The 51,900-nt window shown below is 63.2% G+C and carries 44 protein-coding genes; 24 read left to right on the forward strand and 20 right to left on the reverse strand.

Going from position 1 to position 51,900, the window contains the following annotated elements; translation table 11 throughout:
- Positions 1-615: FadR/GntR family transcriptional regulator (locus AC5IJH_RS12950; protein ID WP_491903246.1), on the reverse strand; the 615-nt coding region annotated here is incomplete at its 3' end.
- 174 nt (positions 616-789) lie between these two features.
- Between AC5IJH_RS12950 and AC5IJH_RS12955 the strand changes: the two genes are divergently transcribed.
- The 4 genes from AC5IJH_RS12955 to AC5IJH_RS12970 are packed head-to-tail and all read left to right on the forward strand — an operon-like array spanning position 790 to position 7,271.
- Entirely contained in the window at positions 790-4,104 is a 3,315-nt protein-coding gene (locus AC5IJH_RS12955) for an outer membrane beta-barrel protein (protein ID WP_491903247.1), read from the forward strand.
- A 46-nt stretch (positions 4,105-4,150) separates the two neighbouring features.
- Complete coding sequence (locus AC5IJH_RS12960) at positions 4,151-5,125, forward strand: sugar phosphate isomerase/epimerase family protein (RefSeq protein WP_491903248.1); 975 nt, start codon at positions 4,151-4,153, stop codon at positions 5,123-5,125.
- Positions 5,122-6,000, forward strand: coding sequence for a sugar phosphate isomerase/epimerase family protein (locus tag AC5IJH_RS12965; RefSeq protein WP_491903249.1), 879 nt, complete (start codon positions 5,122-5,124; stop codon positions 5,998-6,000). Before AC5IJH_RS12960 ends, AC5IJH_RS12965 begins: the two co-directional genes overlap by 4 nt.
- Before the next feature lie 29 nt (positions 6,001-6,029).
- Positions 6,030-7,271, forward strand: a complete 1,242-nt coding sequence (locus tag AC5IJH_RS12970; protein WP_491903250.1) for a Gfo/Idh/MocA family protein — start codon at positions 6,030-6,032, stop codon at positions 7,269-7,271.
- Between the two features lie 44 nt (positions 7,272-7,315).
- Here the strand turns inward: AC5IJH_RS12970 and AC5IJH_RS12975 are convergent, their stop codons facing one another.
- Positions 7,316-8,287, reverse strand: coding sequence for a zinc-binding alcohol dehydrogenase family protein (locus AC5IJH_RS12975; protein WP_491903251.1), 972 nt, complete (start codon positions 8,285-8,287; stop codon positions 7,316-7,318).
- A 145-nt stretch (positions 8,288-8,432) separates the two neighbouring features.
- Here AC5IJH_RS12975 and AC5IJH_RS12980 point away from each other — a divergent pair, with 145 nt between their 5' ends.
- From AC5IJH_RS12980 to AC5IJH_RS13010, 7 genes are all read left to right on the forward strand, one after another.
- Complete coding sequence (locus AC5IJH_RS12980; protein ID WP_491903252.1) at positions 8,433-8,651, forward strand: hypothetical protein; 219 nt, start codon at positions 8,433-8,435, stop codon at positions 8,649-8,651.
- 131 nt (positions 8,652-8,782) lie between these two features.
- Positions 8,783-10,375, forward strand: coding sequence for a DHA2 family efflux MFS transporter permease subunit (locus tag AC5IJH_RS12985; protein WP_491903253.1), 1,593 nt, complete (start codon positions 8,783-8,785; stop codon positions 10,373-10,375).
- Between the two features lie 107 nt (positions 10,376-10,482).
- On the forward strand, positions 10,483-10,749 hold the full coding sequence (gene rpsO / locus AC5IJH_RS12990) for a 30S ribosomal protein S15 (RefSeq protein WP_491903254.1): 267 nt from the start codon (positions 10,483-10,485) through the stop codon (positions 10,747-10,749).
- 240 nt (positions 10,750-10,989) lie between these two features.
- Positions 10,990-13,470, forward strand: a complete 2,481-nt coding sequence (gene pnp / locus AC5IJH_RS12995; protein WP_491903255.1) for a polyribonucleotide nucleotidyltransferase — start codon at positions 10,990-10,992, stop codon at positions 13,468-13,470.
- A 63-nt stretch (positions 13,471-13,533) separates the two neighbouring features.
- Positions 13,534-14,412: a DMT family transporter gene (locus AC5IJH_RS13000; protein ID WP_491903256.1), complete on the forward strand. Its 879-nt coding sequence runs from the start codon at positions 13,534-13,536 to the stop codon at positions 14,410-14,412.
- Between the two features lie 41 nt (positions 14,413-14,453).
- Positions 14,454-14,864 carry a hypothetical protein gene (locus tag AC5IJH_RS13005; protein WP_491903257.1) on the forward strand — a complete coding sequence of 137 codons (411 nt, stop codon included), beginning with the start codon at positions 14,454-14,456 and terminating at the stop codon, positions 14,862-14,864.
- A gap of 46 nt (positions 14,865-14,910) precedes the next feature.
- Positions 14,911-16,233: a hypothetical protein gene (locus AC5IJH_RS13010; RefSeq protein WP_491903258.1), complete on the forward strand. Its 1,323-nt coding sequence runs from the start codon at positions 14,911-14,913 to the stop codon at positions 16,231-16,233.
- A 31-nt stretch (positions 16,234-16,264) separates the two neighbouring features.
- Here AC5IJH_RS13010 and AC5IJH_RS13015 read toward each other — a convergent pair whose 3' ends face one another.
- The 5 genes from AC5IJH_RS13015 to AC5IJH_RS13035 all read right to left on the reverse strand — a co-directional run bounded on the left by AC5IJH_RS13015 (position 16,265) and on the right by AC5IJH_RS13035 (position 21,757).
- A complete protein-coding gene (locus AC5IJH_RS13015) occupies positions 16,265-16,753 on the reverse strand; it encodes a DinB family protein (protein WP_491903259.1) in 489 nt (162 codons plus the stop codon).
- An 82-nt stretch (positions 16,754-16,835) separates the two neighbouring features.
- Positions 16,836-17,996: a hypothetical protein gene (locus AC5IJH_RS13020; protein WP_491903260.1), complete on the reverse strand. Its 1,161-nt coding sequence runs from the start codon at positions 17,994-17,996 to the stop codon at positions 16,836-16,838.
- A gap of 50 nt (positions 17,997-18,046) precedes the next feature.
- On the reverse strand, positions 18,047-19,327 hold the full coding sequence (gene murA, locus AC5IJH_RS13025) for a UDP-N-acetylglucosamine 1-carboxyvinyltransferase (RefSeq protein WP_491903261.1): 1,281 nt from the start codon (positions 19,325-19,327) through the stop codon (positions 18,047-18,049).
- Between the two features lie 199 nt (positions 19,328-19,526).
- Positions 19,527-20,507, reverse strand: a complete 981-nt coding sequence (gene murQ / locus AC5IJH_RS13030; RefSeq protein WP_491903262.1) for an N-acetylmuramic acid 6-phosphate etherase — start codon at positions 20,505-20,507, stop codon at positions 19,527-19,529.
- Positions 20,508-20,623: 116 nt separating this feature from the next.
- Complete coding sequence (locus AC5IJH_RS13035; protein WP_491903263.1) at positions 20,624-21,757, reverse strand: serine hydrolase domain-containing protein; 1,134 nt, start codon at positions 21,755-21,757, stop codon at positions 20,624-20,626.
- A 166-nt stretch (positions 21,758-21,923) separates the two neighbouring features.
- Between AC5IJH_RS13035 and AC5IJH_RS13040 the strand changes: the two genes are divergently transcribed.
- The 8 genes from AC5IJH_RS13040 (at position 21,924) to AC5IJH_RS13075 (ending at position 32,765) form a co-directional block, all read left to right on the forward strand.
- Complete coding sequence (locus tag AC5IJH_RS13040; protein ID WP_491903264.1) at positions 21,924-22,835, forward strand: hypothetical protein; 912 nt, start codon at positions 21,924-21,926, stop codon at positions 22,833-22,835.
- Between the two features lie 3 nt (positions 22,836-22,838).
- Entirely contained in the window at positions 22,839-23,417 is a 579-nt protein-coding gene (gene lepB / locus AC5IJH_RS13045; protein ID WP_491903265.1) for a signal peptidase I, read from the forward strand.
- 109 nt (positions 23,418-23,526) lie between these two features.
- Complete coding sequence (gene carA, locus AC5IJH_RS13050; RefSeq protein WP_491903266.1) at positions 23,527-24,654, forward strand: glutamine-hydrolyzing carbamoyl-phosphate synthase small subunit; 1,128 nt, start codon at positions 23,527-23,529, stop codon at positions 24,652-24,654.
- Complete coding sequence (locus AC5IJH_RS13055) at positions 24,651-25,286, forward strand: hypothetical protein (protein ID WP_491903267.1); 636 nt, start codon at positions 24,651-24,653, stop codon at positions 25,284-25,286. Before carA ends, AC5IJH_RS13055 begins: the two co-directional genes overlap by 4 nt.
- Before the next feature lie 15 nt (positions 25,287-25,301).
- On the forward strand, positions 25,302-28,616 hold the full coding sequence (gene carB / locus AC5IJH_RS13060) for a carbamoyl-phosphate synthase large subunit (protein WP_491903268.1): 3,315 nt from the start codon (positions 25,302-25,304) through the stop codon (positions 28,614-28,616).
- 3 nt (positions 28,617-28,619) lie between these two features.
- Positions 28,620-29,687, forward strand: coding sequence for a dihydrodipicolinate synthase family protein (locus tag AC5IJH_RS13065; RefSeq protein WP_491903269.1), 1,068 nt, complete (start codon positions 28,620-28,622; stop codon positions 29,685-29,687).
- A gap of 183 nt (positions 29,688-29,870) precedes the next feature.
- Positions 29,871-31,718, forward strand: a complete 1,848-nt coding sequence (locus tag AC5IJH_RS13070; protein WP_491903270.1) for a 2-oxoacid:acceptor oxidoreductase subunit alpha — start codon at positions 29,871-29,873, stop codon at positions 31,716-31,718.
- A gap of 3 nt (positions 31,719-31,721) precedes the next feature.
- Complete coding sequence (locus tag AC5IJH_RS13075) at positions 31,722-32,765, forward strand: 2-oxoacid:ferredoxin oxidoreductase subunit beta (RefSeq protein ID WP_491903271.1); 1,044 nt, start codon at positions 31,722-31,724, stop codon at positions 32,763-32,765.
- A 54-nt stretch (positions 32,766-32,819) separates the two neighbouring features.
- On the opposite strand, the gene bla is transcribed toward AC5IJH_RS13075, so the two are convergent.
- From bla to AC5IJH_RS13120, 9 genes are all read right to left on the reverse strand, one after another.
- Positions 32,820-33,683 carry a subclass B3 metallo-beta-lactamase gene (gene bla / locus AC5IJH_RS13080; RefSeq protein WP_491903272.1) on the reverse strand — a complete coding sequence of 288 codons (864 nt, stop codon included), beginning with the start codon at positions 33,681-33,683 and terminating at the stop codon, positions 32,820-32,822.
- A 153-nt stretch (positions 33,684-33,836) separates the two neighbouring features.
- Positions 33,837-34,355, reverse strand: a complete 519-nt coding sequence (locus AC5IJH_RS13085) for a DUF4337 family protein (protein ID WP_491903273.1) — start codon at positions 34,353-34,355, stop codon at positions 33,837-33,839.
- Between the two features lie 135 nt (positions 34,356-34,490).
- Positions 34,491-34,685 carry a hypothetical protein gene (locus AC5IJH_RS13090; RefSeq protein WP_491903274.1) on the reverse strand — a complete coding sequence of 65 codons (195 nt, stop codon included), beginning with the start codon at positions 34,683-34,685 and terminating at the stop codon, positions 34,491-34,493.
- 47 nt (positions 34,686-34,732) lie between these two features.
- Positions 34,733-35,659 (reverse strand): tetratricopeptide repeat protein, encoded by a 927-nt coding sequence (locus tag AC5IJH_RS13095; RefSeq protein ID WP_491903275.1) that lies wholly within the window; start codon positions 35,657-35,659, stop codon positions 34,733-34,735.
- 145 nt (positions 35,660-35,804) lie between these two features.
- Complete coding sequence (locus tag AC5IJH_RS13100; RefSeq protein ID WP_491903276.1) at positions 35,805-36,569, reverse strand: OmpA family protein; 765 nt, start codon at positions 36,567-36,569, stop codon at positions 35,805-35,807.
- Positions 36,570-36,718: 149 nt separating this feature from the next.
- Complete coding sequence (gene tolB, locus AC5IJH_RS13105) at positions 36,719-38,095, reverse strand: Tol-Pal system beta propeller repeat protein TolB (RefSeq protein ID WP_491903277.1); 1,377 nt, start codon at positions 38,093-38,095, stop codon at positions 36,719-36,721.
- On the reverse strand, positions 38,095-38,910 hold the full coding sequence (gene tolA, locus AC5IJH_RS13110; protein ID WP_491903278.1) for a cell envelope integrity protein TolA: 816 nt from the start codon (positions 38,908-38,910) through the stop codon (positions 38,095-38,097). Before tolA ends, tolB begins: the two co-directional genes overlap by 1 nt.
- 5 nt (positions 38,911-38,915) lie before the next feature.
- Positions 38,916-39,344, reverse strand: a complete 429-nt coding sequence (locus tag AC5IJH_RS13115; RefSeq protein ID WP_491903279.1) for an ExbD/TolR family protein — start codon at positions 39,342-39,344, stop codon at positions 38,916-38,918.
- Positions 39,331-40,146: a MotA/TolQ/ExbB proton channel family protein gene (locus AC5IJH_RS13120; RefSeq protein ID WP_491903280.1), complete on the reverse strand. Its 816-nt coding sequence runs from the start codon at positions 40,144-40,146 to the stop codon at positions 39,331-39,333. The genes AC5IJH_RS13115 and AC5IJH_RS13120 overlap by 14 nt, the downstream gene beginning before the upstream one ends.
- Before the next feature lie 171 nt (positions 40,147-40,317).
- Between AC5IJH_RS13120 and recN the strand changes: the two genes are divergently transcribed.
- Positions 40,318-42,015 carry a DNA repair protein RecN gene (gene recN / locus AC5IJH_RS13125; RefSeq protein WP_491903281.1) on the forward strand — a complete coding sequence of 566 codons (1,698 nt, stop codon included), beginning with the start codon at positions 40,318-40,320 and terminating at the stop codon, positions 42,013-42,015.
- A 115-nt stretch (positions 42,016-42,130) separates the two neighbouring features.
- On the opposite strand, the gene AC5IJH_RS13130 is transcribed toward recN, so the two are convergent.
- Positions 42,131-43,741: a hypothetical protein gene (locus tag AC5IJH_RS13130; protein ID WP_491903282.1), complete on the reverse strand. Its 1,611-nt coding sequence runs from the start codon at positions 43,739-43,741 to the stop codon at positions 42,131-42,133.
- Positions 43,742-44,103: 362 nt separating this feature from the next.
- Here AC5IJH_RS13130 and AC5IJH_RS13135 point away from each other — a divergent pair, with 362 nt between their 5' ends.
- From AC5IJH_RS13135 to AC5IJH_RS13150, 4 genes are all read left to right on the forward strand, one after another.
- Positions 44,104-44,499 carry a hypothetical protein gene (locus tag AC5IJH_RS13135; protein WP_491903283.1) on the forward strand — a complete coding sequence of 132 codons (396 nt, stop codon included), beginning with the start codon at positions 44,104-44,106 and terminating at the stop codon, positions 44,497-44,499.
- 90 nt (positions 44,500-44,589) lie between these two features.
- Positions 44,590-45,777, forward strand: a complete 1,188-nt coding sequence (locus AC5IJH_RS13140; protein ID WP_491903284.1) for a VIT1/CCC1 transporter family protein — start codon at positions 44,590-44,592, stop codon at positions 45,775-45,777.
- Positions 45,778-45,950: 173 nt separating this feature from the next.
- Positions 45,951-46,520 (forward strand): response regulator, encoded by a 570-nt coding sequence (locus AC5IJH_RS13145; RefSeq protein WP_491903285.1) that lies wholly within the window; start codon positions 45,951-45,953, stop codon positions 46,518-46,520.
- Positions 46,520-47,008 carry a hypothetical protein gene (locus AC5IJH_RS13150; RefSeq protein ID WP_491903286.1) on the forward strand — a complete coding sequence of 163 codons (489 nt, stop codon included), beginning with the start codon at positions 46,520-46,522 and terminating at the stop codon, positions 47,006-47,008. The genes AC5IJH_RS13145 and AC5IJH_RS13150 overlap by 1 nt, the downstream gene beginning before the upstream one ends.
- Before the next feature lie 7 nt (positions 47,009-47,015).
- Here the strand turns inward: AC5IJH_RS13150 and AC5IJH_RS13155 are convergent, their stop codons facing one another.
- The 3 genes from AC5IJH_RS13155 to AC5IJH_RS13165 all read right to left on the reverse strand — a co-directional run bounded on the left by AC5IJH_RS13155 (position 47,016) and on the right by AC5IJH_RS13165 (position 51,478).
- A complete protein-coding gene (locus AC5IJH_RS13155; RefSeq protein WP_491903287.1) occupies positions 47,016-47,987 on the reverse strand; it encodes a PGN_0703 family putative restriction endonuclease in 972 nt (323 codons plus the stop codon).
- A gap of 73 nt (positions 47,988-48,060) precedes the next feature.
- Entirely contained in the window at positions 48,061-50,169 is a 2,109-nt protein-coding gene (locus tag AC5IJH_RS13160) for an elongation factor G (RefSeq protein ID WP_491903288.1), read from the reverse strand.
- 223 nt (positions 50,170-50,392) lie between these two features.
- Positions 50,393-51,478: a hypothetical protein gene (locus AC5IJH_RS13165; protein ID WP_491903289.1), complete on the reverse strand. Its 1,086-nt coding sequence runs from the start codon at positions 51,476-51,478 to the stop codon at positions 50,393-50,395.
- Positions 51,479-51,900 lie beyond the last annotated feature (422 nt).

A 51,900-nucleotide genomic window follows, 5' to 3' on the forward strand; every position in this document is an offset into this window, starting at 1 on the left:
ATCCCGCGTCTTCAGCGCAGCATAGATCGCGCGGTGCTCGGCCAATGCGGCCTCCTGGCGATGCACGAGGCGCGTGCGCTCGCTGAATTGGTGAAACAACGGCGAGAACATCCCCGCCCACAGCTCGCCCACAATCGACGCCAGCACATCGTTCCCTGAGGCACGCGCTATCGCCACGTGGAACTTCTGATCCGCCTGGCGGCTGTGTTCGCCGCGCGCAATCACCAGCTCCATCTCCTCGATCGTTGCCGATACCGCCTCCAGATCGAGCGCGCTCGCCCGCTGCGCCGCCTCCGCCGCAATCTCGCCTTCGATCAGGATCCGCGCGTTCAGCAGCTCGATCGGTCCCGGACCCGTATCGACCGAGGGCGCTGCGATCGAATCCCGCTGCCGGACATACGATCCCGATCCGGTCCGGATCTCGATCAGCCCCGCGATTTCGAGCGCGATCATCGCCTCGCGCACCGTCGGCCGGCTCACCCCGAGCTGCTGCGCCAGCACCTTCTCCGAAGGCAGCCGCGCGCCCGGCGTGATCGATCCACTCTGGATCTGCTTGCGTAAGCTGTTCGCGACCTGCTCATACAGCCGCTGATTCACAATCGGTTCGAGTCCCACGCCCCTATGCTGCCACACCCCAAGGTATCCCGGTGCGAACGAGAAACCTGTCTGACCCCTTGACTGCCGTGTTGTTGCGGGAGTACGGTGCCGTCCGCAAGCTAAGCCGCCCCTTCCAAGGCGTCCTCCGCAGAGAGGACAGGCGGCAATTCCACCTTTCGCGAGGGGCAAGTGATGAAAAGACAGAGCAAAATGCGGGGTCGTCGGTATGCCACGGCAGCGGGCGCGATGTTCGCTGCCATTCTCGCAACGCAGCCGCAGGCGCGCGCGCAAGCCACCACGGCCAACCTGGTCGGCACGGTGACGGACAGTAGCGGGGCGGCACTGAGTCATGCCCACGTCACGATCACCGAGCAGAACACCGGCCAGACCTACCAGACCGAGACCAACGACAGCGGCAACTACCAGTTCAGCTTCTTGCCGCCCGGCATATACACCGTCAAGATCGCAGACACGGGCTTCTCGTCGGTGGAGACGCGCGATGTCTCTGCCAGCGTGAACACGACGAATCGCACCGACGTGCAATTGAAGCCCGGCAATACCTCGCAGACTGTGACGGTGACCGACATGGCTCCGGCGCTGCAGACCGACCGCGCCGACGTTAGCGCGCAGATCGAAAGCAAGCAGATCAGCGATCTGCCGGTCGGCAACAGCCGAAACTTCCAGGCACTCGAATCGCTGGTTCCCGGCGTGAGCGCTCCGATCTACGATCACTCCTCGTTCTTCGACGCGCAGAACTCGCAGTCATTCGACGTGAACGGACAGGCCGAGACGGCAAACAACCTGCAGCTTGAGGGTATCGATGACAACGAACGCACCGGCCTTCTGCAGGTCTACATTCCGCCAGCCGCGGCCATTCAGACGGTTGACGTAGAGACCAGCAACTACGCGCCGGAGTTTGGACGCGCTGCCGGCGCGGTGACCAATGTCGTGCTCAAGAGCGGCACGAATCAGTTCCACGGATCTGCGTACGAGTTCAACGAGGTAAGCGCAACCGGCGCGCGCAACTACTTCAACCGCACGGGGAAGTTTCCTCGTTTCACGAATAACTACTACGGCGCGACTCTGGGCGGTCCCATCTTCAAGGACCGCACGTTCTTCTTCGGAGACTTTCTCCGGTATGCGAACCATTCCAGCCAGTTCAATCTGTTTTCTGTGCCAACAGCAGCGTTTCGCAACGGCGACCTGAGCAAGAGCCCGAGCGCGATCTACGATCCGGCGACAGGTGCCGCGAACGGCACGGGGCGCACCCAGTTTGCGGGCAATCAGATTGACCCATCGCGCTTTAGTCCGGTCGCGGTGAAGCTGCTGGCGCTGGTGCCGCTGCCTAACGTGGCCGGCTCCGGCCAGGTAAACAACTACCAGGAGAACGTCGGTTTCGACCAGGACTCGACGTCGTACGATCTCAAGCTCGACCAGCGACTCCGTGCGGAAGACCACCTGACGTATCGCTACAGCTACCAGAAGGTGACCACGTTGCAGGCACCCGCGTTCGGACAGTCGGGCGGTCCCGCGAACGGCGGCTTCCAGGGCACCGGCACGAACCACACGTACAACACGGCGGGCGAGTACACGCATGTATTCAGCCCACGGCTGCTGACCAGTGTGCGCCTTGGCGTGAACCACTACCGAAACACGGCCCGGCAGACGGACTACGGCACCACCGCCTCGGATCAGATTGGCATTCCGGGTGTGAACGTGAGTGCGTTCACCAGCGGCCTTGCGTCGATCAATATCCCCGGCTACTCCAGCCCATTGCTCGGTTACAGCGCGAGCATTCCGTGGGATCGTGGCGAGAGCAACATCGATGCGGCAAATAGCTGGAACGACATCATCGGCAATCACGCGCTGAAGTTCGGCTTCGAAGTGCGCCGCGTGCGCGATGACCTGACGCAGGGGCAGACCTTCTCTCCACGCGGCATCTACAACTACGGCGAAGGGCAGACGGCGACCAAGGGCGAGAAGACCAGCTTCGGCAACGATTTTGCGAGCTTTCTGCTGGATGTGCCAAACCAGGTCGGTCGCGACGTGAACGTGGGCGCTGCATCGTGGCGGCAGACGCTGTATTTCGCCTACGTGCAGGACACCTGGCAGGCGAGTAAGAATCTGACATTGACCTATGGCTTGCGCTGGGAGATGTACCCGCCGGCAAAGCCGGAGCGCCGTGGCGGCTTCTCGCAGTACAACCCGGCAGACAACACATTGCTCGTCTCCGGCTACGGCGCGGTGCCGGACGATCTTGGCCTGCCGCTGCGCAGCACCGACTTCGAGCCGCGGTTGGGGCTTGCCTATCGCATCGGCTCGCGCACTGTACTGCGTGCCGGTTACGGCATCAGCCACACACCATTCCAGGACAACAACTACGCCTTCAACTATCCGGTGCGGCAGAACATCTCCTTCGACTCGACCAGCAGCGCGTTGCCTGCCTTGCGCGGCGATGGCTCGCCGGCAACGCTCGAGAACGGCTTTCCGCCAGCGCCGGTTGCGGTGATTCCAAGCAACGGCATCCTGGCAGCCCCGCTCAGCTCGTCGTACAACGTTGTAAATCCGCAGTACAAAGACCCGTACGTGATGAGCTACAACGTCACGCTGGAACGCGACATGGGGAAGGGCTGGGTGGCAGATTTCGCGTACGTCGGCAACCTCGGCCGCCACATCCCCGGCTACTACAACATCAACGCCGGCCTGATCGCGGGCGCCGGTGCGAGCGGGCAACCGGAGTACGTGGCCTTCAAGCGCACGGCGACCACCAACATCATGGGCAAGGGGACGAACAGCAGCTACAACGGTCTGCAGTTGCGTGCGACGCACCGCTTCCAGAATGGCCTGAGCTGGACGAGCGGCTTTGCCTGGCAGAAGTCGCTTGGCTACGTCTCGACCGGAGGCGGGCTGGGCAGCTTCAACTTCTACCTCGATCCGCAACGTGACTACTCGCGGCTCAACTGGGATCGCCGCATCACCTATGTGCAGAGCCTGATCTACGCTCTGCCCTTCGGCGCCAAGCAGCGCTTCCTGCAGCAGGGGCCCGCAGCCTGGGCACTGGGCGGCTGGCAGTTCAGCACCGTGCTCAATGCGGACACTGGCACCCCGCTCTTCCTCACCGCAAGCGGCAGCAGTCTAAACGCGCCGGGCAATACGCAGGTGCCGAACCAGGTGAAGCCGTTCCACAAGCTAGGCGCGATCGGTGCCGGACGACCGTGGTTCGATACCACCGCGTTCACGCAGCCGACCGTCGCTGCCTACGGGAACACGCCGAAGAACGCCTACTCGGGTCCGGGCCTGTTGACGCTGGATGGTTCGCTGTTCCGCACCATCCCGCTGCACGAGTCGATTGCGCTTCAACTGCGGGCGGATGCGTTCAACATGCTGAACCATCCGAACTTCGCCAATCCGACCGTCAGCCTGACCAGCACCAGCTTCGGCCAGGTGACGAGCACCGCCGGTTCGAGCCCCCGTGTGCTGCAGTTCGCAGCTACGGTAAGCTTCTGATCGCGAACGCGAACGCAGCAGAGTGAGACACACAAGAGGAGCAACGATGGGAGTGACACGACGGCAGCTGATGACCGGGATGGCTGCAGCAGGTGCAGCCGGGATGGTCTCTCCGTTGTTACAGAAAGCGATGGGCGAGATCGTCGGCCCGGCAGTGCTGTACCCGCCGATGGATCTGTCGCTCTTCGATGTGCCCGTGCACCGCGGCGCGTGGGACCTGAAGGTCGGGTGCGCCGCGATCACATGGGGTGGCAAGGATGCCGAGGCAGTGCAGCAGATCGCGGCTGTCGGCTATCCCGGTATTCAACTGCGCGCGAACGTGATCCAGGAGCATCCCGATCCGAAGACGCTGGCCGCAGCACTGGCCGAGCACAAGCTCACCCTGGTGGCGCTCTCGAGCGGTTCGACGCCGCTCGATCCGGCAAAGGAGAAGGACACAATCGCCGAGCACGCCGAGCACGCGAAGTATCTGCAGGCTGCCAACGGCAAATACCTGCAGATCATCGGGGCGGGGAACTACGACGGTAAGCAGACCTTCACGGCGGCCGACTACAAGCGACAGGGGCAGATGCTGACAGAGATCGGCAAGCGCGCTGCTGACTACGGTGTGCAGGTCGGCTTCCACAACCACATGGGGACGATCGGTCAGACGCCGCAGGCGACCGACGCGATCATGGCGGCGGCGGACCCCAACTACGTGAAGCTCGAGCTCGACGTCGCGCACTACCTGCAGGGTGGTGGCGACCCCGCGACGGCGGTGCGGCAGTACAACCGGCGGCTGCTCTTCCTCCACCTGAAGGATGTGATCGACTCGCCAGGTGCCCGCGGTGGTTACCAATTTGTGGAGCTGGGCCAGGGCAAGGTCAAGTTCAAGCCACTGTTTACTGCGCTCGAGGCGATCCATTTCCGTGGCTGGGGAGTCGTGGAACTTGACGGAGAGAGACCGGGCGCAACCCGCACACCCGAGGAGAGTGCGCGCATGAGCAAGCAGTATCTCGAGACGATGGGGGTGCAGGTATGAGCGGCTGCCCGTTTCGTCTGGCGGTGATCAACGACGAGATCACGCAGGATTTTGAGAAGGCCTGCTCGATCGTGGCGAAGGACTTTGGCCTGAGCTGGATCGAACTGCGCGGGATGTGGAACAAGAACATCACCGAGCTGAACGCGAAGGAAGTCGAGGACGCGCGCAAGATCCTCGAAGAGCACCGCCTGCGCGTGACCGATATCGCCAGCCCGCTGTTCAAGACGGATTGGCCTGGCGCGCCACGCTCGAAGCAAAGTGAGCGTCGCGACCAGTTCCATGCCGATTTCGACATGACGGCGCAGGACAAGCTGCTCGACCGCTGCATCGAGCTGGCGAAGGCGTTCCGTACCGACCGCGTCCGCTGCTTCGATTTTTGGCGCCTCGACGACCAGGCCCCCTATCGCGCCGCGATGGACCAGAAGCTGCGCCAGGCCGCGGATCGTGCAGCAAAGGATGGCATGATCCTGCTGCTCGAAAACGAAATGAGTTGCAATACGGCCACGGGCGCTGAGTCGAAGCGCACACTGGCCGCGGTTACAAATCGTAACTTCATGCTGAACTGGGACCCGGGCAATGCAGCGGCCGCGGGCGAGTACCCGTACAGCAAAGGGTGGGCGTTTCTACCGAAGGAACGCATCGGGCACTGCCATGCCAAGGATGTGGTCGAAAAAGGCGATAAGCACGAGTGGGCGCCGGTAGGTGATGGCGTGTGTGACTGGCCGGGACAGATCCGTGCACTACAGAAGATCAACTATCACTACGCCATCAGCCTGGAAACACACTGGCGCGGTGCGGGAACACCGGAAGCGTCAACACGCATCAGTATGGCCGGCCTGAAGAAGGTGCTGGCCGGGGCTGGAGCGCAGTGCTAGCAAGCAATCACGAGCAGGACAGGAGAGGAATGAGCACACGACGGGAGTTTCTGGGGCAGGCGGGCGTCGGTCTCGCGGCGGCGGCATTGCTGCCCACGGCGCGCGCACTGGGAGCAAATGATCGCATCCGCATCGGGCTGATCGGGGCGGGTGACCGCGGCCTTGAAGATCTGAAGAACGCGCTGAAGCAGCCGAACGTGGAATGTGTCGCTGTGGCGGATATCTACAGCCGCCGCCGCGATATCGCGAAGCAGGTCGCTCCCAACGCGCAGCTCTACCACGATCCGATGAAGCTGCTCGAGAGCAAGGATGTGGACGCAGTCATCAATGCCACGCCGCTGCATCTGCACAAGAAGTACTTTGTGGCGAGCCTCGACGCCGGTAAGGACCTCTACTCCGAGAAGACGATGACGTGGGACATTCCAGAGGCGGTGGCCTGCCGCAAGGCGGCTGCGGCGTCAAAGCAGGTGGTGCAGATCGGCCTGCAGCACGAGAGCTCGGGAGAGCTCAAGGATGCGATGCGCTGGGTGAAGGACGGTCGCGTCGGCAAGGTAGCAAGCGTCGATGCCTGGATGAGTCGCAACACGCCCGTTGGGAAAGGGCAGTGGGTGCGGCCGGTGCCGCCGGACTGCAATCCGGATCACGTGAACTGGAGCCTGTTTCTGGACGGCCGCAAGGAAAGTAAGTTCGACGGGTACAAATACATCAACTGGCGTCTGTTCTGGGAGTTCTCTGGCGGCAATGTGACGGAGAACATGGTGCACCAGATTGCCTGGATCATCACCGCGCTCGATCTCGATGTCCCGCGCGCGGCAGCGATGACGGGCGGCGTGTTCTCTGAAAAGGACGGTCGACAGGTGCCGGACACCATCATGGCCTCGCTCGAGTATCCGGACATGCTGGTCAACTGGCAGTCCACGTTCAGCAATAGCCGGTACGGGCTGGGCGAGCACATCCTCGGCGATAAGGGAACGATCCAGCATGTCTCCGGATCCAACGACATGGTGACCGGGCGCTCCTCTTCCTCCATCGATTACATGCCGGAGAAGATCAACAATCCGGATGCGAACGTGGAGAAGGGTGAGTCGAAGGACACCGATCACATGGCTAACTGGTTCGAGTGCATCCGCGATCGCAAGCAGCCGAATGCGCCAGTCGAGATTGGCTACAAGTCAGCGATCGCGGCGCACATGTCGAACCTCGCCTACCGGCAGAAGCGGCGCATCACCCTGGAAGAGGCGATGAACATGCCACGCGAGGCCTACCTCTAAGCAGACTTACTTTGGCTGAACTCCCTCGGGCGGCGGACGCGTGCTTAAGGCAGCACGACGATCTTGCCGCCCGCCTTGTTTTCCTCCATCACACGATGCGCCTCGACGATCTGATCCAGTCGGAATGTCTTGCCGATCTGAATCTGCATCGTTCCGCCTGCGATCTGCTCTGCAAGCTGTTCGAGCGGTGTGCGCATGAAGTCCTCCGACTCGCCGGCATAGACCGTGAGGCAGACTGCGGTCGGAATCGAGCCCATTGGCGAGAACTGGTCGAACGACCATTTGTTGCCGACGATGCCTGTCATGCAGACGATACCGCCCTGCTTCGCGCACCGCAGCGAGTCTTCGAGCGTGGTCACGCCGATCAGTTCGAGAACCTTGTCGAAGCGTGCGTCTTCATCAAGCTGTTTGGCGATTACGGCATCGTCCACCAGCACCTGGTCCGCGCCGCTTGAGCGCAGCAGATCACTATGGGCTGGATTGCGGGATGTCGACGCAACGAAGCAGCCATGGTTGTGCGCAATCGCTGCAGCTGCCAGTCCCACGGATGTTGTGCCGCCGCGCACCAGCAGCCGCTCGCCCTTCTGGAGTCGCAGCGATCTAAAAAGCGAGCCCCATGCGGTCTGCAGCATCTCCGGCATTGCACCTAACGTCTCCCACGGCAGCTTGGTCCGAATCACCTGCACCTGGTTCGCGGGCACGCAGGTGTACTCGGCGTAGCCACCGTCGAACTGCCGTCCCAGGCCGCCCATCGCGGTCGCGACCACATCGCCTGGCTGGAACTCACCACCGGGCGCCTGTTCCACCTCGCCCACTGCCTCGATCCCCAGCACCCGCGGCAGCTTCACATTTGGCGAGTGTCCCTGCCGCGTAAACATCTCCGAGCGGTTCAGCCCGAAGGCGCGCACCCGGATCAGAACCTGTCCCGACTCAGGTTTGGGGATCGGCAACTGCTCGATCTGGAGTGCCTCCGGACCACCGGGTTGACGCAGGACAGCAGCCTTCATCGTGCTCATCAGGAAGATCTCCTTTTACAAACAGTGTTGTTCAGCTTCGCTGGATGTTGCTGATCGCCCCAGAGAGTGGATGCGGAAAGGTGTCACAACTGTGCAAAGATCCCGGGGACGCTAGCGGCCGACGCGCACCTATACTTGCGGGACGATGATGGGCAACGCCCTGCGCTTCCTCTGGAACGCCACGCGCGGTCACCGGCTCCGCCCGTGGCGCAGCGAGTACCTGCGCTGGCGCATCGAAACCTATTCCGGCCGCAGCGCGCACTCGATTGATGCACGCAGTTTCTTCGCCTTTATCTGGCAGGAGAAATGGCAACTGCTGCGCTTTCTGCACTGGTCGGGCCAACTGGGCCAACGCAAGCGCTAGCAGCACTGCTGAATTCGGAGTCAGACGGCTCTGCTGCTGCATCTGTACCTATCAGTTTGGCAGGGCAGGTAAAGCTGCTCGCCCGGCCCCCGGCGATAGATCCAACGACAAGAGGAGCAGAGCGCAAGAGCATGGCGGAAGCGACAGCCCCGACTACCGCGTGGAAGCCCAGGGCCAATCCCTGGGCGATTGCCGCAACGGTCGCAATGGCCGCGTTCATGGAGGTGCTCGACACCTCCATCGCGAACGTGGCGCTGCCGTATATCGGCGGTGGCCTGGGCGCCAGCCGCGACGAGAGCACCTGGGTGCTGACGACCTACCTCGTGGCGAACGCCGTCGTGTTGCCGATGGGCGGCTGGGCATCCAGCGTGATCGGACGCAAGCGCTTCTTCATGCTCTGCCTGATCATCTTTACGTGCGCGTCGGCCCTGTGCGGCATCGCACCATCGCTGGGCTTGCTGCTGATGTTTCGCGTGATCCAGGGAGCGGGCGGCGGCGGTCTGCAGCCCATGGCGCAGGCCATCATGGCCGACTCATTTGAACCGAGCAAGCGCGGCCTCGCCTTCTCGCTTTATGGCCTGGTCGCCGTGCTCGCACCATCGATCGGCCCCACGGTGGGCGGCTGGCTGACGGATAACTACAGCTGGCACTGGATCTTCTACATCAATATCCCGATCGGCATTCTGGCTCTGTTCCTTGTCAACAACATGGTTGAGGACCCGCCGTATCTCAAGCCAGATCGCGCCAACTTCTTCCGCGTCGACTACATCGGCGTCATCTTGCTGGTGGTGTCGATGGGCTCGCTCGAGATCACGCTTGACAAGGGCGAGGAGTGGGACTGGTTCGGATCGCCTTGGATCCGCTTCTACGCTCTGAGCTTCGCTGTCTCGTTCGCGGCGCTGATTTTGTGGGAGCTGCGGACCAAGCGCCCGATCATGGACCTGAGACTGTTCAAGTACAAGAACTTCGCCGTCTGCGCGTTCCTGATGCTGATCACGGGTGGCATCCTGAATGCGGCCACGGTGCTGCAGCCGCAGTTCACGCAGCAACTGCTGGGCTACACGGCCACTATCGCCGGGCTCGCGCTCTCGGGCGGCGGCCTGATCCTGCTGGTCGCGATGCCGCTCGCCGGACTCGCCGTGTCGCGCTTTCCCGCACGCAACCTGATCATCTTCGGCTTCGTGCTCTTCGTGCTCGGGTACACCTATTCGGCGACGCACCTGAATTTGGGGCTCAGCTTCGGCTTCACCTCGTGGCTGCGCATTGTGCAGATCTGCGCCATTCCGTTCGTCTTTATCTCGATCACGACCGCCGCGTACTTCGGCATCCCGAGTGAGCTGAACAACCAGGTCGCCGGCCTGATCAACTTCACCCGAAACATCGGTGGGTCCATCCTGATCTCGCTGACCGGCGCCTTTGTTACGGAGAGCGCGGCCTTCCACCAGGCCACCCTTATGCCGCATGTGGGCGCTACCAGTAGTGCCTACCAGCAACAGTTGCAGTCCGTGACCGGAGCCCTGACCCCGCACCTTGGTCGTGCGAACGCCATGTCCGGCGCGGCAGCCAGAATCTATGGGGCGCTGCAACAGCAGACCCAGGTTCAGGCCTATGTGGATGTGTACTTTACGCTGGCCGCGGCCTCGGCCATCATGGTTCTGCTCACATTCCTGCTCGACCGCAACGACCCGCGCAGCGGCCCCAAGCAGGAGATTGCAGCACACTGAAACCTGCCTCGGAAGACCCGCCCGGGCATCTGCCGAACGGCGGGGCATGTTACTCTGCTCTCATACACTTAGCGTGGATACGAAAAGAACAGAGCAGAGAGGTTAGCGTGCTGGCAACAGAGAAAAAGAGTGAAGTGATCTCCCGCTTCCGGACTCACGAGTCCGACACTGGGAGCCCCGAAGTACAGATTGCGATCCTCAGCGAGCGCATTGGCGAGCTGACGGAGCATTTCAAGACTCATAAGAAGGACCATGCCTCCCGCCGCGGGCTGCTGATGCTGGTCAGCAAGCGTCGTCGTCTGCTGAATTATCTGAAGACGAACGACTCAGTCCGCTATCGCGACGTCATCGGCAAGCTCGGCATCCGCAAGTAAGCGCGTCGCCTTGTCATCTCGCCACGCGTGCACCGAGAGAGCAGGCAGGGAACCCGGTTCCTTCGCCGCTCTCACCCTTCGTCCGCTCGCCTCTCTGGCTGAGCCGGCGCCGCGTGCTGCCCTCCAACCTGCGCCAGCGAAGCGATCGATCCCTTCCGGGGTCGATCGCCTTGTTGTGCGCCACGTGCTGCATCGCCGGGAGCGTCTCCTGCTCCTGCGCCGCACAGAAATGAGGAACTCATGAAGCAGGAAGTTACCGTAGAGCTTGCCGGCGGCAAGCAACTCACCTTTGAAACAGGCCGCATGGCCAAGCAGGCTCCAGGCGCAGCGCTGGTCCGCCAGGGCGACAGCGTTGTGCTGGTCACCGCAGTCGCGTCGGCCGAACCCCGCGAGGGCATCGATTTCTTCCCGCTCACCGTCGACTACCGCGAGTACACCTACGCGGGTGGCCGCATTCCCGGCGGCTTCATCAAGCGCGAAGGCCGTCCCAGCGAGAAGGAAGTCCTCACCTCCCGGCAGATCGATCGTCCGATCCGTCCGCTGTTCCCGGAGACCTTCCGCAACGAGACCCAGGTGATCGCGCTTGTCCTCTCCGCGGACAAGGAGAACGATCCCGATGTCATCGGCATCAACGGTGCCGGTGCAGCGCTGGCATTGTCTGACATTCCCTTCGGTGGCCCGGTCGGCGCAGTCCGCGTCGGTCGCATCGGCGATCAGTTCGTCATCAATCCGACCTACGCCGAGCGCCACGAGAGCACGATCAACATCATGGTCGTCGGCACGCGCGACGGCATCGTGATGGTGGAGAGCGGCGCCAAGGAAGTCAGCGAAGAGATCGTCGTCGACGCGATCGACTTCGGTCACGCCGAAGTGAAGAAGATCATCGCTGCCATCGACGAGCTGGTCGCGAAGGCCGGCAAGCCGAAGCGTGCGATCCCGGCGCTTGATATCGATCACGCCTATCTGTCGGAGCTCGACAACAAGATCGGTGCGCGTCTGCGCGATGCACTGGACACCAAGACACACGCGAAGACTGAAAGCTACGCGATGGTGAAGGCGATCAAGGACGAGCTCGCGAAGGAGCTGCCTGCCGATCAGCCGGATGCCAAAAAGAAGTTGAGCAAGTACTACGAACTGCTGCGCGAGACCATCTTCCGCGATCAGGTCACGAAGGACCGTGTTCGTCCGGACCGTCGTGCATTCGATGAGATCCGTCCCATCTCGATCGAGACAAGCGTGCTGCCCCGCACGCACGGCTCGGCACTGTTCACCCGTGGCGAGACGCAGGCCCTGGTCACCGTCACGCTGGGCACGACGGACGACCAGCAGCGCCTGGAGACGTACGAGGGCGAGCAGAAGAAGCGCTTGATGCTTCACTACAACTTCCCGCCATTCTCGGTGGGCGAGACAGGCCGCATGACCGGCGTAGGCCGGCGTGAGATCGGTCACGGCGCACTGGCCGAGCGCGCCATCTCTGGCGTGCTGCCGAGCCAGGATGAGAGCCCGTACACCTTCCGCATCGTCTCCGACATTCTTGAGTCGAACGGCTCTTCGTCGATGGCCAGTGTTTGCGGCGCAAGCCTTGCGCTGATGGATGCGGGCGTTGCGCTGAAGGGCGCAGTCGCTGGTGTCGCGATGGGCCTGGTGAAGGAGGGCGAGCAGTACGCCATCCTGACCGACATCGCCGGCGCAGAAGACCACTACGGTGACATGGACTTCAAGGTCGCCGGCACGCGCAATGGCATCACCGCGCTGCAGATGGATATTAAGATCAGCGGCATCACCGGCCAGATCATGCGCGAGGCAATGGAGCAGGCGCGTCGCGGCCGGCTCTTCCTGCTGGACAAGATGGATGCCGAACTGAACAGTGCACGCGAGACGCGCTCCAAGTTCGCACCGCGGATTCACACTCTGCAGATTCCGACGGACAAGATTCGCGACCTGATCGGACCGGGCGGCAAGGTCATCCGCGGCATCATCGATGCCACGGGTGTGAAGATCGACGTCGACGACACGGGCCGCGTGAACGTGGCCTCAAGCGACGAGGTCGGCCTGACCAAGGCACTGGGCATGATCACCGATCTCACGGCTGTGCCCGAGATCGGAAAGACCTACCTGGGCAAGGTGGTTCGCCTCGCCGAGTTCGGCGCGTTCATCGAGATCTTCCCCGGCACCGATGGCCTGCTGCACATCAGCGAAATCGCCGAGCATCGCGTCAAGGATGTGAAGGACGAACTGCGTGAAGGCGACCAGGTGATGGTCAAGGTGCTCGGCATCGAGGGCAACCGGATCAAGCTGTCGCGCAAGGCGCTTCTCAAGGAACAGCGGCAGAAGCTTGGCCTTCCCGAAGCAGACGCGGGCGGCAGTGACGAGGGTGGCGCAGCGCGTCCTCCGCGTCCGGAGCGCACAGAACGCCCCGAGCGCGCAGAGCGGTCGGAGCGGGTCGAGCGGCAGCCAAGCTCCAACGCCAGCACCATCACAATCGAAGGCGGCGACGAATTCGAAGAAGGCGGTGAAGACGGCGAGGAGTTCGACGAGGAGAACGAGCCGAACTTCAACCGTGCAGACGATGCAGCCGCACCGGCAGCTGCGCCGCGCAATGGCGCTCCGGCAGCAGCAGCGGGTGGCGATGCAGCACGCCGTCGCCGGCGTCGCGGCCGCGGTGGCCGTGGCGGCGGTGCAGGTGCCCCCGCGGGCGGTGGTGCCGGCGGTCGTCGCTAACAACAGCAGTCACTGAACGAGAACCAAACAAGGGCTACGCCTCACGCGTAGCCCTTGCCACATATGCGACCCTCCTCAAAGATCGGGTTCGTTGCGCTCGCGCTGCTCTGGGGTTCGGAGTGGCTGCTGGGCGCGCTGCTGCCCGCACCGCCTCCGCTGGCCGGGCTTGCCCTGCGTTACGGCATTGCTTCGCTGCTGCTTTTCCCATTCCTGCTGCACCGAGCACGCCGTTTGACCTTCGGGCGCGCGCTGCTGTGGCCGATGGCAATCGGAATCGGGCTTCTGTGCCTGCCACAGTGGCTGATCGTCCTCAGCGCGCAGCATCTCCCTGGAGCCTTTCCCATCGCGGCGCTCGCGGCTGTGCCCGTGCTGCTCGGGGCTGCAGGAAGACTTCAGCTTGGGACCGCGCTCTGCGGCTTCGCGGGTGTGCTCTTTCTGACCGGCGCTGCGCTGGAGCTTTCATGGCGCGAGGTCCCCTGGCTACTGTGTGCTCTCGCGGCCGCGGCAGTGCTGGCGGTTTCGCTGGTGCTGGCCGAATCGAAAGCCGCCGGATCCAGCGTCCTGCTCCTGCTCTGGAGCGGGACGACGGCATCGGCGATGGTGCTTGTACTGGCTGCACATCTTGTTGGCGAGCCGATCATCTGGTGCACGACGCTCGTTGGCGCCTCTGTAATCGGGGCCGTGCTGATGACGCTCGGCGGCTATGGTCTGTTTTTTGCCTTGCTGCCTCAACTCGGCGCGGCTCGGCTCAGTACCCTCACCTGGGCGCAGCTACTGGTCGCGACCGTCGAGTCGGCACTGATCGAACACATCCGGCCCACTTGGGAAGCGGGACTGGGAGCCGTGCTGATCGGAGCGGCGCTGGTGCTTGCCCTGCGCTCCGGTCCACCCGGGGACGACCTGCCCGGGGCTGGGTTGATACTTCAGATGACTCAGCGGTAACGAGTGGACCGCCCGCGGGCACCTTGGAGTACACTTCTGGCGTGGCAGCGTCCCTCTACATCGTCGTTGAAGGTGATGACCCCGGTTACGATATCTTCGTAAACGGCCGGGCGCTTGCGCGCAATGAAGATGCGCTCGAGAAGCTGGCGCATCGCCTCGGCGTTCGCCCAATTCTCGACTTTTTCTCCGCGGACGAGAACTCGATGGCCCTATTGCTTGAAGAGGGCGCGGGCGATCCGGAGTGGGCCAAGACCCTGCCGCCGCCGCAATGGTTTGCTCCTGAAGATGGTCTGATCACGGTTTGCACGCTCATCGATTTCCTGCGCGATCATCCGCTCGCCCTAGGCACCGAGACTGGCGAAGTGTTGAGGGAGACCGAGGAGTTCGAGCGTGTGCTGCGCAAGACAGCACAGCGCCATCTGCGCTGGCAGCTTGCTGTGAGCTGGCGCTAGCCGTTTGCAGTCCTTGCTACACAGTTCTTCCAGATCACTTCGAGCGATGCTGGCCTACAGCGCGGTGCTTGCGCCGATCGTTGTCTTCTATTCGCTTCTGGCGCTCACCGTTTCTGATCTGCCCTTTCTGGACGACTACCTCTCGGTCCTAAACTTCCTGAATGCCCATGTGGTTCTGCCCACGGTTGGCATGCGCATCGGACACCTGCTCACGACGCAGCACAATGAATATAGGCTCGTGTTTGAGAGCGCCATCTTCTGGCTGCAATATGACTTGATGGGTGGTGTGAACTTTCAGGTTCTGTGCGCGCTGGGCAACATCTTCGTATTGCTGATATTCGTGCTTCTGTGGCAGGTCTCTTTCCCTGGAACCAGCCAGGAGGTGCGGGCCATGCTGCTTGTGCCGGCGGCTTTCTTTCTCTTCCAGCTGCAATACGCATCGACACTCAACTGGGCGATGGGCGGATTGCAAAACCTCCCCGTCCTGTTTTTCGCATTTCTTGCGCTAATCCTGCTCACGCGCGATGGCTCACTCGATCAAACGCGAGTCTTCTTCGCATGCGCGGTGATCGCCGTACTGCTGGCCATCGCTTCATCCGGAAACGGCTTCATCGCCGGGTGTGTCGGCGGGCTGATACTGCTGCAGAGAAAGCAGCTTGCTCGCCTGTTGGTCTGGAGCGGCGCGATCGTCCTGGCGTTTGCGGCTTACCTCTATCGGTACGACTTCCACCTCGCACAATCTCACCCACCGAGAGGCCCAGCCCCATTTGCGGTTGTTGAGGCAATCCTTTACGCGCTCTCGTTTTTAGGCGCATCCGCAGCGAGAACGCAGTCTGCTATTCCAGCGACCCTGCTGGGAGTTGCGCTCTGCGCAGCCTTTGCGTGGATGACGCGGCGGCGGTTCTGGGAGAGAAACGCTGCTGTGTATTTCATCTTCGTCTTCCTGCTGCTCAGCGCGCTGGGCGTGGCGTTCTTGCGCGGACCAGAAGGGCTGCTTCAGAGTCTCGCATCCCGCTATCGCATCTACTCGAATCTTGCACTGCTCCTCACTTATGTCTTCGCCGCGAATGAGATCAAACGCACCCAGTCGAAAGCAAGCTTAAGAACCTTCCTTCTGCTCAGCACGTTTGCTGGAGTGGTATTTTGCGTAGCGAGCGACTTCGCCGGTTACCACTATCTGAAGCAGCGACGCGACGAACTCAGACTTGGCATGAGTGAGTGGCAGGGAAGTGGGGCGACTCTCGCTGTCGCAGGCTCGCCGGATGACATTTTGGAGCGGCATCGACGCGCGGGCATCTACCGGCCGATCCCAGGGGTCTTGAAGGAATCGGAACGGCTGGGCGTCTACTCGGTTCCAACTTCTCGGTAGGAGAGCTATTGCGGCGCGCAATAGCGCCTCATCAGCTCTTCCAAATGCCCATGACACGACGCAGCAGGATCAGTTCACCAATGTGATAACTGGTGTGCGCCGCAGCGAGCAGCACCTCCCGCAGCAGCGTCTCGCCCTTCTGGCCCCATGGAATCGTGGCGTACAGGTTGCTATCTGGAGATTTGACCAGCGACTCGAAGCTGGTCAGATCCGCCTCTAGGCCGGATACAGACCTCTCCCACGACTGGTCATCCGACGGCCTCGGCTGCTTTGGCCAGTAATCGTCCGGCCACCTCAAGTCGACATAGTCGGAGTTGGTAGAAAACTCCAGGAGGTCGTGCACAGCAATCCGCATGTGCTCGACCAGTTGCCAGGCCGAGTAAGGCAGCCCTGCGGGCTGCTCCCCGGTGCGTTCAAGCGGAAAGCCCTTGACTGCATCAGCAAACGTCGCATGCGCGCTACCACCCTTGAGCAGCGTCACCAACTGCATTCGTAAGACTGTCTCGTCTGTCTCCGCCATGGTTATGCTCGCCTCTAGCCATACGATGCATCGCCTATGCCATAGGCGCAGCTTTCTCAGAATGTCCGGTCGAGAGTTGCCGTCAGTTGGCGGAGGGAAGAAGCTGCTGGGAGGGCAGATAGGCTGCCTCCTCAGAGAGACCCGCGTTGCGGGAGCGCCGCGAGGCTTCCAGGCAAAGCAGAACATAGGCAGCGTACTCGTACCGGGGCTGGATCATCGGATTGATGGCCGTCATCATCAGGTAAAGCACGAGAAGATAGGCCGGGTTGTTGCGCAGCATCAGCTTGCGCGCGAGGAACAGGCCGACAAGCAGAGTGGTCAGCAGCAATGTGTGGATCTGCATGAAGATCTGATCTCGCCAGTTGAGGAAGTCCTCGAAGAAGTACTGGTAGATGAAGTAGTGCGGCGAAGCCCAATGCCCCAGGCAGTTCATGAGGATCTTCGGCAACACCACGAGAGGAAACCCGAAGACAGCCTGAATTCGATCCAGCAGAACGATGCTGCTTCCCTGGGCTGCCTGCGTGAGAAGCGCGGAGAAATAGCCCGGGACGAGCCGATAGACCACGCTGTAGCCGATAGTGAATGCCAGAACTGTGGCGGCCACTCCCCAGCCGCGACGGTTCCGGAACGGGCTCAGCCGTGATTCCAAGGCAATGTAGATCAGCAGGACCAGCACCTGCTGCCAGCGTGCGAACAAAGAAAACACGATCGCCGGAATCAGGAAGGCGAGGCGGAAACGTTTCGCGCGCGTGTAGCGAACGAAAAAGATCATTCCCGACAGGGCGAAGATCTCCTTGTTCAAAGTGATCAGCGCCGCGATCAGAAATGGGTTCGCCATCATCAGCAACAGGAAGGTGACCCGATTGAATTCCGGCATCGCGGCCAGAAGCCAGATACAGATGCCAAATAGAAGGCAATTTGAGAGCGCCACGTTGAAGTCGGTTCGCAGCACGACCGCCTGAAGAACCGGGCCAAGAAGATTTGCCGCGGCATCGGTCTCCGGGCCGGCCTTCTGGGTGTTCGCTCCCGCCCGGACGCCACTGGCGTGCCAATAGGTCTCGGCATCCGCAGCAATGGTGGGCTGGAGTGGAAAATTCGCGACTGGCGCGATGGTCTCAAAGAAGAGGAAGAACGAGAAGATCAGGTAGATGACAAGCAGGAAAAGAACCAGCCACACCCCGACTCTTCGCGGCGCGAAGAGGGCCGGCATATCGCCGTGGAGCGTCTCTGGCACACTTCCCATCCACATCATCTTAATGGGAATGGACGGCTGACTTCTGAGCAGGTCCTCGCTTAGCGGCTGGCGAAGATATTACCCAGACGGCGAACCTCCGCGCCGACGCCGCGCAGCTTCTCTTCAATACGCTCGTAGCCGCGGTCGATGTGGTAAACGCGATCGAGGATGGTCTCGCCCTCTGCCACCATTGCGGCGAGCACCAGCGAGGCGGAGGCGCGCAGGTCTGAGCACATCACCGCAGCCGAGGAGAGCGCCGTCTTGCCGCGCACCGTGGCGCTCCGTCCATCCACGCGGATATTCGCGCCCATGCGGGCCAGCTCCTGCACGTGCATAAAGCGGTTCTCGAAGATGTTCTCGATCACCACGGAGGCGCCCTCGGCTTGCGTAGCCAGCGCCATGTACTGCGCCTGCATGTCGGTCGGGAAGCCGGGGTACTCTTCCGTGCTCACGTCGGCGCCGCGCAGCTTGCCCTCGCTGCGCACGCGGATGGAGTCGCCCTCAATATCGAGCCGGACGCCGCACTCCTGTAGCTTGCTGATGACCGAGCCGAGGTGCGCCGGGTTGCAGTGCGTCACCTTCAGATCGCCGCCCGTGATGGCGCCGGCCACGAGGAATGTTCCTGCTTCGATGCGATCCGGATTGATCCGATGCCGCGTGCCGTGCAGCTTGTCGACACCCTGAATACGCATGGTGCTGGTGCCGGCGCCCTCGATCTTCGCGCCCATCGAGATCAGCATCGTGGCCAGATCGGTGACCTCGGGCTCACGCGCGCAGTTCTCCATCAGCGTTTCGCCTTCGGCCAGCACGGCAGCCATCAACAGGTCTTCGGTGCCGGTTACAGTGATCTTGTCGAACGCAATGTGAGCGCCCTTCAGCCGTTCGGTGCGTGCCTCCAGATAGCCGTGCTCCTGGGTGATGGTCGCTCCCATGGCTTCCAGGCCCTTGATATGCAGGTCGATCGGGCGCCCACCGATCGCGCAGCCGCCTGGCATCGCAACCCGGGCCAGCCCGGTGCGCGCCACCAGGGGCCCCAGCACCAGCGACGACGCACGCATGGTCTTCACGATCTCGTACTTGGCGACAGGATCAGACAGCAAACGGCAGGAGATCGCCGTGCGGTGCTGCGCACGTCCGTAGCCCAGTTCCACTTCGGCGCCCATCGAAACCAGCAGCTTGCGCTCGGTCTCGATGTCGCGCACCTGCGGAATGTTCTCGAGGATGACCTCGTCTTCGGTCAGGATGGCGGCAGCCATGCAGGGAAGAGCTGAATTCTTCGCGCCCGAAACGCGAATAGAGCCGAGCAGCGGATTGCCGCCGCGAATGACGAACTTTTCCATGACGACCGGAGACTCCTCGGAGCTTGACCACTGACGATTTCTCCCAGTGTACGAACGACCGCGCACGTGCTCCAAGCAAAGGAACGCAGGATTCCCGGGAAGTTGTAGCCGAATGTATCGGGTTAGTATCGGTCGCATCCACGCACATAGGCCTCCAGGGTCGCTGGAGGCCTATGCGGTGCACTTGCGCGAGGTAAGGTCAGAGCTCGAGGACGGTGTCTTCGATGGCCAGTCGGACGTTGCCGTCGGACTTGGCCAGGCGGCGGACTGCCTCCGGCTTGTCGACGCCAGCCTTCAGCATGACGAGGGCGATGGGCACACTTTTACCCGCGGATTTGATCGTCTGCACGGCCGTTTCCCGGTCCACCTTGCAGGCGCGCATCAGCACACCAATGCCGCGCTCGACCAGCTTGGCATTGTGCATGTGCACATTCACCATCATGTTCTCGTACACGTAGCCGAGCCGGGTCATCGCGCCGGTGGTGATCATGTTCGTGATCATCTTCTGCGCGGTCGCGGCCTTCATGCGGGTAGAGCCGGAGATCACTTCGGGCCCAACTTCGGCCACAATCGCGATATCCGCCACGCCGGAGAGCTCCGTGCCCTGGTTGCAGGTGATCGCTGCGGTGTAGGCGCCACGGGCGCGCGCGTACTCCACTGCGCCGACCACGTAGGGTGTACGGCCCGAAGCGGAAAGCCCGACCACCACGTCCTTGCGGGTGGGCCGGCGACGGGCGATGTCGCGCTGCCCAAGCTCGGGTGAGTCTTCGTTGACCTCGACCGCGGAGGCGACGGCCTTGGGACCGCCGGCGACGATGTACTGCACGGCCTGGGGCGGCGTTGAGTATGCGGGCGGGCACTCCGAGGCGTCGAGCGCAGCAATGCGGCCGCTCGAGCCAGCGGCGACGTAGATCAGGCGACCGCCATCGCGCAGGGCACGGGCGACGGCGTCGATGACCTGGGCAATCTCCGGAAGCGCCTTCTTCACCGCCCCGGCAATCTTGCTGTCCTCGTGGTTGATGATGCGAGCGATCTCAAGCGCCGACTTGGTGTCGAAACCCTGCGAGGCAGAGTTCGCGCTCTCCGTGAGCAGCTCGTGCATCTCACGCGCGCTCGGGGTGCCAATGGCCCCCTCGTCTTCCTCGTTGCTCATGCGTGTCGTGGGTGTCAGGGTAGCCATGGGTGTCGTGTCCTGCTCAACTCCTCCATTTTAACGCTCGCGTTACAAGGCGGATGCAGAAAACCGCGAGCCAGGGTTACCGCGGCGCTTCGCTGACAGATGCTTGGTACCGCCGGTCACCCGGACTGTTGGGATGCATTCTGCGTGCGAAGGATTGCATGGCGCACGGCATCATGAAAGCGTGGACGAAACGTTCGGATCGCCTGATTCATGCGGTCCGGCCACGTGCGATTGCTAAGCAGCGCGACGGCCACCTGAGCATGGCGATCGATCCACAGCGATGTGCCGGTAAAGCCAAGATGACCAATGGAATGCGTTGAGAAGAGCGTGCCTGAGGAGGAGGGCGCCGTGGGAGTATCCCAGCCCAGTGCTCGCGAAGAGTTTGCCGGCTCGCTCGAGCGCTGCGAAAAGAGGTCGATCGTTGATGGCGCGAAGAGTTGCCTGCGGTCATCGATTCTGCCGTCCATCAGCAGGCACGCAGCCAGACGCATCACATCCGGCACATTCGAGAACAACCCAGCGTGACCGGCAACCCCGCCCATCACGAAAGCATTCTCATCGTGAACCTCGCCCTGCACCACGCGATGGCGGAAGGTCAGATCGTCCTCAGTCGGCGGGATCGCACCCCTTACCTCTGATCTCGGACAGTACTGAGCGCTGCGCATACCGAGCGGCGCAAAGATCTCTCGCGCGCAGAACTGGTCGAGCGGCTCTCCTGTCGCGAGCTCCATCCAGCGTCCGAGCAGGATGAAGCCGAGGTCGGAGTATTCGGCACGCGTGCCCGGGTCCGCTGCCAGCGGCTCGTGTAGGCATGCCTCGATCAGATCCTCTCGCTCGCCCACACACTCAAACAGCCGCACATAGCCGGGCAGCCCGGACGAGTGATCGAGCAGCATACGGAGCGTGACGCGCGCGCGTCGCGGATCGCCCCCCGCGAACTGCGGAAGCCGCTCAGCCACGGGCTCATCCAGCCGCAGCGCTCCTCGCTCGCACAGCAGCATGGCCGCTGCTGTTGTCGCCATCACCTTCGTCAGGCTGGCGACATCGTAGACCGTCTCCGCGGTGACCAGCCGCGCGTCAGCCGCATAGGTGAATCGGCCGGCGGCTGCACTCCATTGCTGAAGGTGTCCATCCTCTGCGGGCCAGAGCACACCGTAGGCGCAGCCCGGAAACACTTGCTGCTCGATGGCCTCATCAGCGAGGGCAGCGGCCTCTGCGAACAGTGCGGACTCAGGCTCAGATCTGGACACGTTTTCTCCTGCCATCCTGCTCTCCCGGCGGTCGCGGGTCTGCAAACGACGACGTAGCTCCGCACATGATCTTGCCACGGTACGAGAGCGCTATCGACGAAGCCGCACGCTGCGTCTATAACGAGGTAAGTCAGCGCGGCAAAGTGCACAAGGACGAAGGACGTCGATGAAACGGACGATAGCAGGGCAGCAGAGAACGGAAGGCGGCATCAGCAGCGGCACTTGCTGGCGTCCCGTACTGGCAGTCACCGGCCTGTGCGCGGCGCTGCTGCTCGCGCCCGTGCTGGGAGCGCAGCAGCCGCTGCCCCGTGACCCGCAGCCGCTGCCACCGGCCAGCGCCCCGTCCGGGCTCTCCGCCGCACAGAGCGCCCTCAATGGCCAGACGTACACCGTGCCGCCCGGGACCAAGGTGCTGCTGTCCCTGAAGAGCGGGATCAACACGCGCACAGCGCGCGCCGGGGATGCGGTCTATCTGATCTCAACCTTTCCCGTCATCGTCGGACCGCATGTACTGATTCCGACCGGCGTCTACGTGCAGGGCACCATCGACCATGTGGAGCGGCCAGGGCGCATCAAGGGCCGCGCCAAACTGCTGATGCATTTCACCACGATGATCTTCCCCAATGGTCAGGTCATCACGATCCCGGGCACGGTCGACAACCTGCCGGGTTCGTCCGGGCCCAGCACCAAAGACAGCGAAGGCACCATCGAGCAGGCTGGCAGCAAGGGCAGGGATGCGGGCAACATTGCGCGCGGCGGTGTGACTGGGGCGACGGGCGGTGTGATCGGTGGCGCGGTGGCGGGTAGTCCAGGTGCGGGTGCGGCTATCGGCGGTCTGGCTGGTGCGGCGGGTGGCCTGCTCTACACCATGCTCACGCGTGGCGATGAGATTGTGGTTCCTGAAGGCACCAGTGTCGAGATGGTGTTGCAGCGTCCGCTGGTGCTCGAAGCATCACAACTGGACGGCATCAATGACGTGCGCGGAAATCCGCAGTACATTCCAACTGGGGGTCAGTCACAGCCTCTCCCCAAACCGGCCCACATAGTCTGCCCACCCGGCAGCCTCGGCTGCTCTTAATCCATGGAAGACGAGAGTCGAACCAACCTACAGGACCCGCACCCTCTCGATGGACGCTCGCGAGGCGCTCGCAGTCGCGCCGCTGCCATCTGGCTGCGGGACATCGTCATCTCGCTCGCGGTTGCATTTTTCGTTATCACCTTCCTGTATCAGCCAGTGCGTGTCGAGGGCACCAGCATGCTGCCCCGTCTGCACGACCAGGACCGCATCTTCATCAACAAGTTCGCGTACCACTTCGAGGACATCAGCCGCGGTGACGTGGTGGTCTTCTACTACCCGCGCGATCCCTCGAAGAGTTACATCAAGCGTGTCATCGCCGTCCCGGGCGACCGCCTGGTGGTTGAGGACGGGCGCGTTTACGTGAACGGCGTGCTGCAGCGCGAGCCATACGTGCCCGCGCGCTTCCGCGACACACGATCTGTGCCGCCGATCCTCCTGCCGACAAACAATTTCTACGTCATGGGCGATCACCGCTCCATATCGAGCGACAGCCGCGACTTCGGTCCGGTCGAGCGCAGCTTCATCTACGGCAAGGCCGCCTTTGTCTACTGGCCCACCGGCACCATGCACGTCGTCGAGTAGCGCCTCTTCACGCGTCGCACTGCCACCGAATCACAACACGCTGCCCGGCCGCCGGGAAAGTCGCGCGCAAACCTGCTACCATCGATTGAATCCACGCTATGGAGCTGCGATGCAGGCGATCCTTGCGCTCGAAGACGGGCGCATCTTCCGCGGTGAAAGCCACGGCGCGGCGGGCGAACGCGCGGGCGAAGTTGTTTTCAATACCTCGCTGACTGGCTACCAGGAGATCTTCACCGATCCCTCCTACACAGGCCAGATCGTTGTCCTGACCAACCCGCAGATCGGGAACTACGGCACCAACTCCGGGGATGCCGAAGCCCAGAAACCCTACATTGAAGGCCTGGTCACGCGGGAGTTCTCGCCCGTGAGTTCGAATTGGCGCTCCGAGCAGGTTGCCGACGAGTACCTGGAACGCTTTGGCGTGCCGGCGATCTCTGAGATCGACACCCGCGCCCTGGTTCGCCACCTGCGCACTTACGGCGCAATGCGCGGGGTCATCTCGACCGCCGACACCACTCCAGAGGCGTTGATCGCCAAGGCCAAGGCCTTACCGAAGATGGACGGCTGCGACCTGGCCAGCACCGTCTCCACGCCCGAGAGCTACGAGTGGACCACGGCGAACCCCGCGAACAACGTACCCGGCCTGCTGCCGGATGCGCCGGACTGCAACCTTCACGTCGTCGCGTATGACTTCGGCATCAAGCACAACATCCTGCGCATGCTCACGCGCGAGGGCTGCCGCGTCACTGTCGTCCCGGCGCGCACCTCGGCTGAGGACGTGCTCGCACTGAAGCCGGATGGCATCTTCCTCTCAAACGGTCCCGGCGATCCGGAGCCGCTGCACTATGCACAGGAAAATATCCGTCGCCTGGCCGGGAAGAAGCCGGTGTTCGGCATCTGCCTTGGCCACCAACTGATCGGGCTAGCGCTCGGCGGCAAGAGCTACAAGTTGAAGTTCGGTCACCACGGCGGCAATCATCCTGTGCAGCAGACCGGCACCGGCAAAATCGAGATCACGGCACACAATCACAACTTCGCCATCGATCCGGATTCGCTGAAACAGAGCGAGGTCGAACTCACTCACATCGACCTGAACGACAACACACTCGAAGGGCTGCGCCACCGTTCACTGCCCCTGTTCAGTGTGCAGTATCACCCCGAGGCCAGCCCGGGCCCGCATGACTCGCACTACCTGTTCCGCGACTTCCGGGCCATGATGGAGGAGCACAAGCGGTGAGCGCTCTGCCGGAGCCTCTTCGGTCTGCCACTGTTCTTGTTGCCTTTTCTGTCTCCGTTTTCGCCGCATCCGCGCAGGTGCGTGGATCGGATGCCGGTCTGCATTCTGGTCTCCCTGACAAGCCCGCGATGTGGGCGGTGACGCGCTGCCTGGGCTCTGCTCCGCAGCGGCCGCGACAGTTCTACGCGCGCGGTGGCTGGTATCCGACTGACAACGTCGAGCAGCAGATGCGCGAGCGTGAAGGCGCCATTGAAGCGATCGCGATGGTCTGGTCGCGCGCGGGCAAGCCACGGGCCATCTACCAGTGGAACCACGACGGCGAGTTCAATCGCGACCTCGTCGCCTGCCTCAGTCCAGAGGGCCGCGTCACGCATTCGGAGAGTCGCTACACACCCGGGGACTCCGAGCCCGACCAGCGCTGGATCTACATCCATGCGCTTGCCGTAAATCCTCACGGCGCCGAATTGCGCGGCACTGGCCGTTTCACCGATCGCCGGGGCCACCCCATGGGAAAGCCACACCTCACGCCGGAGGATCAGGACTTCATCAGCGGCGAGCGCGTCTACCACGATTTGTCGGAATTCGACTTTGCCAAGCTCCTCTCAGAGGAAGCTCGCGGGCAGCACCCGTAGGACGCACGAGAGAACATGCCACGCAGACATGACATTCAAAAGATCCTGGTGATCGGCTCCGGGCCGATCGTGATCGGGCAATCGGCGGAGTTCGACTACTCCGGCACGCAGGCAGTGAAGGCGTTGCGCGCTGATGGCTACGAGGTGGTGCTGGTCAACTCGAACCCGGCCACCATCATGACCGATCCCGAACTGGCCGATCGCACCTACATCGAGCCGCTGACGCGCGAGTTCGTCGAAGAGATCATCCGCGTCGAAGCCGAAATGATGGCCGGCGTGGACGGTAGGCGCAAGGGCAAGTTCGCACTGCTGCCGACTGTTGGCGGCCAGACCGCGCTGAACCTCGCGGTCGATCTCGCTGATGCTGGCGTGCTCGAGAAGTACGATGTGGAGCTGATCGGCGCCAAGCTCGACGCGATCAAGAAGGCCGAAGACCGTCTCCTGTTCAAGGACGCAATGCAGAAGATCGGCCTCGACATGCCCCGCTCCTCGCTGGTGAACAACCTGCGCGACGGCATGGACTTCGCCACGAAGATCGGCTTTCCCGTCGTCATCCGCCCGTCATTCACCCTCGGCGGCTCGGGCGGTGGCATCGCCTACAACCGCGAAGAGCTGATGGAAATCCTCTCGCGTGGCATCGACCTGTCGCCGGTGCACGAGTGCCTGATCGAAGAGTCCGTACTCGGCTGGAAAGAGTACGAGCTGGAGGTGATGCGCGATCTCGCAGACAACGTCATCATCATCTGCTCCATTGAAAACATGGACCCGATGGGCGTGCACACGGGCGACTCGATCACAGTCGCGCCTGCACAGACGCTCACTGACCGCGAATACCAGCTCATGCGCGACGCCGCGATCCGTGTAATTCGCGAGATCGGCGTCGAGACGGGCGGCTCGAACGTACAGTTCGCGGTCAACCCGCAGACCGGCCGCATGACAGTCATCGAGATGAACCCGCGTGTGTCCCGATCGTCCGCCCTTGCGTCGAAGGCCACCGGCTTTCCCATTGCGAAGATCGCGGCCAAGCTTGCGGTCGGTTATACGTTGGACGAGATCCCCAACGACATCACGCGCAAGACGCCGGCCTGCTTCGAGCCGACGATCGATTACGTTGTGGTCAAAATTCCGAAGTGGCAGTTCGAAAAGTTTCCGGGTGCCGATGAGACGCTTGGACCCCAGATGAAGTCAGTCGGCGAGGTCATGGCGATCGGTCGCACCTTCAAGGAGGCGCTGATGAAGGCGCTGCGTTCGCTCGAGACAGGCAAGCGCGTCGGCTCCGAGCAGATTGAGCCACGCCGTCTGCGTCAGCGCCTGGTCACGCCACAGCCGCAGCGGCTTGACTACATTCGCTACGCCTTCCGCACCGGTATGAGCGTGCGCGAAGTCGCGCGCATCACCACGATGGACCCGTGGTTCCTGCACCAGATCAAGGAGATCACGGACACGATCACGCAACTGGGCGAAGCCACTCTTGCGACCGTGGACGCCGGCCTGCTGCGTCGGGCCAAGCGCATGGGAGTCTCCGATGCACGCATTGCGGAGGTCTGGCATCTCGAGCCGGCGAGCGGCTTGCAGCAGGTGCGCGAGCTGCGAGCGAAGCAGGGACTGAAGCCGGTCTACAAGCTGGTCGACACCTGTGCTGCAGAGTTCGAGAGCGAGACGCCGTACCTCTACTCGAGCTACGACGAAGAGGACGAGGCGCCGCCGACCTCGAAGCGCAAGGTCATCATCCTCGGCTCCGGGCCAAATCGTATCGGGCAGGGTATCGAATTCGACTATTGCTGCTGCCATGCGGCCTTCGCACTCAAAGACGATGGCTACGAGACCGTGATGGTGAACTGCAATCCGGAGACGGTCTCGACCGACTACGACACCAGCGACCGGCTCTACTTCGAGCCGCTCACGTTTGAAGACGTGCTGTCGATCTACGAGCGCGAGCGCGCTGGTGGCGCTGACGTCAGCATGATCGTGCAGTTTGGTGGACAGACACCGCTCAATCTCGCCCTGCCGCTGAAGCGCGCTGGTGTGCAGATCATCGGAACCTCGCCAGAGTCGATCGACCTCGCCGAGGATCGCAAGCAATTCGGTGCGCTGCTCGAGCGCCTCAACATCCCGCAGCCTCCAGGCGCGATGGCCACCAGTGTGGACGAAGCACTCGAAGGAGCCGAGCGGGTGGGCTACCCCGTGCTCGTTCGTCCCAGCTACGTGCTGGGCGGCCGCGCCATGGTGATCGCTTACGACGCGGATGAAGTGCGCCGCTACATGGCGCAAGCGGTCGAGTATTCGCAAGAGCGCCCCGTGCTCATCGACCACTTCCTCGAAGCCGCCGTCGAAGTCGATGTCGATGCCCTCTGCGATGGTAAGGACGTGGTAATCGCGGGTATCATGCAGCACATCGAGGAAGCCGGGATTCACTCGGGCGACTCATCGTGCGTGCTGCCCGCAGTCGATCTCGCGCCGGATACGCTAATCACCCTGCGCCGCTACACACGGCAACTCGCGCTCGCGCTCAACGTTCGTGGTCTCGTCAACCTGCAGTTCGCGATTCAGCGCAGCCGCCAATCGGGTGAGCCGGACCGTGTCTTCGTCATCGAAGTGAATCCGCGCGCCTCGCGCACTGTCCCGTATGTCTCGAAGGCCACCGGCGTGCCGCTCGCGAAAATCGCCTCGCGCATCATGACGGGCAAGACGCTCGCTCAATTGCTGCCCGAGCAGCTTCGTGAGGGCCGCGACCTCGACCTGGGCCAGCACTTCTACGTGAAGTCGCCCGTGTTTCCTTGGAACAAGTTTCCCGGCGTCGACACAGTGCTCGGTCCGGAGATGCGCTCGACGGGTGAAGTGATGGGCGTGGCTGACAACTTCGGCGAGGCCTTCGCCAAGGCGCAGCTCTCCGCCGGGCAGCGTCTGCCGCTGCGCGGCACCGTCTTCTTCAGCGTGAACGATCGCGACAAGGAAGGCCTGGTCGCACTCGCACGCGACTATGTCGAGCTTGGATTCCGCCTCGTGGCGACGCACGGCACCGCGGACGTGCTCGAAGCGGCAGGGTTGCAGACCGAGCGCGTCTACAAGGTGAAAGAAGGCCGTCCGAATGTCGTCGACCTCATCAAGGGCGACGGCATCCAGCTCATCATCAACACGCCGCAGGGCCAGGACACATTCTTCGACGAGAAGGCGATCCGCCGAGCCGCCGTGATGCAGCGCATTCCGACCATCACCACAATGGCGGCCGCACGCGCTGCTGCCGAAGGCATCGCCGCGTTACAGCGCGAGGTGATCCACGTCGACGCACTGCAGCAGATGCACGCGGCACGCGCCGTAGGAGCGAGATAGATCATGCTGCTCGAGGGCGTCTTCGCAGCGATCCCCACTCCGTTCCACGGAGATGGGCGGCCTCACTGGCATCACCTGGAGCGCGCCGTCGAGCGCTACTGCCGCGCGCCCCTTGCGGGCCTCGTTGTCCTCGGATCGACCGGCGAAGCCGTGATGCTGAACGATGAAGAGACGCGCGTTGCGCTCCGCACGGCTGCCGATGCGGCTGCCGATGATCGCGTGCTCGTTGCCGGAGTCGGGCACGAGAGTCTGGCAGAGACCCTGCGCCGGATCGAAGATGCAGCCGCATTCGGTTACGATGTGGCGCTGGTGCGCACGCCGCACTTCTACCGCCCGCAACTGCGATCGCCGGAGATGCTGAATTACTACCGCATGGTGGCCGACCGGTCACCGCTGCCGGTGCTGCTCTACAGTGTGCCCACCTACACTGCCTATGAGCTGCCCCTCGAGGTCATCACCGAGCTCTCCGCTCACCCAAATATTCTCGGCATGAAGGACTCAAGCGGCAAGGCGGAGCGCATCGTAGCCATCGTCTCAGCCACAGCGCAGGCCCCGAAGCGTCAGGTGACCGTGACGAGTACATTTGCCGCGGTCACCCGGCGCATGCTGACTTCGCAGGCCGAGGCGGCCGGAGTCAGCGCCACGCTGCTCTCCGCAGACGCAGTGCTCACCGGCGGGGTCGTCGCCTATGCTGCGCCGCGTCCTGCTGCGCTCAAGACGCGCACGCGCGAGGTCGGCTTTCAGACGCTGTGCGGATCGGCGCAGACCCTGCTGGCCTCGTTCGACGCTGGCGCCAGCGGCGGCGTACTCGCCATGGCTTCGTTTGCACCACAGGCCTGCTCCGAGATCCATATGGCTTGGAAGGATCGCGATGCCGTGCTGGCTGAGGAAAAGCAGCAGCGAATCATTCCCGCTGCCAACGTGGTCTGCGGGCGCATGGGCATCCCCGGCATCAAGGCGGCGTGCGACCTGAACGGCTACTACGGCGGCTCTCCGCGGCTGCCGTTGCTGCCACTCACCGAACCCGAGCGCGTCGAGGTGGAGACGCTGCTCGCGGACATCCGCCAGTAGGGAACCACTCACCCGCTCTCCGCGTCCGCTCGCCCACGCGCCTGCGCAGTTAACCTCTGCTGTATGCGTGGGATGGACAGCGCTGACCTATACTCAAAAGATGGCGCAACCGCCGCTTCGCTCTTCAAAGCGCGCCTGCGTCGCATCCAGCACAGCGGTGCAAAGAGGAAGGAAATCCCCTCGATGGCAACAGGTGATCTGGCCCTGAACACGGAGCAGTCTCGCGCGCAAGCCGGGGCCTCCGACGAGGTCGTAAACGACTTCAGCATCCAGGTAGCGACCGTGAATGGCTCCGGCTCGCAGTCTGCGAACAACGTCCTGCTCAAATGCCTGTTTGCGATGGGCGTGCCTGTCAGCGGCAAGAACCTCTTTCCGTCCAACATCGCCGGCCTGCCAACGTGGTACACCATCCGCGCCAGCAAGCATGGCTATGTCGCGCGCAAGAAGGAGATCGACATCGTCGTCGCCATGAATGCGGAGACGGCGAAGGACGACATTCTCTCCCTGCCCGCCGGCGGCGTCGCCATCTACGAAGAGTCGCAGAACCTGCGTCAGTATCGCGACGACGTCATCTGCTACCCGGTGCCCTTTGACAAGATCACGGCCAGCGTGTGTCCTGAGGCCAAGCTGCGCAAACTGGTCAAGAACATGGTCTACGTCGGCGTCGTTGCGCAGTTGCTCGCGTTCGACCTGTCAACGGTCGAAGCCGCTGTGCGGCGGCAGTTCGCCAAGAAGCAGAAGGCTGCCGACCTGAACTGGGCGGCGGTGCAGGCGGGCTATGAGTACGCGAAGACCTCGCTGGTGAAGCAGGATCCATTCCGTGTCGAGCGCATGCACGCGACCGACGGCAAGATCATCATCGAGGGCAACGCAGCCGCCGCGCTCGGCTGCATGTTCGCAGGCGTCACCGTCGTCACCTGGTATCCGATCACGCCGTCGTCGTCCGTCGTCGAGAGCCTGATCGATCTGCTGAAGAAATATCGTGTCGAACCCAGCGGCAAGGCGACCTTTGCCGTCGTGCAGGCGGAGGACGAACTCGCCGCGATCGGCATGGTGCTCGGCGCAGCCTGGACCGGCGCGCGCTCCATGACTGCGACCTCCGGCCCCGGTATTTCGCTGATGGCCGAGTTCGCCGGCCTCGGCTACTTCGCAGACATACCGGCAGTCATCTTCGACATCCAGCGTGTCGGTCCGTCAACCGGCATGCCGACGCGCACCGCGCAGGGCGACATTCTCTCCGTCGCGTACCTGTCGCACGGAGACACGCGTCAGGTCTTTCTGCTGCCCGGCTCTGTGAAGGAATGCTTCGACATGAGTGTCGCCGCCTTCGATCTGGCAGAGCATCTGCAGACACCGATCTTCATCCTCTCCGACCTCGATCTCGGTATGAACAACTGGATGACTGAGCCGTTCACGTATCCGGACAAGCCGATGAACCGCGGCAAAGTATTGACCGCGAGCGATCTTGAGCGACTGGGTGAGTTCGCTCGCTACCGCGATTCTGACGGCGATGGCATCGGCTATCGCACGCTGCCCGGCACGGCTCACCCGAAGGCTGCCTTCTTCACCCGCGGCAGCGGCCACAATGAACGGGCCCTTTACACGGAGCGTCCCGACGAGTACCAGCAGCAGATGGAGCGGCTGCTCCGGAAATTCGACACCGCTCGCACACTCGTACCTCCTCCGGTGACGATTGCAAACGGCACGTCGAAGATCGGCCTGATCGCCTACGGCACCAGCGACTTCGCCGTGATGGAGAGCCGCGATCAGCTCCATGCCGAATACGGCGTTGAGACCGATTACATGCGGCTGCGCGCGTTCCCGTTCACACGTGAGGTGCACGACTTCGTCGCCTCGCACGATCGCGTGTACATCATCGAGCAGAATCGCGACGCGCAGATGATGAGCCTTTTGAAGCTCGATTTACCTGCCGAAGACGCGACCAAACTGCGCAGCGTGCGGCACTACAACGGACTACCGCTCGACGCGCGCAGCGTGACCGACGAGCTCGTCCTGCAGGAGGGAATCTAAAGCATGTCCACCACGCCCACCACTCCCGCACCCAAGGTCAATCGCCTCGGCCTGCCCATCCTTGAGTACCGCGGCGGCAAGACGAATTTGTGCGCCGGTTGCGGCCACAACGCCATCTCCGAGCGCATCATCGACGCCTTCTATGAGATGGGGATCCAGCCGGAACGCGTGATGAAGCTCTCCGGCATCGGCTGCTCGTCGAAGAGCCCGGCTTTCTTCATGAGCCGCTCGCATGGTTTCAACAGCGTGCACGGCCGCATGCCTGCGGTCGCCACTGGCACGCTGCTCGGCAACCACACCATGCGCGCGATCGGCGTCTCCGGTGACGGTGACACAGTGTCCATCGGCATGGGCCAGTTCACACACCTGCTGCGCCGCAACCTGCCGATGATTTACATCATCGAGAACAATGGCGTGTACGGTCTGACGAAGGGGCAGTTCTCGGCGACCGCCGACCTCGGCTCCACGCTCAAGACCGGCGTCATCAACGACCTGCCGCCCATCGACACTTGCACGCTGGCGATCGAGTTAGGCGCAACGTTCGTCGGTCGCTCTTTTTCCGGCGACAAGAAGCAGTTGCTGGCCATGATCAAGGCCGCCATTGCGCACAAGGGGACCGTGCTGCTCGACGTGATCTCGCCCTGCGTTACCTTCAACGACCATGAAGGTTCGACGAAGAGTTACAAATACATGCAGGAGCACGAAGAAGCGATCACCGAGGTCGGTTTTGTGCCGCACTTCGAGGACATCGCCGTTGAGTACGACGCCGGGTCGACCTACGACGTCGAAATGCACGATGGCTCACACCTCCGCCTGCGCAAGCTGCACGACGATTTCAACCCGACCGACCGCATCCACGCCGTCAGGGCGCTGATGGAGGCGCAGAGCCGCGGCGAAGTGCTGACCGGCATCTTCTACGTCGACACGCAGAAGCCCAGCTTTATCGACCTGCTCAACCTGGTTGATGAGCCGCTCGGCACGCTACCCGAGTCGCGCGTTCGTCCGCCGAAGTCAGTCCTCGACGAAGTCATGAACCGCATGCGCTGATCTGCCTTCTTGAAGAGCGAAGGGCCCTTGACAAGCAGGGCCCTTCTTCTTGCGTTAGCGTGACGCGGACTGCTGCTGCTGGAGTTCTGTCTGGAATGCAGCCTCACGTTCCGCAAGCGCAGCATGATAGCCCTGCGGATCGACCCAGGCCGAGACACCATCTTTGGGCACGCGCGCCAGCTTCGGCAGCATGTCGAAGTAAACGCCGTGCGCGCCGAGAAAGATGTCGCATGGCAGAGCGTGGAGCGTCCTGAACGTGCGCTCGAAATCCCGGGTGATACCCGGATACGACGCCGCCTTGCCCGTGCCTGCGACTAGCCGTACACCAGGATTCAGCGACCACCCGCCCACGATCACCACGTGGTACGTGTGTCCCGCCTCCCGGGTGTCGAGCGTCCAAGTGGTGCAGCCGCGCGTGTGTCCGGCCGTCTTGTGCGCAGTCAGGGTCGTGCCACCAAGCGTGACATGGTCACCGTCGTGCAGCACGCGATCCACGCGTGACGGAGCGAAGCGTGGGAGCGTCGGATCGAAATCGTGCGCCCCGCCGCTTTCAATGACTGCGGCATCGCCCGCCATCACCATCTGCTTTGCTCCGGTCTGGGCGACGACGGCTGCATCCCCCGCAGCGTGATCATTGTGCGCTTGGCTGTTGAGCAGGATTTTCGTGTCGCGCCAGCGGAAGCCTAACTGCTCCACGCTGTGACGGATCTGCGCTGGCGATGACGCCAGGTTGGCGTTGATCAGGATGTTGCCGCTCGGCGTGACGATCAGATACGACGCAAGATCACGTGAGCCGACATAGTAGAGATTGCCAGCAATATGGAAGGGCGAGAGCGGCGTCGTCCAGTCCGACGGGATCGCAACGGCGGGCTGTGCGACGAAGCCAAGCAGCAAGGCGAGCAGAGCGAAGAGCCTCATACTCGCACGCTATCGCAGCTTTGCTGTGGGGAGGAGCCGCAGGACGATAAATGTACCGGCAGGAGCAACGCGGCGTGTCTGGCCCTATGGGCCGCCCGAGTGTTTTTCTCTCGCAACGCAGACTCATGCGTCTCGCGAGAAAGATTCAATTTCTCAGGAGTGCTGCACGCGCGATAGGAGGATGAGAATCGATCCCAGGCAGGTACTCACGAAGGAGATGTGCCAGAACAGCGGAAGATCGGTCAGCAACGAAACAGAACAGAGCACGATGGACAGTTGCAGGCATAACTCCGCCAAGCTGGATAGATACGCAATGCGTTCCTGAAGCAACGACTGCTTCTCCAGCCCCTGCGCAGTGATCTGCGCGTCGTCGGAAATCTTCTTTTGATCCCCGCCTAATCGCTCGAACTCCTCGGCTGTCTTCGGATCGCGTGCCTGTTGCGCGAGACGCGCGTCCGCGCTGTAAAGACGCCAATTGCTATCACTGGAATGCACATAGGCCCACCAGTCGGCTGTCTTGGTTTCAATCACGATCTTTCGCGTATTTGCGGTGTTTCCGATCGTTGTCGCGATCGTCAACAGCACCGCTACGATGGCCGTCGTCAGCCCGATCCCTTTTCGCTTCTTGGCGAGCGCAGCCTCGGTGTGTTCCGCCAACTCGTGCATCAACATCGCTAAGCCTCACTCCGCGCACGATCATGTGACGCCGGGGAGGGCCAACCGTCTCCAGATCTCGGAGCGGCGTGGCGATCCTCCCCTGACGAGGCCGGGTGGGCGGACAAGGACCAGCCGCAATGCGGGATGTGGTTAGCCCTGTCGCTCGCCCGAGTGTTCTTCGCGCGCGCCAGGTTCGGGGAAGTCGGTGTCGTTGTCCTTCAACTCGGTGTTGTCCGTGCGGTGTTCGAGTTGCCCGGAGAGCGAAGGCTGCCCTTGTGACTCACCATGCGGTGACTCCTGCTCGACCACACCCTTCTGCTCATCGCTATCGTGACGTTTTGTCATGGCTGCATGGGATGTGTGCGGCTGCCGGGCTGTTGTACTGGATGCCTCTACTGGCGGTACGCGGTCGGCTTGGGAGCGATGCGAATGCCGAGACCGTTCAGCTTGCTGCGCGCCTCCGCAGCCTCGGGCGTCTGCGGATAGCGTTGGATCAGCGACCGCAGCTCCTGCGCGCCCGCGTCGCGCTGCTGGCTATCGAGCAGCGACTCGCCCTTGCGCAGTTGCGCCGCCGGCGCCTTCGGGTTCCCCGCAAACTGCTCGAGCACTACGTCGTACTGCTTCACGGCCTGCGCGTACTTGCCCTGACGGTACGCGATCTCCCCCATGTAGAAGTGCGAGTTGCCGGCCAGGTCTTCCTGTGGGTAGTACTTCGCCACGTCGCCGAACTCGTTGTTCGCCAACTCGTACTTGGCGGAGTTGTAGTCACGGAGGCCGGCCTGGTAGGTCTGCTGCAGCGGCGGTGCGAGAGCAGCATTGTTGGCGGCCGCGCCAGACGCCGGTCCAGCGGCGGGTGCTCCTCCCGGGCCTGCCGCGCCTGCGGGTGGCGTGGCGTCGGCTGCACCGGGTGCCGGGGCAGCGCTGCCGCCCTGGTTCTGCACATTCTGCAACTGCGCCTGCATCGATTGCAGCGTCGTGTCCAGCTTGCCGATGCGCGTCTTCAGCTCATCCACCGAGTCGTTCAGTGCCTGGATCTGCCCGGAGAGCTGCTGATTCTCGTTCTGCGAAGAGACGGCCTGCTGCACGGCGTTCATCTGCGACGTGACCTTGGCGATGTTGTCCGCGTTCTGCTGGACGATGTGGAGCAGAACGCCCATCCGTTCGTCGTTCGACTGCTTGAGTTGGGTGATCATGTCCTGCAGCTGCGAAACCTGGGTCTGCAGCTCGATGATCTCCTTGGCGACCGCATGCGCCCGCGGCGGCAGGGCAGTAACCGTGATCAGAAAAAGGGCAGCGATGGAGAGAAACTTCTTGCGCATGGGGTGCCTCGACGAGCCGTTGCTGGCCTCATTTTAGACGGTTTGCGCAAAGGAAAGGGGCAGCAGGACCGGTAAGGTCACGCTGCCCCTTGCTTACTTCGGCACGAGCTGGTTCTGAAACGGGCCCGGGTGACCGGCCGTCCCTCTAGCGATCGACCGTGAAGCCGGCGCGCCGGTTCTGCTGGTAGCACTGCTCGTTCGACTCGGTGCAGAACTGCTTCTCCTTGCCGTAGGAGACAGTCCGGATGCGATCCGGGCTCACGCCGGCCGCGATGAGTGCCTGCTTGGCGGCATTGGCGCGGTTCTCGCCAAGCGCCAGGTTGTACTCTGTCGACCCGCGCGCATCGCAGTAGCCACCGATCACGATCTTCAGCTTTGGGTGCGAGGCCAGGAACGCAGCGTCCTTTGACACGACGGTCTGCGACTGCGGGTTCACGTCGTAGCTGTCGTAATCGTAGAAAATGTCAGTCACGTTGCTGTGGAAGGTCGCATCGTCGACCGTCTCACCGTTCAGGTCGCCGCTGGTGGCCGAGCCGCTGACCGTGACGTGCGCCGTCGCGTCCGTCGAGCCTCCGGGGCCGCGCGCCACGAGGTGATAGTCGGTTGTCTGGGTTGGCGAGACGTTCTGCGTGCCTGAGGAGGGAACCGCGCCCAGGCCGTCGATCGAGACATCCGTCGAGTCCGTCGTCTTCCACGCCAGGATCACCTTGTCGCCCGGATTGATGCTGTTGGGCGTGGCTGTGATCGTCGCCGTAGGCGCTGTGCCAGTCTCCGCCGCAGAGGGCGGCGGCGGTGGTGGGGGCGGAGCCGCTTTCTTACCGCAGCCGGCGACGGCCGCGAACACGATCACGGCCACGCAGGAGGCGGCACGGCGGCGCAGGTTCCAGGTACGAACGGGAAGCGGATTCACAGTCTTTCTCCTCAATCAGGCAAACATTCGCGCAACGGCGCCGGTTTCAGCGGGAGAACAAAGCACGTCTCCAGCCTGACCCAGTCGGTTGCACCGGATGGAAATGGGCAGTCTCGAACAGCTTACCGGAGCAGGAAGCGTACTCACGCTTATTTCCAGCTCCAGTCGGGCATGGTGTTATTTCCTTCGTGAGTCAGCGCATGCTGCTGCGTACCATCGGCCAGCATGGACCAGATCTCGGAGCGGTGATCCTGCTCGCGCTCGAAGACAATGTGTCGGCCATCCGGCGCCCACGACGGGAAGTCGTTGCGGCCGGCCTCGTGCGTCAACTGCACCCAGCGCTTGCTGGCGATATCCATCACATAGATATCCTGGCTGCCTGGCGCGCCCGGACCGTACTTGCGATCCCACGCGAAGACCAGGAACTGGCCGTTCGGCGACCACGAAGGCGATGTCGCATAGCCGCCATCGGTGAGCCGTTGTACGTTGGCGCCATCCGAATCCATGACGTAGATCTGGGGCAGGCCGGTGCGGCCGCTCACCCACGCAAGCTGGTTGTTTGTCTTCGGATTCCAGCACGGTGACACATCCGGTCCGCGGAAGGTGGTCACGCGATGCGCGCCGCCGCCGCTCGCGTCGGACACCCAGATCTCCGGGTCACCCGATTTATCTGACGAGTAGGCGATCTTCGAGCCGTCGCCCGACCAAGCCGGTGAGATCGTGGTGCCGCCGGGTGACGGGAAGCTTACCATCCGGCTGAGCACGACCGAGAACATGCGAATCGTCCACCCCGTCTTGCCGAGTGAAGCGAACGCCACGCGCGAGTTATCCGGTGACACCTTGGGCGACAGCGAAAGCTCACCCAGGTGCGTGATCGCGTGCTCGCCCTGGCCGTCGTAGTCCATCGACCAGATCTCCTTCACGCCGGAGCGTGAGGAGACGAAGTAGACCTTGGTCTCGGCAATACCGTTCACGCCGCCGCCGAGGCGCAGAATGATCTCGTCGGCGAACTTGTGCGCGATCATCCGCGCGTTGTCCTGCGTCGCTACATCGCCATACTGCTTGCCGACGATCGCTGGAGCGCCAGCTTCTTTCACGTCGATCAGGAAGCCGCTCACGTTAATGCGGCCGCCTGTCACGGCGAGCGAGCCCAGCGCGAGCATCGCGACATTCGCAGGCGCAGCCTGCCACTGCGGCAGGTTCACCTCGGCCGGCGTGGCGGGCGTGGCCGCAGGCGCCAGGCTCTTCGACACCATATCGAAAATGCCGGCGTTCGTCAGGTCGTTATAGAGCGTGTTGTCGAAGGTGGTCTTCAGGACCGGCGTCTGCGGATCGGCCGAGGTCGGCTTGAAATCGGCCGCAGCCATGCGGATCTTCTCGACGCCGAGGTTTGAGCCGGTTCTTACCCAGTCCTGCGCACGGGCCAGCGGAGAGGAGAGGAGGAGGAAGGACCCAAGGGTGAAAAGAAAAAAGCACCGCAGTGGTTGCGTCGTTCTGGATGTAGGCACAGTGGGGGTAGTCTCCATTACCGACCGGTGAATTCACAATAATAAGACACCTGCAGCGTAGACCCGGAGTATGCAGACGGCAATGGCCCATAACTGTCAACCCGCTGCACGGCGCGCATGCATGACTGATCGAGCGAGGCAGAGCCGCTCGATTCGCCGACCTTGACCTCCGACGGCGCGCCATCGCGCGACAGGGTGAAGAAGATATAGGCCTTGGTGCCGGCAGGGGTCGATGGATCGACCTCCTGCTTCAACCAGTTCTCCTGGGTCTTGCGCTGAATGATGGCCACATAGTACGGAAAGCGGAAGCCGCCGCCGCCTGCTACCGAGACGGGCGCGGATGGCCCCTGCTGCTGCGGCGCGGAAGACTTGGGCAGGTTTGCTGCCTGCTGTTCGCCAAACTGGGCGCGGTCCTTTGGCTGCTGCTGGGGCTGCGGGTGCTTTTGCTGTTGCTGCGGCACCGGTGCCTCTTTCTTCGGCGGCTCCTTCTTCACCTGCTGCTTGGTCGGGATCGGGATCGCCTTTAGATCGGGCGCAGGCACCGTCTCTTCCTTGGCGATGGCCGGGGCAGGGCTGGGCGACTCGGTTGCAAGCACGTTGTCGGTCGGCTTCTGCGTCTGTGGCAGCGGGATGGACGGCGCATTCGAGACGAGGTTCGCCTGGATCGAGCCGGCGTCGATGTTGTTGCCCCACTCGTTTCCATGCACGCGTCCATGCAGCCAGACTGTCGCGGTCAGGCCGGCAGCGAGCAGCAGGTGCAACAGCACGGATTCGGCAAACGGCCCCGCCAGCGGGGACTTGCGCTCATACCGATCCTCGACATCCATCGGCATACGTTCTATTTCGCCGCAGGTGCGTTGGTCAGCGGCTGGGTCACGATCGACACATTCGTGATGCCGGCCTGCTTGACGGCGTCCATGACGGAAGCGAACGCGCCGAAGGGCACGCGCTCATCGGCGCGCAGATAGATGATCTGCTTTGACGGGTCGGCGTCCGGATGGCGCAGCCGCGCGGGGATGTCGCTGACATTGATCGGATGATCACCCAGGAAGACCTTCTGGTCGCGATCGATGGTGATAACTTCGCGCTGCTCCGTGGCTTCACGCACGGTGCGCGTCTTCGGCACAGCGACGTCGATGCCGGACTGCAGCACTGGCGCGGTCAGCATGAAGATGACAAGCAGCACCAACACCACGTCGACAAGTGGCGTGATGTTGATGTCGGCCAGCGAAGACTGTGTGCGGCCACCGGCACTAGTAAACGCCACGGCCGGTCTCCCTCAGGTTGTCGCGCTGCTCCGCGCGGTCGCGCTCCAGCGGGTCCTGCTGCGGCCGGAGCGTGATCTCTTCCATGCTGTTCAGCAGTTCGCGGGCAAAGTCATCCATGCGCGAACCGAACTCGCGAATCCGCGCAGAAAACTGGTTGTAGGCCACGACTGCGGGAATTGCGACAAGCAGGCCGGCTGCGGTGGTGATCAGCGCCTCCGAGACGCCCGGCGCAACCGCGCGCAGCGTGGCTGCGCCTGCCGTGCCAAGGCCGCGGAACGCATCGACGATGCCCATGATCGTGCCGAACAGACCGATAAACGGCGAGATGGAGCCAATCGTCGCAAGCCACGTGAGCCGCTGCTCCATAAAGGTCAGCGCTTCGCTCGAGGCCGATTGCGCCGTGCGCTCGAGCGCGGTAATGTTGCGCGGCGGACCGAAGCCGCCGGTCTGCCGTCGGTACGTTTCGTAGACCTCGTCGAAGACGTTGACGAGCGGGCTGGGCTTGAACTGCTCGGACACCGCGCCGATCTCCTGCAGGCGCGCAGCCTTACGGAAGGCGCGCAGGAAGGCGCGGCTCTGGTTCTTCGCCTTGCGGAAGCTCAGCCATTTGCCGAGGATGATCGCCCAGGAGAACAGGCTGGCCACCGCGAGCAGGCCGAGCACGGTGAGCGCGACAGCGCCGCTCGAGCGCAGCATCGTCAGCAGCTCGTTGCCACCCGTCGCAGGCGTCGGCACCGGCACGCCCTCACCGTCGCTCTGGAAGAGCAGAAACAGGGTCAACAAAAGTGTGTGGGCTGTCATCGGTGGCTCAGCAAAAGGGTAGCAGGAACAGGGGTGCGCGGATAGGGACACAAGTGACCAAAGGGTGACGTCCGTGTGGTGCGTAGATTGACACCCGGTCAGCCCGTCCAGGTCGTTTCGGGTGCAGGAGGCTGCGGCCGCTCTCTGCTATGCTCGCCAACGAGCCACCCTATGCTGCTGGAGTTGCGAGCGGAGAACTATGCCGTCATTGATCACACCGTGGCGGCGCTCGGACCCGGGCTCAACCTGCTGACAGGCGAGACCGGTGCGGGCAAGTCGATCCTGGTAGACGCGCTGGCCCTGCTGCTGGGCGGCAAGGCATCGAGCGACGTGGTGCGGCATGGAGCCGATCGCGCCGTCATCTCCTGCGTCTTTGAGTCCACGGAAGAGGCCGAGCGCGTGCTCGCCACGCACGGCATCGATCCCGGCGACGGCGAGATCCTGCTGCGGCGCGAGATCGCCGCGAGCGGCAAAGGCCGCGTCTTCGTCAACAGCCAGCCAGCCACCGCCGCGGTGCTGAAACTGCTCGCCCCGGAACTGGCGCTGATCCACGCACAGTCCGAGACGCTGGCCGGCTTCGACGGCGCGCAGCAGCGTGGGCTGCTCGACCGCTTCACTGCGCTCTCGACCGAGTCCGTGAGCACCGCCCACCACGCATGGCGCGAGCTTGCGGACCGTTTGCGCGCGCTCGAAAGCGACGAGCAGGAGCGCCTGCGCATGGCCGACCTGTGGCGCTTCCAGGCGCGCGAGATCGACACGTCCTCACTCAAGCCTGAAGAAGACATCCAGCTCGAGTCGGAAAAGCGCGTGCTTGCCAATGCAGAAAAGCTCTATGGGGCGGCGATGAGCGCCTACGACGAGCTCTACGAGGGCAGTACCGCTGCCGAGGCGACGCTGCGCGCGGCGCAAAAGCACCTCGAAGAGCTGGGCCGCTACGAGCCGCGCTTCCTCGACGCGGCACACCAGGTGGCATCGGCGCGCGCCACGGTCGAAGACGTCGCTGCAACAGTGCGCGATTTCGGCGACGGGATCCAGGCCTCTCCCGAGCGCCTGGGTGAGATCGAAGACCGGCTGGCGCTGCTTGATCGATTGAAGCGGAAGTATGGCGCAACCATCGCGGACGTGATCGCGTACGGCGAAGAGGTCACCACGAAGCTTGGCGAGATCGATAACCGCGATGCCGTCCTCGCTGAACTGCGCAAACAGCTCGCGCGTGCGGCCGAAGCCTATTGCCGCGAGGCGGAGGCGCTCACCGCCGCTCGTGCCGCAGCCGGAGAGCGGCTGGCACGGCTCGCGGAGAAGCAGATCAACGATCTTGCGATGAAAGCGAAGTTCCGCGTCGACGTCACGCCCGAGCGCAACGAGAGTGGCTGGACCGCGCAGGGCTGGGATGCTGTCGAGTGCCAGATCGCGACCAACCCCGGCGAGCCGATGAAGCCACTCACGGAGATCGCCTCCGGTGGCGAGATGAGCCGCGTGCTGCTCGCGCTCAAGGTCACCGTCGAGGATGGCGCCGCCAAGGCGCTGAAGGGCAAGCGCCGCACACTGCTGCCGCGCACGCTCGTGTTCGACGAGATCGACATCGGCATCGGTGGCCGGGCAGCGGAGGCTGTTGGGCAGAAGCTGAAGACGCTCAGCGAATCCCAGCAGGTGCTCTGCGTCACACACCTTCCGCAGATCGCTGCATTCGCATCGCAGCACTTTGCCGTCGAAAAGCGCGAGGAAAAAGGCCGCACCCGCACCGCAGTGCGCCGCCTCGAACCGGAGGAGCGCGTCGAAGAGGTCGCCCGCATGCTTAGCGGCGCGAAGCGCTCCGACACCTCCCTGCGCCACGCCGAGCAGATGCTCGCCGAAGCAGCAGGGAAGTAGTCTGAATAACGTCACCGGTGACGGATCAGCACACGGAATCCTGGTCCGTTGAGTGTGCGCTAACCACACATAAGGGGCGCAGCCGAAGCTGCGCCCCTTGTGTAGCGGTTGCGGTTTACTGGCAGTTGCTCAGCTTCAGCGTGCCAATACGTGTGTGCCAGTTGAAGGTGCCGTTCGCGGTCAGGTACTCGTTCGTGTACCAGAACGTGCAGTCATCCACCGGATCAACGGTCATCGCACTGTAGTCGCCCCAGCGGTTCAGCGTCCGCTGCTGCGCGCCAGTTCCGGTGATCAGCACATGCTCAGAGCCAATCTTGCTCAGCGCATCTCCCGGTGTGCGGTAGGAGTAGCTGATCGAGGGATAGGCAGAGCTGCTCGAGGTGCTGTAGCCGAGCGCGATGTTGCCGAGTTTGTCTGCGGCGATCGAGCCCATCCAGCGGCTCAGCCCATCGTTCGGCGCATACGTGGATGCCTGGTAGACCGTCACGCCAGGTGTGCCGGTCGATGGACGAAGCTCATACCAGCGTGCGCCGGCGGCTGCAGAGCCCGGGTTGACCGAGTGGTTGACGAACAGCGCCTCGTGACCATCGGAGAAGTGCCGGTAGGAGAGCCGGTACATCAGCCGATCGGCCAGCGAGTCGAGCTGCTGCCGTGTGCCCGGCTGCGGAATGCAGGTGCCGCCAGAGCAGGCTTCGCTGAAGGCCGGCACTGTCGTGGCATAGGGACCGGCGAGCTGCGCGTTTGAGGTGGTCGTGAAGTCTGCATGGAAGCGCCACGTATTCAGCACGTTGGTGCCGAAGTTCAGGAAGAACTCGTCCTCACCGGCAGACGGGGCCGTGCTGCCGTCCACATCGGCTGGAAGGACGCCACCGTAGCTGTTGGAGAGTTGGAAGCACTCCTGCGCCGCCGCCGTGCCTGCACGCATCGCTGCCCCGTTGTAAGCGCAGATCCCCGCACCGGCGAACGTGTTGCCGCTGAAGTTGTTATAGGTCGCGTAGTAGACGCCGTTGAAGACGCCAAACTTCGGATAGTCGTTGAAGTACTGCTGCTGGTACGCGTAGACGTTGTACGCGCCAGTGGCGTCGCTGGTCTTGGACACGGCGATGCACTGCCAGTAACCGACCGAAGCGCCGTTCGTCACCGAGAACTGCGTCAGGATCCAGCGGTTGTTGGCCTTGTCATACTGGGCAATCGGATCGCCATCGTTGTTCACGGCGCAAGGATGGCTCGCACCCAGCGACTGGAACAACTGGTTGCCGGCGACAGGACCTTCCAGCAGTTTCCCGGTCTTGTCGAACACGGCAAAGGACTCATTTACCCACTGCACATACTGCGTCGCGCCGACCGCGCCGTTGGTGTCCGGCGGCGCCGAGTTGACGCTGAAGCCGGTGAAGCCATTGCCCAGTCCCTCGAAATTCAACCCGCCAGCAGCCAGTGTTCCCGAACTGATGAAGGCGCCACTCTGGAGCGCACCATCTGCCGAACCGCTGCCACTTACTGGCCGGCTCTGGCCGCCGGAGCCGTGGAGAAGGCGCAGCGGCTTGTCGTCCTTCGGCCCGCTGGCCTGGCCTTTGCGCATGCCATGCACCGTGATGGAGGTTGCGCTCGCTCCGTAACTCACGCTCGGATTGGTGAGGATGACAGGGCCGCCGGTGTTCGGATTCTCTGCGTGAGCTGTCGCCAGGGTGGCGGAAAAGGTCAATGCGGCCAGGGCCGACATTGCCATCGTCGGCCACGCATGTCTGCGCCCGCGGGGGGAGTGGATGAGGTTCAGGTTCAAATGACACGCTCCAGGTACAGTTCGTCTCCCGCCAGGGCGGGGGCCCAGAGGAGATAGCAGACTCCTCGGCAGGTGCCTGACTGTACGCCGGGCGTGCAGCGACATACAACCCGGCAAGCACCTTTTGCGGCGATTGATTCCGAAATAGAGCATAAAGTCGTGGTGCCGAACATCTTCCGGGTGTACAACTGAGGCCTCTCCCCTGCCTGCCGCCTATGAAGATCGTCTGCTCCCGGTGCAGGGCCATCCTGCCATCCGGTTCCGAGTATTGTCCGGAATGCCGCCGCGCCCCGGCGGAGGAGACGGTTGTGCCCCCGGCCGAGTCCGTGTGGATTCAGACATTTACAAGCGCACCGGTGCGCACCCGAGCGCACCTTCCACTGATCCTCGCCGTCCTGGTGATCGCCACGGGCGCCACCGGGTCAGGGATTGGCTACAGCTTCCTGCATCGCCTCAACCCGCGCTCACCGCGTGAAATCTTCGCGGCCGAGGTCCAGAATGGTCGCCTCGCCACGCCTGAGGCCTTCGAGGCTCACTGCGGTCTGCCGGCGCAGGTGGAGCATATCGGGGAGCGCACCATCCTGCACTACGCTCCCGGTGATCGCCGTGTCTCGTTCGCCCCCGGAAAGCCGGTCGATCTCGGCGAAGCCTCCCACCACCCCGAACGGGCGTACGAATGGCTGCACTGCGACGGTCAGTTCTAAAACGTCGCTGCTCGCGCCACCTCTTCTCCAGACTGCAACGACTTCCAGCACCTGCCGGGACAGAACCGGCCTGCTTTGTCACAATGGGCCATGGCGGACACCCGGCAGCGTCGCTTGATCGAGGCGCTTGAAGAGAACTGGCAGGCCGAGATGACCGGCTTCTACACCTACAACGCATTGGCCGAACGCGACGCCGATCCGCGGCGACGCAGTGCCCTACGGGGGCTAGCCCGGGCAGAGAAGCACCACGCCGACATGTGGGCTGGACGAATGACGGAACTTGGCGCAAGAGTTCCGGAGTACCGCGGCACTCCCACCGGTGAGGCAGACACGTTGAGCGCACGCATCGGCGGCGACGCGCTGTCCCTGCGCCGGCTGGAGCTCGAAGAGAGCCGCGACATCGCCAAGTACGGCAAGCAGTTGCGTGATCTTGGAGATGAGCCGAGCATCGCCATCCTGGAAGAGGTGGTGGCCGACGAGCAGGAGCACTACCACGTGCTCGGCAGCCTGATCCGCGGGGTGCGCCCGCATCCGCAACTCAGCCCGGAGGAGGCGCAGCGTGCGCTCGAGGAGCTGATCTCCGTCCGCGACCGCGGCCAGCCGCGCGCCGCTAGCTGGATCGGCGACGCCATCTACGGCGTGAACGACGGACTGGGATCGATCTTCGGCATTGTGTCTGGTGTCTCCGGCGCAACGCTGGGCAACAGTCGGTTTGTGCTGATCGCTGGACTGGCCGGCATGATCGCGAGCGCGCTCTCGATGGGGTCGGGCGCGTACCTTGCAGCTAAGAGCCAGCGCGAAATCTACGAAGCGGAGTATGCCCGCGAGAAAGAGGCCGTCGCGCTGAACGAGGCCGAGGCGCGCGAGCTGCTCTCGCTGACTTACCAGGTGCGAGGGCTGAGTTCGGAAGACGCCGACCGCTTTGTCGAGCACATGGCGCGCGACAAGAAGCGGCTCGTGGACGCACTGGCGCGCGAGCGGCTGGACACCACGGAAGAAGGCCTCAGCAAGCCGTGGACCTCCGCCATCTCGGGCGCGCTCTCGACTGCCGTAGGTGCCTTTGTTCCGGTCATCCCGTTCTTCTTCACCACCGGAGTGAAAGCGGTCGTCATTGCTGCCATCGTCTCGTTGGTGGCTCACTTTGCGGTAGGTGCGGCCAAGTCGCTGATCACCATTCGTTCCTGGTGGAGCAGCGGCCTGGAGATGACTTTTGTCGGCGCGATCGAGGGCGCCGTCACCTACGCCATCGGGGTCGGGCTGGGCAGGCTGGGAGCCTGAAAGGGAGCAGATCTGGCCAGCAAATCGGATCTGCCACAGTGACCTGTACAAAGCAGCTCAGGAAGCGGCTGTGCACAGTCTGGGAACGCACCCACTAGGTTAGTACCTAGTAGCTAGCGATGTTACCGATGACCTAGTTTCAGCACATCGTCATCTCCCCACTGGTGAGCTATATGGAACTCTTCCCTAGGAGTCAAAGACCGCCCGTTTGCGCTGCGACTGGGTCTTCCAGCGCGCTGCTGGATGCTCCCTCCTCCACCGACCAGCAGACCGGCCTCGATCGCCTGCCTCCGCTCCTGGCGCCCTCGCCGCGTCGCATTCTCCTGGTGGACCGGGACGGGGACACGCGCCGGCTCGCCCGCTGCTTCCTCGAGTCGGAAGGCCACCTCGTCTTCAGTTGCGGCGACCCGGTCCGGGCCGTCCGCACATTCTGCTATCGCGAGCGCATTGACCTGCTGCTGGCCGACCTGGACATGCCCTACCTGTCGGGCATCCAGCTGGCCCGCGAAGCAGTCGCGGTGCGACCGCTCGTTCCGGTTGTGATCACTTCGGCGGAGGAGCCGGCGCCTGCCATTCGGGGTTACATTGCCCAGCGTGGCTGGCAGTACCTGCCCAAACCGTATGACATTCCACTGCTGCTGGAGATCGTGCGCGAGCTGGTCGAGCGACCGGCGAAGCGGACGTCGCGGCAGGTCGCAACGCTGCGCGGCCCTGCTTCACTGCGGCCGTTCGAGGTTGCGTAATGGACAGCCATTCAGGACCAGTACCGCGCCGCAGTATACGGATTCTGTCCGTCGGCGAAGACCAGTTTCTGCTGAGCTCGCGCGAGTTGCTGCTCAGCTCGGCCGGTTACCAGGTGATTACGGTGGATGGCGATGGCCTCATCGATGAACTACATGCTCGCGAGTGCGACATCGCCCTCCTTTGCCACACACTCCGCGCGGCCCGTGCGGCGCGGCTCACCGCCGTGCTGCGGGAACTGAATCCGCACATTGAAGTGCTGCGGGTGAGCCGATTCCATGGCGATCAACTGCCCGGCCTGCATCACGCTCCGGCCGAGCCGGGCTCTCTGCTCCTCACCATTGAGCAACTGCTCGGCGCCCCCGATGAGACATCGGGCAGGCCCTCCGTAGAAGCCGTCCGATTGCCCAGTCTGCGTCGCGAGCGGCGCAGCGCGTTTCGCTTCCACTCCGGCGATCTTCGCAAGACGTTTGGATTCTCCAAGCGCTGATCGAGCCTTAGGCAGCGCGAACGATCCCGTATTTGGCCTCCGCCCACACCTGCACCGTCAGTGGCAGTGTCGCCACGATTTCCTGCCAGGTCAGCAGCACGAGTCGGCTGCGCAGTTCGCTCGATCGAACTCCCCTGAGTACCGAGTACCAGCTCTCGATCAGGTCCGGCCGGCGCGCATCGCAGGTGAGCGCGTAACGGCGTCCGGGAACAGCATGCGCGGACAGCACCCCGCGCAGTAGCTGTCCGTGAAGCAGCCGCGTTCTGCCAGAGTCGGTGGCATCGAGCGCATCCAGATCGAACGCGGCGGACGCACTATCCTGACCTGCCGTCGTCGCTCCCAGATACCGCATCAGCCGGCTGCGCGGAATGGTCTGAAAGTCCGCCTCGGTTAGCTTGGCCTCGAGCAGCAGCTCGCCACCCGCATGCGCGATGCGCAGGTCCACCTCCGTGCGCTCAACGTGCGCGGTGTCCCAGGGAACGCGCGGCTTGTAGCCAAAATCGAACTGCTCCACCGCATCGATGCCCATCAGCCGGCGCAGCGAACTCTGAGCGCCCGAGAGGGCCTGCGGATGGCAGAACAGGCTCATCAACAGGGCATCCGAGCTGGTCGCCGCGTCCAGTTCGCGGCGGCCGACATCGTGGCTCACCAGGAAGCGCCGCGCCGTCGTGTGAGTCTTGTCGAGCCGCTTGCGCCACTCCGGGTCTGCCTGGATCCGGCGATACGAAGCAGGGAAGAAGTTGCCGTGGCCGCCGGCTGGATCGGCCTCGAAGAGCACGGCGCGGCTCTGCCCCGTGGAGCAGACGAACGGAACGCCGTTGGTCGCTGCCCAGGCGCTGGCACGCGCCGTGAGCTCCTGTCGCAGCAACGCGGCATACGGGCGGGGGCGAGCGATGGCCGGGCGAACCGGCCCCGGCGTATTCGGCTCGTCTGGATCATCGTCCGGCCATTCATCGCGGGTCCGGATGTAGCGGAGCATGTCATCGAGCCTAACGCCCTCTGCGCAAGCTTGTTCCACAGCCCGCGCAGAGGGCGTGAAACGCTGCTCGCGTTCAGGCCGCCGCGTCATCCCCCGTCGGGCGTTGCGCACCCGCGGCGATCTTGTCCGCGATCGGCTGCGGCACGTAGTCGTAGTGATCCATCTCCATGTGGAAGCTGCCGCGGCCGTGCGTCATCGACGTGAGGGTCGTGCCATAGCTCAACATCTCCGCCAGCGGCACCAGCGCGCTGATGACCGTGCTGCTGCCACTGCTCTCCATGCCCTGCACGCGGCCTCGCCGGCCATTCAGATCGCCAATCAGCGGGCCGGTACACTCTTCCGGCGCGTCGATCTCGACACGCATGATTGGCTCCAGCAGCGCTGGCCTGGCCTGCTCCAGGCACGCGCGCAACGCAAGCCTGCCTGCGATCTTGAAGGCCATCTCGCTCGAGTCGACATCGTGGTAGCTGCCGTCGATGACGGTGGCGCGGAAGTCTACCAGCGGATAGCCGGCCAGGTGACCGCGTGTCGCGGCCTCCTGTACGCCTTTCTCGACCGCGGGCACGAACTGCCGCGGGATGGCTCCGCCGAAGATGTCATCCACAAAAGCGAAGCCGCTGCCCCGCGGCAATGGCTCGATGCAGACCTTGCAGTCGGCGAATTGTCCGTGGCCGCCGGTCTGCTTCTTGTGCCGTCCGTGGCCCGTCGCTTTCTCGCGGATCGTCTCACGATACGGAACCTTCGGCGACTTGAGCGTCACCTCGGTGTGGAAGCGGCGTCGCAGTCTCGAGACTACCGTCTCGATATGCAGCTGCCCGGAGCCGGCGATAAGGAATTCATTGGTCTGCGGATCGCGATAGAAGCGCAGCAGCAGGTCTTCTTCCATGAGCTTGTGCAGCGCGGGCGCGAGCTTGTCCTCGTCGGCACGCGTGCGTGGCTCGATTGCATATGTCATCGCCGGCTCGGGCATGCCGAGCGAGGCGATCAGAAAATCGTGTCCCTTCGCGCCCAGGGTGTCGCCCGTCTGGGTGACGCGCAGCTTGGTGACCGCGCCGATATCGCCCGCGTGCAGTTCGGTGGTCTCGATCAGGCGACGACCCTGCACCAGGTAGAGGTGAGTCAGTCGCTCGCACTCGCCACGCGTGTAGTTCTCAAGGCTCATCTCGTTGTGCAGACATCCGCGGATCACGCGAAAGAGCGACACGCGACCGGCAAAGGGATCGATCATTGTCTTCGCGACATAGATCGCTGCCGCGCCCTCGTCCTCGACGGAGTGCGCACGGTCGGAGTACGCACCGTTCTGGCTGCTATCGGCCGCGAGCGTCCGATAGGGCGCGCGTTCAAGCGGTGACGGCGCGTACAGCTTCACGAAGTCCAGCAGGTGATCGGTGCCGACATTGCGCAGTCCACTGACGTAGAGCACCGGGAAGATGCGGTCATCGCGAATGGCTTCATGCAGTGCCGCAACAAGGTGTTCTTCCGGGATCGTGCCCACCGCGAAGAACTCCTCCATCAGCTCGTCCTTGCCCTCGGCGACGAGTTCGACCAGCGCCTCGTGCGCAGCCTTGGCATCGCTCTCTAACCGCCGCGGGATCGCGCCGCGCGTGCCCCGGCCACTGCCGTCCGGCGTGTAGAGGAAGGCCTGCATTGTGACCAGATCCACCACACCGTGAAAGCCCTGCTCGTCGATGATCGGGAGCTGCACCGGAATCACCTGTCGTCCCCAGCGATCGCGCAGGCTCTCGAGCATGTCCATGCGCCCGCTCCGCGAGTCGGCCTTGGGATGGTCGAGCTGCGTGATCACGACGACGCGCGGCAAGGCCAAGGCCTCGGCCTCGCGCCAGACGCGTTCGGTGATGGACTCCACGCCGGCCTGGGCATTCACCACGATGAGCGCTGTGTCGGCGGTGAGCATGGCGCTGCGAACCTCGTGCGCAAAGAGGTGAAAGCCGGGCGTATCCAGCAGGTTGACCTTGATGCCGTCCCAGGCGAGGAAGGCGGGGATGTTGGTCATGGTCATGCCGCGGGCAGACTCTTCGTCATCGGCGGCCAGCGTCAGTGCGGATCCGTTCGCGGGCGTGGACGCTGTCTTCTGCAGTGCCGAGCAGAGGCAGGATTTGCCTGCGTGTGCGTGACCCGCCAGAGCAACGTTGCGGAGATCGCGTGTTGCGTAGTGGTGCATCTGGATCGTCCCCCTTCGTCCCGGCGGAGGCCCGGATCGGGTGCGCACCCGAGGCGGCGGCATCGCGCCGCGGCAGACAGCTTTGCCGGAGGGCTCGCCGTAGAGGCCGACATTCTAGACCCATGAGCGACGTGCAGTCGCGCCCGGCAGAGGAGAGCCGGAGTCATCAGCAAAAAAGAACGGCCGCTCCGAAGAGCGGCCGGGAACCACATCACAGCACCACTTACCAGCGGTACACCGTGAACTTGTGGAAGTAAGCATTGACCGATCCGCCGCCGCCGTAGGCGCCGTCGATCTGGATGTTTGTAAGTAGGGCTCCGTGTGCCCAGCCAAGCCACATCCCACCCGAACCGCCGGCATTCGAGAACCAGCTCTGGTTGCCGTCCAGGGTCACCCAGTCGTGCGTCACGTAGCCGTTGCCATCGCGGTGGAAGCCGATCTGCACGTGATGCCAGGTGTTGGCCTGCCAGCTCCGCGGGTTGCAGTAGATGTTCGAGCGCGACCAGTGGGGCGCGTTGTTCGAGGTGTAGGTGTACTCCCAGGTGTTCGAGATGCTCGAGCACTGGGTACCGTAGATCACCGTCTGACCATTGCCCATCACCTGGTTCATGTCGAGTTCCAGGTTCTGAATCTGGTCCGGGTTCGCGACGTAGATGTACGTGTCGATGGCGAAGTGGGTCGAGTTCGGATCGTTCGCGAACGACAGGTGCCAGCGCTCGCCGCCGTAGTTCCCGTAGCTCATGTAGAACTGGCGCGAGGTGTCGTACCAGGAGATGGTCTGGGGGAAGGCAGTGGAACCGCTGGACCAGCCGGGCGTTCCGCCGTCATGCTCCCACTGCCAGTTCGAGGCCGTGTCGAGATCGGATGACGCTGTGGCGTAGGAGGGCACATTCGAGACCGACGTGGACGTTGGGGCAGGGGTGCTGCTGGAAGCGGTGCCGACGTTGAACCAGGTATCGACCACGGGGCAGATGCCGGCGCTGGTCCACGACTTCCAGTGGATGGTGTGGCTGCCGTTCGACATCCACTGGTTTGCCAGGTCGACGTCGTAGGCAGTGACGCCCATGGTGGTCGAGCCACCATCGACAGAGAAGCCAAACGCGGTCGGCGCGAGTCCATTGCAGCCCACATTGTGAGCGCGAACCCAGACCTGGGAGCCACTGGTGGAGCCGGCAACCGGACTGGCAACCGTGATATCAGAGGCGAGCGCGGACGGCACCAAAATGAGGCCGGAGACTGCAGTAAGAAGCGAAGCGAAAAGGCGGCGGCGTGGTGCGCGGCGAAGCTGAGAGGCGATCCTGGCGAACATCAAGTCTCCTGAGGTTGTGGCCGTGTGGCAGTTTCCGTTTTCCGTTTGGCCAGGCAATGAACGCTCCCGTGGCTCGCCGTACAGGCACACGGGTAGCGAGGCCAGCTCGCAGGCTGGCTGAGTTGCGGAAGGGTGAGAGGGGACCGTGACCCGGTCCGATCGGGGCTGTTGACTCCCCTGGTTCACTCTTCTGCTATGCCCCGAGGTGTGACCCCCGTAGGCGGTTGGTTTGATTGCTTGAACGGATCATACAAGACACAACGTGCTTGTAAAGCTCAATTTTTCAAGAGTTTGCGGTAGTAATCAGGTGAGAACTTTGTGCACGGACCGAGTAACATCCTGCTCCGCTGCGAGAAAGAAATTACGCGGCATCTCACGTCAGCAGGCAACCCGCCAGCAGATTCCCGAGGTGAAATCCCCCC

Origin of the sequence: Candidatus Dedyshia acidiphila, from assembly GCF_051025295.1 — a bacterium.
Classification (GTDB): Bacteria; Acidobacteriota; Terriglobia; order Terriglobales; family Acidobacteriaceae; genus KBS-83.

Excerpts from the sequence above, each read along its gene's own strand:
- AC5IJH_RS12970 (WP_491903250.1), top strand. The coding sequence starts at position 6,030 with ATGAGCACACGACGGGAGTTTCTGGGGCAGGCGGGCGTCGGTCTCGCG.
- AC5IJH_RS12975 (WP_491903251.1), bottom strand. The coding sequence starts at position 8,287 with ATGAGCACGATGAAGGCTGCTGTCCTGCGTCAACCCGGTGGTCCGGAG.
- AC5IJH_RS13085 (WP_491903273.1), bottom strand. The coding sequence starts at position 34,355 with ATGTTGATGCACGAGTTGGCGGAACACACCGAGGCTGCGCTCGCCAAG.
- AC5IJH_RS12955 (WP_491903247.1), top strand. The coding sequence starts at position 790 with ATGAAAAGACAGAGCAAAATGCGGGGTCGTCGGTATGCCACGGCAGCG.
- AC5IJH_RS13010 (WP_491903258.1), top strand. The coding sequence starts at position 14,911 with ATGCTGGCCTACAGCGCGGTGCTTGCGCCGATCGTTGTCTTCTATTCG.
- AC5IJH_RS13070 (WP_491903270.1), top strand. The coding sequence starts at position 29,871 with ATGGCAACAGGTGATCTGGCCCTGAACACGGAGCAGTCTCGCGCGCAA.
- AC5IJH_RS13120 (WP_491903280.1), bottom strand. The coding sequence starts at position 40,146 with ATGACAGCCCACACACTTTTGTTGACCCTGTTTCTGCTCTTCCAGAGC.
- AC5IJH_RS13065 (WP_491903269.1), top strand. The coding sequence starts at position 28,620 with ATGCTGCTCGAGGGCGTCTTCGCAGCGATCCCCACTCCGTTCCACGGA.
- AC5IJH_RS13145 (WP_491903285.1), top strand. The coding sequence starts at position 45,951 with ATGGAACTCTTCCCTAGGAGTCAAAGACCGCCCGTTTGCGCTGCGACT.
- AC5IJH_RS13150 (WP_491903286.1), top strand. The coding sequence starts at position 46,520 with ATGGACAGCCATTCAGGACCAGTACCGCGCCGCAGTATACGGATTCTG.
- recN (WP_491903281.1), top strand. The coding sequence starts at position 40,318 with ATGCTGCTGGAGTTGCGAGCGGAGAACTATGCCGTCATTGATCACACC.
- AC5IJH_RS13160 (WP_491903288.1), bottom strand. The coding sequence starts at position 50,169 with ATGCACCACTACGCAACACGCGATCTCCGCAACGTTGCTCTGGCGGGT.
- AC5IJH_RS12985 (WP_491903253.1), top strand. The coding sequence starts at position 8,783 with ATGGCGGAAGCGACAGCCCCGACTACCGCGTGGAAGCCCAGGGCCAAT.
- murA (WP_491903261.1), bottom strand. The coding sequence starts at position 19,327 with ATGGAAAAGTTCGTCATTCGCGGCGGCAATCCGCTGCTCGGCTCTATT.
- AC5IJH_RS12960 (WP_491903248.1), top strand. The coding sequence starts at position 4,151 with ATGGGAGTGACACGACGGCAGCTGATGACCGGGATGGCTGCAGCAGGT.
- AC5IJH_RS13040 (WP_491903264.1), top strand. The coding sequence starts at position 21,924 with ATGAAACGGACGATAGCAGGGCAGCAGAGAACGGAAGGCGGCATCAGC.
- bla (WP_491903272.1), bottom strand. The coding sequence starts at position 33,683 with ATGAGGCTCTTCGCTCTGCTCGCCTTGCTGCTTGGCTTCGTCGCACAG.
- AC5IJH_RS13155 (WP_491903287.1), bottom strand. The coding sequence starts at position 47,987 with ATGCTCCGCTACATCCGGACCCGCGATGAATGGCCGGACGATGATCCA.
- AC5IJH_RS13140 (WP_491903284.1), top strand. The coding sequence starts at position 44,590 with ATGGCGGACACCCGGCAGCGTCGCTTGATCGAGGCGCTTGAAGAGAAC.
- AC5IJH_RS13075 (WP_491903271.1), top strand. The coding sequence starts at position 31,722 with ATGTCCACCACGCCCACCACTCCCGCACCCAAGGTCAATCGCCTCGGC.
- pnp (WP_491903255.1), top strand. The coding sequence starts at position 10,990 with ATGAAGCAGGAAGTTACCGTAGAGCTTGCCGGCGGCAAGCAACTCACC.
- AC5IJH_RS13095 (WP_491903275.1), bottom strand. The coding sequence starts at position 35,659 with ATGCGCAAGAAGTTTCTCTCCATCGCTGCCCTTTTTCTGATCACGGTT.
- murQ (WP_491903262.1), bottom strand. The coding sequence starts at position 20,507 with ATGGCTACCCTGACACCCACGACACGCATGAGCAACGAGGAAGACGAG.
- AC5IJH_RS13000 (WP_491903256.1), top strand. The coding sequence starts at position 13,534 with ATGCGACCCTCCTCAAAGATCGGGTTCGTTGCGCTCGCGCTGCTCTGG.
- carA (WP_491903266.1), top strand. The coding sequence starts at position 23,527 with ATGCAGGCGATCCTTGCGCTCGAAGACGGGCGCATCTTCCGCGGTGAA.
- AC5IJH_RS13165 (WP_491903289.1), bottom strand. The coding sequence starts at position 51,478 with ATGTTCGCCAGGATCGCCTCTCAGCTTCGCCGCGCACCACGCCGCCGC.
- lepB (WP_491903265.1), top strand. The coding sequence starts at position 22,839 with ATGGAAGACGAGAGTCGAACCAACCTACAGGACCCGCACCCTCTCGAT.
- AC5IJH_RS13090 (WP_491903274.1), bottom strand. The coding sequence starts at position 34,685 with ATGACAAAACGTCACGATAGCGATGAGCAGAAGGGTGTGGTCGAGCAG.
- AC5IJH_RS13020 (WP_491903260.1), bottom strand. The coding sequence starts at position 17,996 with ATGGGAAGTGTGCCAGAGACGCTCCACGGCGATATGCCGGCCCTCTTC.
- AC5IJH_RS12965 (WP_491903249.1), top strand. The coding sequence starts at position 5,122 with ATGAGCGGCTGCCCGTTTCGTCTGGCGGTGATCAACGACGAGATCACG.
- carB (WP_491903268.1), top strand. The coding sequence starts at position 25,302 with ATGCCACGCAGACATGACATTCAAAAGATCCTGGTGATCGGCTCCGGG.
- AC5IJH_RS12980 (WP_491903252.1), top strand. The coding sequence starts at position 8,433 with ATGATGGGCAACGCCCTGCGCTTCCTCTGGAACGCCACGCGCGGTCAC.
- AC5IJH_RS13015 (WP_491903259.1), bottom strand. The coding sequence starts at position 16,753 with ATGGCGGAGACAGACGAGACAGTCTTACGAATGCAGTTGGTGACGCTG.
- AC5IJH_RS13130 (WP_491903282.1), bottom strand. The coding sequence starts at position 43,741 with ATGGCAATGTCGGCCCTGGCCGCATTGACCTTTTCCGCCACCCTGGCG.
- tolA (WP_491903278.1), bottom strand. The coding sequence starts at position 38,910 with ATGCCGATGGATGTCGAGGATCGGTATGAGCGCAAGTCCCCGCTGGCG.
- tolB (WP_491903277.1), bottom strand. The coding sequence starts at position 38,095 with ATGGAGACTACCCCCACTGTGCCTACATCCAGAACGACGCAACCACTG.